Here is a 55948-nt window from a genome sequence, read left to right on the forward strand (position 1 = left end):
GAGGTCGGCCCATCTTCTGTTCCGGGGCAACCAGATCCTTGATCAACTCCCAGCCCGCATCTGGGAGTTCGTAGCGCCTTGCCATGTGAGCCTCCAGCCAATCATGGTGGCGATTCTACCTGCACCGACTTTTCGTACAGAACCTAGTTGAGATATAACGCGGCACAAAGAGATCGCTCAGAAAACCGGTGTAGAGATTACTTATTCGATCCGCGAACCCTTGGCTGCGCGCTGCAAGCGGATGAACGCACCTGAAAATATCAGCTCCCTGCAACCACCTATAGCTACTATCTAATATGACTAAAGAATTCTTGGTTATTTATCTTGGTTCGCAAGATATTTTTTGATTTCTCCTGCTGTCTTTAGTTTGAAGGAGGTCTGCTCTCCTTCTTGATAGCCATCTAGGCCGCTCATGTTTGGGTTTAACTCTATTTCTTTGTTTGCGATAAGTCCGGATTTGGTCTTTTTATAGGCAAAAATCTGGTAGAGCTTTCCATATGTCCCAATCCCGCGACTATTAATTTCCCACGAAATAATTGTAATGGCATTTTTTCATTGTGTATGTTGTGGAAGAATAGTGTCTCAACTGATGGTGGGGAGCCAGCTATATAGTATCTGTCGATAACTGTTTCTTTTTCACATTTTCCAAATTTCATTTTTGAGGTAATTAGATAAATAGGTTCGTTTGGGGCTTTGGAATCGGAGAAATATATATCTGAATCGTTATTAAGTTGGTTTTTGAATGGTCCATGCACTATGTTGTTCCTGTACTTACATAAGACGGTATCTGAAAGTGCTTCTGTTGAAAAAATAAATGATATAGGGAGGAGTAAGAGTCGGAGCATTCTAGGTCTCATGTAGGATGTTGAGGTAATGCATTAATCTGAACTTTAAAAAGTTGTAGCTTATTTGGTTTTGCAGTCAGCTCTTCTTTTTGCGCGTAGGGGGATTTTTTCTGATCTTCCAGTGTTCTCCATGTCTTCTATGTATTCGTGATAGAAGTGACATGCGGTGTCTTTCATGTCTAACTCCCAATAGCCATCAGCAAGATTTATTTTGGTGACTATTCGATCAGGGAATTTTTGGTGGATTTTTTCCAAAAGCATTGTCGAGAGTACAGTGTTGCCGGCTTCTTGCATGTAAAAGGCGTAATTGTTCAGGAGCTCTACGTTTTGAGTTTTCAGGGCGGTACTTAGTTCGTAGACAAAATCCGGTGGGATGGGTTTTCTGTTGTCTTCGTCTGTTTTTGATGCTGTCTTGTAGAATAAGGAGTCTTTTTTTTCTAAGGTTAGTGCTTTTTTTAAGAGTGCTATGTCTTCATCTATCGCTGCCGCCTGTTGTTGTTTGCCCTGTGCTTGATAGGTGGGGGCTTTTTCTTTGAAGTCCGACAGCAAAACACAACACTGAATGCGCTGAACGTGAAAATTGGTAGGGAATTTCTTTTCTTTAGGGATTGGTACTTGCTTCAGTGCATAAGTTTCATCTCGATAAGGCTCATCCCAAGATGACTCTTTGATAAGAATCCAGTTATCTAACTGATTGTGCCAGCGAAATGTATAGGTTCTTTGCTCTATGGCCTTTGGTGAATAGAAATCTAATGGAATTACTATCTCTCCTGGAAAGTAGCCGGGAGCTATTCCGGCGGATATCATGTCAAATACACCAGAGATTTCTTTGCCATTTCCTAGTGATATTTTTAGTAAGTTTTTTCCGTCATGCTCCTCTAAGGGAGTTATGGTGTAAGAGTCGCATATGGTGTCTTGGTTGAAGTCGTAAGTGCAGGTTTTTGCTATTGCGTGAGTTGCTAAAATGGAAAATATAGATGTGGTTATAAATTTGTACATTATTGATTTCTCAAGATTTCTATGCGTTGTTCAGCGTGCTCTTTTGCCTGCAGTGCTCTTCGTGTGGGACTGTAATATTTAGTGGTTGTGTCATCTCTTACACTTTGCGTAGTGTCGTATATTTCTATATATCTTGAGTAGCCAAGAATTGCCTGGATTTTATCTTTGGTCTTTCCAGCAGTGCTTGATCCAGGGTCGCTCCAAAGCCCCCATGCGAAAGAAGGCTTTGCTTTATTGTATGCTTCGCTATCTTCTAGTTTGTAGGAGCCGCTTATGTTTAATTTTGTGCAGTTGTGTATTTTAAGCTCATCAATTGCTGAGTTAACTAGCGAAAGTCTATGGTTGTAGCCATTAAATCCACCATTAATTAGGTAGGTTAGATAAATAAAATCATCTTTGTCTGAGAATCTATGAAGCTTCCTGAATTCACTCCAGAACCATCCAGTTGAAAGTACGCAATGCGGTGCTTGGGCCATTTTCAAATAGTGAGGGTGGCCGATAAAGTTTTCGCCTATATAATTTCCGTATTCGCGATAATTTGTCTCTCCTGTTATTTGCAGTAATCCCCTTCCGATGTACGGGTGATAGGCCGGTAACGGTGAGCCTGGGTTAAGCCCTTCGGTCAAAAAATTCATATTTCCACTTTCGTGTAATATTTGTGCAAGTGTATGGGCTCGGCTTATGCAATGGTCAAATTTAAATACCTCAAACATCTCATTGATCGGATCAATATAGAGGTTGATGTTAGTTGTAGATGCTTGAGGAGAGATTGCGCGAAGTTGTGCTTTTGTTAATTTATTTTTACATTTGCAACTACTGTTGGAGTGGCTGGTTAGTAAAGCCAAAGCATGAAAATGCCACGCCTTCCCATCCTCACTAATCCCATGCTTGCCCGCTAACGTGGCCCACCAACAGAGTGCCTCGATGCGTTCCTTCTCACCTGCCCAATTGAGATTCGGATCAATACCCGGGAGATGCCCCATCAGGGGATCCAGTTCGTCCCATTTATCGGGTTTCCAGTACCACTCGCTTTCATAGTGAGTCACCAATTGTGCGATGGATTGGGCGTGCCAGGGTTTTGCCAGGGCGGGGCCTATTTCCTGGGCGGTCAGCAGGCCCTTGGCACCGCCGGGGCGAATGATGTCGTACAGGCGCGCCTTGATCGGGCCCTGGTCTTCCTGGCTGACCAGGGCGCGGTAGTTGGCGCTTTCCTCGTTGGTCAGCCGGCGCCAGGCTTCGTAGAAGTAGGTGGCTTTGCCAACGGGACTGCCGGTTTCCTGGATGAAGTCGTAGCCCTCCCACTCCCAGGGGCTGTGGCGGGTGGTGATGAGGTCCTGCTCGGCCAGCCAGCCGCTGATGGGGTTGCCGTCGTTGTCGGCGAGCAGGTTGTCCAGCCGCCACCAACGGGTCGTTGTGGGCGTGGCACTGCTGGGTAAGGTGGTGTTCTCTTGCAGCTTGCTGTCGGCTGGGAGTCCGTCCAGCAGGCTTTGCGGGATGATCAGGTCGACGCCCACGGTCGTTCCTGCATCGCTGATCTTCGGGGGATTGCTGGCGTTGATGTCGTCGCGGTGGGGGATAAGTTTGCTCGCATTCTTGTGGACCTTGAGCAAGGTCCTCTGCTCATCGGGAAGGCCGGCAGCCCAGGCTTGGCTTTTGGCGATGAAGGCGGGTACGTCTTCGCAGCTGAACACTTCCAGGTGCAGCAGCCGTTGTGGACTGCGGTCGTTTTCGTTCTGGTAGTGGCCCAGATGCCCGATCAGTTCGCCAGCCTTGATCGGGTGGGGCGTTGGCAGGACGTACACCTTGTTCGGCTCGGGCGCCGAGCGCGTGCTTTCAAGCGAGCCGAGATGCACGAAGCCCTGGATGTTCCCTGCGCTGTCGGGCGAGAGGGGGGCTATGTCCTTGCCATCCACGATCTCTTTCAGCTTGCAGTAGGTTCCCGTGGAGGACTCCAGGCGGAATGTCGCACCCAGGGGCAGTACGCCGACGATGGGGTCATCACGGCGACCGTTGCCGTTCTTGCGTACGTTGAGCCCTTTTTCCGGCGCCAAGGTGGGCTCCAGGTCGTTGGCCCGTTCGCCGACCAGGAAGATGCCGGCCTCGGCTGTCTGCTCCATCTCCCCGGGGAAGACCCACATGTTCTCCGTGATCGCCACGGCGGGCAGGGTGCGGCCCTCCACGACCGCCAGGAGCCTGTACCACCCACTGTGGATGGGGTGGGCGTCGCCGACCCTGACCTTGCTGCCTTTGGGGATCAGCGCGACGACCCGGCCGGTGCGTGGCTCGGCCCTGATGCGCAGCCCCTTTACGGGGTCCGTGGCCTTGTCCGCCTTCACCTTGTAGAGGGTTTCCCCCAGGAAGGCTGGAGGGTTTGGGGCGTTTGTGCCGGTGTAGCCCTCCCAGTTCAGCAGGTGCATGTAGAGGCTGAAGAAGGTCAGGGACGGCGGCGGTTCGGGGGCCGTGCCGGCTGCTGTCGGTTTTGCCGGTGCTTCCAGGTGATGCTTGACCAGCACGAAGCTTCGGGAAAAGACCGCATTGAAGGATGCGCCAGCGGAGGTGAAGTACTGGCTTTCGGGGTGGCGCGTGTCGATCCGGTAGGCGATCACTTCGCCGTCGGCGATGCAGCACGCCTGGGATTGATCGAATACCGCTTCGGTCTCGCCATCGAAGTGAACCCCACCGTGCCATTGGCCGTTCGCGCCGACCGGGTAGTAGCCGCCACTTGCCTGGGCCATTGCCGTCAGGTGCTGGATGGGATCGAGTTTCCCGGCCTTGGGCTTGAAGGGGAAACTCCAGTTCTTGACCTTCGTTGTGTCGCTCATTTCTACCGATCCTTGAGTCATTGCGTCCTGAGCGCTCAGCTCGAGAAGTTGAACATCCGTTTTGGCTGCTGGGGCTCTGTGGGTGTGTTCTGCAGGGCTTTCTCCAGCTCACTGCCTGCCTTGGCTCGATCTGCCTTGCCCGGCAGCACCGGCGGCTTGATGCCGATACCCGAGCCCTTGCCCGGCGCCCCGCCGGCGTTGAGCTTGGCCAGCGGGCCGCTGACGGTGATGCCACCGGGGTCGAGCTTGATGAAGCTGCCGCCGGCCTGGAGGGTCAGTTCCATGCCGGCTTCGATCACCAGCTTCTGCCCGGCCTTGAGGTGGATTTCCTGCCCGGCTTCCACGAGCCGGTTGCTGCCGATGCGGATGTGCTGCTCGTTCCCGATGGTGAGGTGGTCATCCAGCTTCAGTTCGGTCTTACGGTCCTTGTGCAGGGTGTGGTGCTGCTCGCCGAGGAATTCGCTGTAGACGCTGCCTTCGACGCGGTCGTGGCGCTGGTTCCCGACGCGGATCTTCTGGTCGTGTTCGATGTTCTCGTCCCAGTCGCGCTGGGCGTGGATGTAGATCTGTTCCTGGCCCTTGCGGTCTTCGATGCGCAGTTCGTTGTAGCCCCCGCCGCCGGGGCTGCTGTCGGTCTTGAGCAGGGTGCGGGTCTTGTTGGCGGGCAGTTCGTAGGGCGGCTGGTGGACGCCGTGGTAGAGGCAGCCGGTGACGAGGGGTTGGTCGGGGTCGCCTTCGAGGAAGGTGACGAGGACCTCCATGCCGATGCGGGGGATGGCGATGGCGCCGTAGGCGTTGCCGGCCCAGCTGCTGGCGACGCGGAGCCAGCAGCTGGTGTGTTCGTCGGCCTGGCCTTCGCGGTCCCAGTGGAACTGGACCTTGATGCGGCCGTGGCGGTCGCAGTGGATTTCTTCGCCTTTTGGGCCGGTGACGATGGCGGTCTGGCTGCCGAGGATGCGCGGTTTGGGGTGGTTGAGGTCGGGCCGGGCGGGGACGTCCCAGGGGATGGCCTGGAAGCGGTTGCGGTAGCCCTGTTTGAAGTCGCTGTCGGGTGAGGCGGGTTCGCTGGCGGTGGGCAGTGAGACGCCGAGGGCTTTTTGCGCGGCGCCGAGCAGGGCGCCCTTGGCGCTTTTCACCATGCCGTCGATGGAGGCGAACTCTTCCAGCACCTGGGGTTGCTTGCCTTCGTGGTGGAGGGCGGTGATCAGCCAGAGGTCGTTCCATTCCGGTTTGGGGTGGTCGGAGAGGCTGAGGAGGTGACCGCTGACCAGGCGCGGTTCGTCGCTGTCGCCGTCGGCGAGGCGGTAGTCGCGGCGGTGGCGTTCCTGGGCCTGGCGGGCGAGGCGGCGGCCACGATCGCGCTCGGTGAAGCGGCCGGGGTAGTCGTAGTCTTCGAGGTCGGGTTGAGAGAGGTCGTCCTGGGGGGTGTGGGCGGCTTCCATCAGCAGCCTGGGCTTTTCGAAGAAGTAGTCGCGGCGGGTGACCCGCAGGGTGCGGGCTTCCATCCGCAGGCCGAAGCGTTTGATGACGGGTTCGTCGGCGACCTGGCCGGTGTTGGCGAGGTAGGCGACGGGGCGGCCGAGCTTGGGGAAGGCGCTGGCGTCTTCGCCGAAGACCAGCAGGTGGCTGTCGCTCTGGTGTTCGAAGTGGAAGTGCAGGCCCTCTTCTTCGCAGAGGCGGCTGATGAAGTGCAGGTCGCTTTCGTCGTACTGGGTGCAGTAGTCCCGGGGCGGCGGTGCCTTGGGGCCGAGGCGGAAGCTGTAGGCGTCGGCGAGGATGCCGTGGTCTTCGAGGACCTGGCCGATGATCTGCGGGACGTTGAGGTGCTGGAAGATGCGCTGGTTGTGGCGCAGGGCGAGGTAGGCGAGGCGCGGGACGAGGGCCAGGTGGTAGTGGGTGAGGCGGTTGCCGATCTCGCCGACGGCGATGCCGAAGACCTGCCCGTGGACGCCACGGCCGTCGGGGGTGAAGGCGAGGAAGGCGGGTTTGTGCAGGAGGCTTTCGAGGTCGAGGCGGCTGCGCTCGCTGACCAGTTCGATGTCGAAACGGAAGGGCTGGTTGAGGGCTTCGTGCCCGGTGAAGGCGAGGACCTTGAAGTCAGGGGTGGCGCCTTCGATGTCGAGGCTGAAGTGCGCCTGGTTGGCCGGGTTGAACATGCGGGGCTCCGTCCATTGGAACTGGGAGGACGGAGCCTGCCGGGTTGGGCAAGGGCGATTCCATCAGGCGCTTCCGATAGTCACGCGGGAAAACGAGCCAACGCGTTGTTGGCGCTCACACAGGCGCCAATCCCCACGCTGTGGGTGGCGCCTGGTGGTTTAGCGCTGCTGCAACTGAGGTTCGGTCTGGGGTTGGGCGTGTTGCTGTTCGAGGCGTGCGGCCTGGGCGGCCTTGGCCCGCTGGACGTACTGCTGGTAGGCCGGGATGGCGATGGCGGCGAGGATGCCGACCAGGAAGATCATCACGAAGCCGCCGGCCAGGCCGACCAGCCAGGCACTGCCTTTGGTGTGCCCGTATTTGGCGTTCCAGGTCCGGTCACTGGTGCAGAAGAACACGAAGGCTTCGATCAACGAGATCAGGCTCGGGATGCCGGTGCCCCAGAACAGCATGTAGAACAGGCCCCACCACTGGCCGAGGTAGAAGCGATGGAAGCCCAGGCCGCCGAGGAGCAGGGCGAGGACGCCAGCGCTGATCTTGCTCTTGCCGTTCAGGTTCTGGTCGGCGTTGCAGTGTGGGCAGGTGGGTGCAGTCGAGGCGATGGCGGTACCACAGTTGCGGCAGAACACGCTTTCCACTTCGAGGTTGGCGCTGGGCGCCTGGTAGGGCTGGGCTTCCATGAGGACGTCCTTGTGTTGGGGTGGGCGACTCTAGCACTGGCCCAGAACGGCTGCTAGCACATGGCCATGGCCACCCGGACGGGTGCCCAGGACCCTATGCGAGGCCCTCGCTCCGCCACACCCGCGCGGCGCTGTGGTGCAGGATGCCGTGGCGGCGGGCGAGGGCGGCGCGGTCCTTGTCGTAGCCGCCGCCGATCACCCCCACCACCGGGATGTCGCGGCCCAGGCAGTGGCGCATCACCGCTTCGTCGCGCCGGGCCAGGCCCGCGTCGGTGAGCTGGAGGTAGCCCAGGGCGTCGTCCTTGTGCACGTCGACGCCGGCGTCGTAGATCACCAGGTCCGGCTGGTAGAGCGGCAGCAGGTAGTTCAGCGCGTCGTCCACCACCTGCAGGTAGCCGTCGTCGGCCAGGCCCATGGGCAGGGGGATGTCCCAGTCGCTCTCGGCCTTGCGTGCGGGGAAGTTCTTTTCGCAGTGCAGCGAGACGGTGATGGCCTCCGGGGTGTCGGCCAGGATGCGGGCGGTGCCGTCGCCCTGGTGCACGTCGCAGTCGAAGATCAGCACCCGGCCGACACGCCCGGCCTCCAGCAGGTAGCGGCTGATCACCGCCAGGTCGTTGAAGATGCAGAAGCCCGAGGGGAAGTCGTAGTGGGCGTGGTGGGTGCCGCCGGCCAGGTGGCAGGCCAGGCCATGTTCCAGGGCCAGTTCCGCCGCCAGCAGCGAGCCGCCCACCGCGCGCACGGTGCGCCGGGCCAGGGCTTCGCTCCAGGGCAGGCCGAGGCGGCGCTGGTCCTCCCGGGCCAGCTCGCCCTGCAGGTAGCGGGCGATGTAGTCCGGGCAATGGGCCAGGGCCAGCACCTCCGGCGGGCACAGGGCCGGGCGGTGCAGGGTGGCGTCGGTGGCGATGCCGCTGGCCACCAGGTGCTGGTACAGCAGGCGGAACTTCTCCATGGGGAAGCGGTGTTCCGGCGGGAAGGGCGGGCTGTAGTCGTCGTGGTAGACCAGCGGCAGGTCCATCGGCGGGTTCTCGTGGCGGGGCGCGGCCGTATGATAGGCGCCTTTGCCCCGGCCCGAGAAAGCCCATGCCCGCCCCCGAGTTGCTGACACCCCGGCTGCGCCTGCGCCCCTGGCGCGACGATGACGCACCGGCCTTTGCCGCACTGAACGCCGACCCGGCAGTGATGCGCCATTTCCCCGCCTGCCTGGACCGCACGGAAAGCGACGCCCTGGCCGCGCGCCTGGGCGAGCACGTCGAGGCCCACGGCTTCGGCCACTGGGTGGTGGAGCAGCGCAGCGATGGCGCCTTCGTCGGCATGCTGGCGTTGCTGCACGTGGGCTTCGAGGCGCCCTTCACCCCGGCGGTGGAGATCGGCTGGCGCCTGCTGCCGCGCTTCTGGGGCCAGGGGCTGGCCGGCGAGGCGGCAGACGCGGTGCTGGACTTCGCCTTCGCCACCCTGGGGCTGGAGGAGGTGGTGGCCTTCACCGTGCCGGCCAACCAGCCGTCCTGGACGCTCATGCAGCGGCTGGGCATGCGCCGCGACGAGGCGGGGGAATTCGAGCACCCGCGCCTGCCGGAGGGTCACCCCCTGAGGCGCCACGTGCTGTACCGCATCGGCCAGGCGGACTGGGCGGCGCGACGCTGAGGGCGGGCGTGCCGCCGGTCGCTTCTTTGGGCCTTGCACGGGGCACCCGCTGAAATGGCGTGAACATCCCCGATGTTTTCGCTCAACCCGGAGCGGCCGAACCTTTATCATTTGCCCCCGGCCGCGCTGCTCGGCCCACCCCGAACGATGAAGACCGCCGCACGGCCGATGCGGCGGCGTGCCTTGCTGAGGAGAACCCCATGACCCAGGTGCTCGACGAACTGGTCGCCCTGCTGAGCCTCGAATCCATCGAGGAGAACCTGTTCCGTGGCGTCAGCCAGGACCTCGGCTTCCGCCAGCTGTTCGGCGGCCAGGTGCTGGGCCAGTCGCTGTCGGCGGCGAGCCAGACGGTGGAGCCGGAGCGCCATGTGCACTCGCTGCATGGCTACTTCCTGCGCCCCGGCGACGCCAGCCTGCCGGTGGTCTACTCGGTGGAGCGGGTGCGCGACGGCGGCAGCTTCAGCACCCGCCGGGTCACGGCGATCCAGAAGGGCCAGCAGATCTTCACCTGCAGTGCGTCCTTCCAGCAGGACGAGGGCGGCTTCGAACACCAGATCACCATGCCCGACGTACCGGGCCCGGAGAACCTGCCGAGCGAGCTGGAGCTGACCAAGCGCAATGCCCACCTGCTGTCCGAGCGGGTACGTGACAAGTTCCTCTGCGCCAAGCCCATCGAGATCCGCCCGGTCAGCGCCAACAACCCCTACGACCCCAAGCCCGGCGAGCCGGTCAAGCACGTCTGGTTCCGCGCCGATGGCTCGCTGCCGGACATCGCCGCGTTGCACAAGTACATCCTCGCCTACGCCTCGGACTTCGGCCTGCTGACCACCGCCATGCTGCCCCACGGGGTTTCGGTGTGGCAGAAGTTCATGCAGGTGGCCAGCCTCGACCACGCGCTGTGGTTCCACCGCGACCTGCGCGCCGACGACTGGCTGCTCTACGCCATGGACAGCCCCTGGTCCGGCAATTCCCGCGGGTTCTCCCGTGGCAGCATCTTCAACCGCGCCGGGCAGCTGGTGGCCTCGGTGGCCCAGGAAGGCCTGACCCGCCTGCGCGAGGACTGGAAGTGAACGCCCGCCAGGCGCGGCCGCTGGCCAGCTACCGGCACTGGGTGTTCGACATGGACGGCACCCTGACGGTGGCCGTGCATGACTTCGCCGCCATCCGCCGGGCGCTGGACATCCCCCCGGAGGACGACATCCTCCATCACCTGGCCGCCCTGCCAGAGGCCGAGTCCCGCGCCAAGCACGCCTGGCTGCTGGAGCACGAGCGCGAACTGGCCCTGGCCTCGCGCCCGGCCACCGGCGCGGTTCCGCTGGTGCGGGCCCTGCATGAGCAGGGCGTGCGCCTCGGCATCCTCACCCGCAATGCCCGTGAGCTGGCGCTGCTGACCCTGCAGGCCATCGGCCTGGATGACTGCTTCGCCCACGCCGACATCCTCGGCCGCGACGAGGCACCGCCCAAGCCCCACCCGGGCGGGCTGCTGCACCTGGCCGAGCAGTGGACGGTGGCACCGGAGGAACTGGTGATGGTGGGGGACTACCGCTTCGACCTGGACTGCGGCCGCGCGGCCGGTGCCGCCACGGTGCTGGTCAACCTGCCGGAGAACCCCTGGCCGGAACTGGCCGACTGGCACCTGCCCGATTGCGTGGCGATGCTCGACCTGTTGCGGGCCGAGGCGCTTCCCGCGCGCTGATCAGGCCCTAGAGGCGCTGTGCCGCGAAGGTGTCGCAGCGCTTCACCTGGCCGCTCTCGAAACCGACCGTGAACCAGCGCACCCGCTGCGCCGAGGTGCCGTGGGTGAAGGCATCGGGGCGGACCTGGCCCCGCGCTTGGCGTTGCAGGCGGTCGTCACCGATGGCGCTGGCGGCGTTGAGGGCTTCCTCGACATCACCTGGCTCCAGCCATTGCAGGCGCTTCTGCGCGTGGTGCGCCCAGACCCCGGCCAGGCAGTCGGCTTGCAGTTCCTGGCGTACCAGCAAGCCATTCGCGCCTTCCAGCCGTGCGCCCCGGCGGCGCGCCTCGTCGAGGCGGGCGGTCAGGCCCAGCACGGTCTGCACGTGGTGGCCCACCTCGTGGGCGATGACGTAGGCCTGGGCGAAGTCGCCGGCGGCGGAGAAGCGCTGGCTCATCTCGCGGAAGAAATCCAGGTCCAGGTACACCTGGCGATCACCGGGGCAATAGAACGGGCCCACCGCCGAACTGGCGTGGCCGCAGGCGGACTCCACCGCGCCGCTGAACAGCACCAGACGCGGCTCCGGGTAGCTGCGTCCGGCCTGCTGGAACAATGCTTGCCAGGTGTCCTCGGTGTCGCCGAGCACGGCGCGGACGAACTCCACCTCCTGCTCGTCGCCCACCGGTGCACCGCTGTGGGGCGGCGCGGTAGCCACCGAGGCCTGGCGCGCCACCTGGTCGAGGATGGTCAGCGGGTCTTCCCCCAGCAGCAGGCCGACCACCACCACCAGGGCCAGCCCGCCGAGGCCCAGGCCCTTGCCGGGCAGGCCACTGCGGCGGGCGTCCACCAGGTTGTCGCTGCGTCTTGCGCGTTCCCAACGCATCGTTGCCTCCGCTGCCGTCAAACGGCCAAGTCTTGTCGCCCGGCGCCGTGAACGCCAGGTCGGTCGTCAGGCCAGCGTTTCGGGAGTCGGCAGCAGGGTGGCGCGGGCCAGCAGATGCACGCCGCCGCCGACATGCACGTGGCCGTCGGCCTCGACGCGAACTTCCAGGCGGCTGGGGCGCTGCAGGAAGCGCCCCTGGGCGAGGGCGAAGGGCTCGCCCCGAGGCGCCAGGCCGCGCTCCACCAGCCAGGCGGCGACCGGGCCGGCGGCGCTGCCGGTGGCGATGTCTTCCACCAGGCCGGCCGGGTCCCAGGTTCGGCCTTCGCGGGCGTCCACGTCGATGAGGAACACGAAGGCCGCGCCGATGGCCTCCAGGTCGTCGTCCAGCAGGCGCTGCTGGCGGGCGTTGGCGAGGCCGGCGGCGGTCACTGGCAGCAGCAGGTAGGGCAGGCCGGTGCTGACCACCCGGGGCGGATGGCGGCGGTCCCACTGGCTGCTGAAGGCAGCGGCGAAGGCGTCGGCGGCCGTCGCGTCCAGTTCCTGGCCGAACCGGGCCGGGCCCTGGTCCATCTCAGCGTGGTAGCCGCCGCCGGCCTGGCGGCGGGTCGTCAGTGGCACGTCGCGTTCGCCCAGGCGCAGGCGCCAGGTGGCGCTGTCGGTGCGGGCATGCAGGTGGTGGAGCAGGGCGGCGGCGCCGAGGAGCGGGTGGCCGGCGAAGGGCAGTTCTTCTTCGAGGGTGAAGATGCGCGCGGAGAACAGGTCGGCCTCGGCGCTGGGCGCGAGGAAGATCGACTCGAACTGCCGCAGCTCCCGGGTCAGTGCCTGCATCGCCTCGCCGGAAAGCCCCCTCGCGTCGGCGAACACCGCCAGCCCGTTGCCGGCCAGCACCCGTTCGGCGAATACATCGACCTGCCAGTACTCCATTTTTCCTGCTCCTGAAGTGCAGACGGCCGCTCCAAGTACATCTCTAGGAGGGGCCGCCATTGTGGATAAGTGGCGATCAGTGTGCCGGATATTCCGCCAGCACGCTCTCGCGGCCCTGGCTGTCGAGGCCGACCACCTGGTAGGCGTCCTGGCGGTCGCCCATCTCCATGCCCGGGGAGCCGATGGGCATGCCGGGCACGGCAGCGCCGATCAGGTCGGCGCGCTCGCGCAGGCGCAGCACGTCGCGGGCGGGCACGTGGCCCTCGACGAACTTGCCGTCGATCACGGCGGTGTGGCACGAGCCCAGGCGGTGGGGCACGCCGAGGCGCTCCTTGACCGCGGCCATGTCGTTTTCCACGTGGTCGTTGACCTGCAGGCCGTTGTCCCGCAGGTGGCTGATCCAGGCCTTGCAGCAGCCGCAGTTGGGATCGCGGTAGACGTCCAGGGTGACCGGATCGGCGGCCTGGGCGAACAGCGGGGCAACGAGCAGGGGGAGCAGGTAGAGGCGCATGGGAGTTCTCCTGGCGGAAATCGGCGGAGCTTAGCGCCATGCGGGCCGTGGCGCGCGCCAAGGCTGTTACCGGATGTGCCGTTCAGCCCACGCGCCGGAGGGGGAAGTCCTGCAGCAGCAGGGCGATGGCCCGGTCCAGGTCGGTCTGCGCCAGGTTGTCCAGGGGCTGGCCGGCGCGGGCCTCGTAGAGCAGCCGCTCGTCGAAGCCGTCGAACACCCGCAGGCTGAAGCCGTCACCCTCCTGCGGCCCCGGCAGGCCGTAGCACAGCGCCAGGTCGCCTTCCTGCTCGCGGTAGCGGTAGCCCTTGGCATCCATGGCCTTGTGCACGGCGTTGTCCAGGCGCCGGCCGAAGGCGGCCTGTTCCGGGGCCAGGCTGCCGCGCACGCTGAAGGTTGCCGGGGCTGCCGCCGGGGGCGTGTCGCCACCGCCTTCTGCCGTGGGGGCGAGGCTGGCCCCGAGCAGCATGGCGAGCAACGGCAGGCTCTGGCGCGGGGGCAGCATGGGTGTCTCCTCGGGTGGCTGGACTGTCCGCAGCCTAGTCCCGGCCCGTCTGTCCCGGCACCGTCCGATGGGTTGGCCGAACGATTCGGCGGGGGCCGGGTCTGTTGCTCATTCCGTTACCGCAAGAGGACAAGGCGATGCGGCTGGCCCGCGTGATCCTGGTGATCCAGGTGCTGGTATTCGCCGGCTTCGGGCTGGCGTACTGGTTCCGTCCCTACGAGATGGCCAACCTCAACGGCATGCTGCTGATGGAGATGGCCTCGGTGAGCAACGTGCGCGTCTACTACGGCGGCCTGCAGATCGGCCTGGCGCTGTTCCTGCTGTGGGCATTGCGCGAGCGTGAGCGGGTGCGCGCCGCATTGGTGCTGCTGGTGCTGATACAGGGCTGCCTGGCCCTGGCGCGCCTGGGGGCGTTGTGGCTGGACGATGCGGCGCTGCCTGCGTTCGATTTCAACGGCCTGGCCTACAAGCTCGCCAGCGCCCTGCTGGCGGCGTTCGCCCTGTCGCGCCTCGCCCGGCCCCCGCTGGCGGACTTGCCGACGAACGGCGATCTGGACGACGACCCGGTGCCGCCGCCGCGCCGGGGTGAAGGCCGCGACACACCGGCGCAGGGGCTCCCGGAAATGGCGCCCGGCACGCCTGGAGAGCGCTGAACAGAGCCTACCGGGCGACTTTTCCGGTTCACCGGGCAGGCCTCGGAAAACTGCCTATCCTTTGGCTTACACGCCGATGAGTGAGGTGCTCCCATGGATATAGAAACGCTGTTCGCCCAGCTCCACACCCTGCCCAGCATCCCCAAGGTGGCGCAGGACCTGATCCAGCAATTCGACAACCCCACGTCCAGCCTCGACGCCGTGGCGCGCAACATCCAGCTGGACCCGGTGATCGCCGCCAAGGTGCTGCGCCTGGCCAACTCCGCCCGGTTTCGCGGCGCCCGCGAGTCGACCAGCGTCGAGGACGCGGCCATGCGCCTGGGCTTCAACACCCTGCGCACCCTGGTCATGGCCTCGGCCGTCACCGGCGCGTTCAAGGCACCCACCAGCTTCGACCTCAAGGGCTTCTGGCTGCACAGCTTCCAGGTGGCCAGCATCAGCCGCCTGCTGGCCAAGCAGCGCGGGCTCGACCCGGACACCGCCTTCACCTGCGGGATGATGCATGACATCGGCGAACTGCTGATCCAGACCGGTGCGCCGGAATTCGCCGAGCGCTTCAACAGCGGCAAGGGCGGCGCTACCGGGCGGGCCGCCAACGAGACGCTGCAACTGGGCTTCGGCTACCCCGAGGTCGGTGCCGAGCTGGCGCGCCGCTGGCAACTGCCGGTGGTGATCCAGCAGGCCATCGCCTACCAGGCCCGCCCCATGCAGGCCCCGGCGGAGGCCCAGCTGTCCCGCGTGCTGGCCCAGGCGGTGCTGGTCAGCGAAGCCCTGCAGGCCCATGGCGGTGCCACCGACGAGGCGCGCGCATCGCTGGACGGACCGTTGATGGAGGGGGTGGACCTGGTGGCGCTGTTCAACGCGTTGCCAGCCGTGCTGGAGGCGGACAAGGCGTTCGCCGAACTGCTGGGGTGAACACACGCATGCCGGTGCTTGACGCCGTGGGGGCGGCTGGAATAGTTTCCAAACCCATGAACCCGAACACCTCGATGCCGCGCCAGCAGATTATCACCGCCATTCCGATCATGGCGGGTTAGCGATCATCGACCGGAAACCCGCCCTAGAGGCGGGTTTCTTCTTTCTGTCTCCAGGGTCCCAGCCAAGCCAGGAGACAGCATGAACCCTTCCCCCCTCGTCGAGGCCGTGCAACGGGCCGACCACCTGATCAACAGCGGGCGCTTCGATGCGCTGATGGACTTCTACACCGACGACGCCGTGCTGGTGGTGCGGCCGGGGCTGGAGGTCCAGGGGCGCGAGCGCATCCGCCATGCCTTCGACGGCATCGCCGCGCACTTCCAGCACAGCCTCTGGGTGACCCAGCGTGACCTGCAGGTGATGGAGACCACGGACACGGCGCTGGTGCTGGGCCGCGCGCGCATCCAGTGGCGGGCCACCGATGGCTTCCTCTCCTTCGTCGAGCGCAAGGCCACCTACGTGTTCCGCAAGGAGCCGGACGGCGCCTGGCGCTGCGCGGTGGACAACTCCTACGGCACCGCCCTGCTGGACGGCACCGCGCCGGAGGTGACCCCATGAGCGAGGCCCTGCTCAAGCACTACGTGCAGAAGATCCTCCGCGCGCCGGTCTACGACGTCGCCATCGAGACGCCCCTGCAGCCGGCCCCGCGTCTTGCCGAGCGGCTCGGCAACCGGGTGCTGCTCAAGCGCGAGGACCTGCAGCCGGTCTACTCCTTCAAGATCCGTGGCGCCTACAACCGCCTCGTCCAGCTGGAGCCGGAGGCGCGGGCGCGCGGGGTGATCGCCGCCTCCGCCGGCAACCACGCCCAGGGCCTGGCCCTGGCGGCCCGCGAGCTGGGCATCGAGGCCACCATCGTGATGCCGCGCACCACGCCGGAACTGAAGGTCCAGGGCGTGCTGGCCCGGGGCGGCAAGGTGGTGCTGCACGGCGATGCCTTCCCGGAGGCCCTGGCCCATGCCTGGACGCGCGTGCAGGCCGAGGGGCTGACCTTCATCCCGCCCTACGACGACCCCGAGGTGATCGCCGGGCAGGGCACCGTGGCCATGGAGATCCTGCGCCAGCAGCCCGGCCAGCTCGACGCCATCTTCGTGCCGGTGGGCGGTGGTGGGCTGATCGCCGGCATCGCCGCCTACGTGAAGTACCTGCGGCCCGAGGTGAAGGTGATCGGCGTCGAACCGGACGATTCCAACTGCCTGCAGGCCGCCCTGGCGGCGGGCGAGCGGGTGGTGCTGGAGCAGGTGGGGCTGTTCGCCGACGGCGTGGCGGTGGCGCAGATCGGCGCGCACAACTTCGAGGTGTGCCGCGAGTACGTGGACGAAGTGATCACCGTCAGCACCGACGAGATCTGCGCGGCGATCAAGGACATCTACGACGACACCCGCTCCATCACCGAGCCCTCCGGCGCCCTGGCCGTGGCCGGGATCAAGCGCTACGTCGAGCGCGAGGGCGTGACGGGGCAGGTGCTGGTGGCCATCGACTCCGGCGCCAACGTCAACTTCGACCGCCTGCGCCACGTAGCCGAGCGTGCGGAGCTGGGCGAGCAGCGCGAGGCGATCATCGCCGTCACCATCCCCGAGCGGCCGGGCAGCTTCCGCGCCTTCTGCGAAGCGCTGGGCAAGCGGCAGATCACCGAATTCAGCTACCGCTACGACGACGGCGACCAGGCCCGGTTGTTCGTCGGCGTGCAGACCCACCCGCTCAACGACCCGCGCCAGGCATTGGTGGAAGGGCTGCGGCAGCAGGGCTTCCCGGTGCTGGACCTGACCGACAACGAACTGGCCAAGCTGCACATCCGCCATATGGTCGGTGGCCGTGCCGTGGGCGCGCAGGACGAGCGCCTGCTGCGCTTCGAATTCCCCGAGCGCCCCGGTGCGCTGTTCAACTTCCTCGACAAGCTGGGCGGGCGCTGGAACATCAGCCTGTTCCACTACCGCAACCACGGCGCCGCCGACGGCCGCGTGCTGGCGGGGCTGCAGGTGCCGGAGGAACAGATGCACCAACTGCCCGCCGCCCTGGATGCCATCGGCTACCCCTGGTGGGACGAAAGCGACAACCCCGCCTACCGCCTGTTCGCCCGTTGACTCTCGGCCCGCACCGCAGGGTGGGCCGGGCGGCGTTCCGCTTCAGCCCGGCCGGAGCGGCAGCGGGCTCGATCCCGGACGGGGGGCGTCGCTTTTTACGTTGCACGGCAAGGGCCAAGGTGCTGGCCGTGGAGCTTTTCGCGAATGAATTCGCTCCCACCAGGTCTGGCCGGCGTACTACGCGGCGTGTGGGAGCGGTTTCAACCGCGATGGCGCTTGCAGCCGTAGCCCGGACTTCAGTCCGGGTTTGCCGGGGGTTCGGCCCCGGGCTGAAGCCCGGGCTACGGTGCTGCGCGCATAGGGTGGGCCGGGCGGCGTTCCGCTTCAGCCCACCGCTTGGCGCTTCGGTCTCAGCGGCGCACCAGCAGCACGCCGGATTCCATGTGGTGGGTGTAGGGGAACTGGTCGAACAGGGCGCAGCGCTCGATGCGGTGGGTGTCGTGCAGCTGGGCGATGTTGGCGGCCAGGGTCTCCGGGTTGCAGGAGATGTAGAGGATGCGCTCGAAGCGGCGGGTCAGTTCGCAGGTGTCCGGGTCCATGCCGGCGCGGGGCGGGTCGACGAACACGGTGCCGAACGCGTAGCCCTTGAGGTCGATGCCGGCCAGGCGGCGGAAGGGCCGCACTTCATTGAGGGCCTCGGTCAGCTCCTCGGCGGAGAGGCGCACCAGGGTCACGTTGTCCACGCCGTTGTCGGCGAGGTTGGCCAGGGCGGCGTTGACCGACGTCTTGCTGATCTCGGTGGCCAGCACCTGGCGGGCGCGGGTGGCCAGGGGCAGGGTGAAGTTGCCGTTGCCGCAGTACAGCTCCAGCAGGTCGTCCTGGCGCTCGCCCATGGCCTCGAAGGCCCAGGCCAGCATCTTCTGGCACACCTCGCCGTTGGGCTGGGTGAAGGCGCCTTCAGGCTGGCGGTAGCGGAAGGCGCGGCCGGCGACGGTCAGCTCCTCTTCCACGTAGTCGCGGCCGATGACGATGCGCTTGCCCTTGGAACGGCCCACCAGGCTCACGCCCAGGTCGGCGGCGAGCGTCTCGGCCTCGGCCTTCCAGGCATCGTCCAGGGGACGGTGGTAGCAGAGGGTGATCAGCGCGTCGCCCGACAGGGTGGTGAGGAACTCCACCTGGAACAGCTTGAACGACAGCACCTGGCTCGCCTGCCAGCCGGCCTTCAGGCGCGGCATCAGCTCGTTGATGCGGCGGCTGGCGATGGGGAAGTCCTCGATCAGCACCGGGGTGAACTTGTCGCCGGCCTCGAACATCGCGTAGTGGCGGTTCTCGTTGCCGGTCTCGCGCCACAGGCGGAACTCGGCGCGCAGGCGGTAGTGCTCCCGGGGCGAGTCGAACACCGCCGGTTCCGGCGCATCGAAGGGCGCCAGCAGGGCCTTGAGGCGCTCGGTCTTCTCGGCAAGCTGGGCGGCATAGGTGGACGGGTCGAACTGCGGGCGGCTCATGGGGCATTCACTCTGGGGATCGGGGCGGGCCATCTGAGGATGGCCCGCCTGGCTCAAAGGCGTGTTCGCCTAGCGGAAGTAGTCGTTACGGTTGGCGCCATCGAAAGCAGCCCTGTTTCAGGCAACAGCGCTTGAAACAACCTCCGTGAACCGCAGGGACACAAGTCGTTGCGCCCAAGCTTTTCGGCAAGCACCTTGTCGCCGATGGTCCGGTAGCCTTTTCTCACGCGGGTTTCCGAGGGGAAGCCCTTCCTACGCTTGCTGGTGACCTCGAATCGTCACCTGTTGGTCGTGGTGTTGCATGGTGCACCTCCCGTGCGTCGTGCGGCCCGATCATGCCCGGCGGGCCGCCTCCGGGTGCTTCCTCAGTGGAAGAAGCCCATCTTGATCACGAACAGCACCGCCAGGATCACCAGCGCCGGGCTCAGCTCGTTGAAGCGGCCGGCCAGGGCCTTGATGGCAGCCCAGGCGATGAAGCCGAAGGCGATGCCGTCGGCGATGGAGTAGGTGAAGGGCATCGCCAGGGCGGTGATCAGCACCGGGGCGGCGGTGGTCAGGTCGTTCCAGTCGATCTCGGCCAGGCCCGAGGCCATCAGCACGGCGACGAAGAACAGCGCCGGGGCGGTGGCGAAGGCGGGCACGCTGCCGGCCAGCGGGGAGAGGAACAGTGCCAGCAGGAACAGGATGGCGACCACGATGGCGGTGAGGCCGGTGCGACCACCGGCGCTGACGCCGGCTGCGGACTCGATGTAGCTGGTGGTGGTGGAGGTGCCCAGCAGCGAGCCGCCCATGGCGGCGGTGGAGTCGGCGATCAGCGCGCGGCCCATCTTCGGCATGTGCCCATCCTTGCCCATCAGGCCGGCCTTCTTGGCCACGGCGATGAGGGTGCCGGAGTTGTCGAACAGGTCGACGAAGAGGAAGGCGAAGATCACGCTGACCAGGCCGATTTCCAGCGCGCCCTTGATGTCCAGTTGCAGGAAGGTGGGCGCCAGGGAGGGCGGTATGGACACCACACCGCCGAACTTCGACACGCCCATGACGATGCCGGCCACGGTCACCGCGAGGATGCCGATCAGCACCGCGCCGGTCACCTTGCGTGCCTCCAGGGCGACGATCAGGAAGAAGCCGAGCACCGCCAGCACCGGCTCGGGCTTGGCCAGGTCGCCCAGGGTCAGCATGGTCACCGGGTGGGAGGCGACGATGCCGGCCTTCTGCAGGGCGATCAGCGCCAGGAACAGGCCGATGCCGGCGGCGATGGCCGAGCGCAGCTCCAGGGGGATGCTGTTGATGATCCATTCACGGATTCGGAAGATCGACAGCACGAAGAACATGCATGCCGAGATGAACACCGCGCCCAGGGCCACCTGCCAGGTGTGGCCCATGTGCAGCACCACGGTGTAGGTGAAGAAGGCGTTCAGGCCCATGCCCGGGGCGAGGGCGATGGGGTAGTTGGCGATCAGGCCCATGATGGTGGAGCCGATGGCCGCCGCCAGGCAGGTGGCGACGAACACCGCGCCCTTGTCCATGCCGGTCTCGCCGAGGATGTCGGGGTTGACGAAGAGGATGTAGGCCATCGTCAGGAAGGTGGTCAGGCCCGCGAGGACCTCGGTGCGCACGTTGGTGCCGTGCGCCTTGAGTTGGAACAGTCTCTCCAGCATGTGTGCTCCCCGTGACGTCTGCGCGTCGTGTTGGTCCGGACTGCATGCAGTCAAGCACAGCCCCTGCGGATCGGCGGACACGGCGACCGGCCTGGCCGTTCGTCGCAACCGAACCGGGCCGCCAGCCCGGAAAAAAAGGCGCGCATCATATCAGCTCGCCCGGCGCCGGAGCAGGCCTCTGCGGACGGACCGCCGGTCATCTCCGGACCCGCCGGGCGCTGGCCCTCAGTGCAGGCGGTCGCGCTTGGCCAGGGTGGGGAACAGTCTGATCCACAGGCCGGTGACCAGCAGGGTGCCGACCCCGCCCATGACCACCGCCGGCACGGTGCCGAACCAGGCGGCGGTGACGCCGGACTCGAACTCGCCGAGCTGGTTGGAGGCGCCGATGAACAGGCCGTTCACCGCGCTGACCCGGCCGCGCATCTCGTCCGGGGTGTGCAGCTGCACGAAGGCCCCGCGGATCACCATGCTGATCATGTCCGCCGCGCCGAGTACCGCCAGCACCGCCAGGGAGAACCAGAAGGAGGTGGAGAGCCCGAAGGCGATGGTGGCGACACCGAACACCCCCACCGAGGTGAACATGATCCGCCCCACGTTGCGCTCGATGGGGAAGCGCGCCAGCCAGAAGGACATCGCCAGCGCCCCCACGGCCGGCGCCGAACGCAGCAGGCCCAGGCCCCAGGGACCGGTGAGCAGGATGTCCTTGGCGAACACCGGCAACAGCGCCGTGGCGCCGCCCAGCAGCACGGCGAAGAGGTCCAGGGAGATGGCGCCGAGGATGTCCGGCCGGCTGCGGATGAAGCGCATGCCCGCCAGCAGCGACTCCAGGGAGGCGCGCTCCTTGTTCAGCACCTGCTGGCTGCTGGCCAGTCCCAGCACCAGCACGCAGGCGATGGCGTAGAGCACCGCCACCGGGCCGTACACCCAGAGGCTGCCCAGGGCGTAGAGCAGGCCGCCGAGGGCGGGGGCGACGATGGTCGCCGCCTGCATGGCCGATGCCGCGGCGGCCACCGCCCGGGGGAAGAGGTCGGCGGGCACCACGTTGGGCAGCAGGGCCTGGGTCGCCGGCATCTCGAAGGCCCGCGCGGCGCCGAGGGCGAAGGCGAGGACGAAGATCATCTCGCGGCTGACGTTGTCGGTGGCACTGCCGAACACCAGCGCCACCGCTACCAGCCCCTGCAGCACCTGGCACAGCGCGGCCACCCGGCGGCGGTCGTAGCGGTCCGCCACGTGGCCGGTGTGGAGCATGAACAGCACCCGCGGGAGGAACTCCACCAATCCCACCAGGCCCAGGTCCAGCACGCTGCCGGTCAGGGCGTAGAGGTGCCAGCCGATGGCCACGGTGAGCATCTGGAAGCCGCTGGCGGTGCACACGCGGGCCAGCCAGAACGCCAGGAAGGGGCGGTGATGGCGCAGGAGCAGGGGTTGGGACATGGCGGGAAAATGCTTAGGAAGCTACCGGACGCGCAGACTAGCACCGGCAGGCCCGCCGGTGAATGGCCCGCAGCGAACGCCAGGGGCCTGCCACGAATGCGCTGATGGACGGAGCGGCCCGGGTGCGACGCGATGACTCTTGCGAGGGCGAAATCTTTCTGACCGCGTGGACAATTTTTCCTTGTGTCGGCGGGACAGATGGATAGAATCTGACCCCCGAGTCAATACCCTCGACCTTTCCCTGGTTCGGCCCCGCGTGACGGGGCCGACGGATTTTCACGCACAAAGAAAAGGGGCCGGCCTGACCGAGACCCCGAGGAATGGGCATGTCCAACCGTGATTTTTCCCGCCGCGCCTTCCTGCAGGGCAGCGTCATCGCCGGTATCGGCGTCACGCTCGCCCCGCTGGGCAGCCCGGCCTTCGCTGCCTTGTTCGAAGACCGTGTCACCGCTTCGCCGCAACCCTGGTTCACCCCCAACGGCCAGGCCCGCGCCCGCATCGACGGCGTGTCCAAGGCCTGCGGGGCGAAAGTGTTCGCCCGCGACATCCGCGCCCAGGACATGCCCGGCTGGCCGCGCCAGCAGGGCCACGCGATGCTGATCAAGGCCACCCGCGCCGACCACCTCTACGCCGGGCTCGACCTGTCCATGCTCGACGCCGGCCTGCAGCCGGATCGCGTGGTGACCGCCGCCGACCTCGCCCGTGACGGCATCGCCTTCCCCGAAGGCCACAGCCCGGACCCGCTGCTGCCGGAAGGCCAGGTGCCGATGTTCATCGGCCACCCGGTGGCGCTGCTGATCTGGAATGACTTCGAGCGCTTCCGCCGGGCCAAGAACCTGCTGCGCTACAACGACAAGGTGGTGCGCTACGGCGCCCAGGCCCCGCTGTTCGAGCGCGACCCCTACGGCAGCTTCCGCTTCGTCCGCGTCGGCGGCGACACGCCCTACGAGGCGGACCGCTTCTCCAGCCTGAAGGACAGCATGCTGTTCCCCATCATTCGCCAGCGCAAACCGACCTGGAGCCAGCAGGCGGACATCAACGGCGACCTGACCCAGCAGGGCCTGTTCCACGCCCAGCAGATGGAACAGACCCTGGGCGCGCCGCCGGAAGGCTGGCTGGTCTTCGACGAGCGCTACACCACCCAGTCCATCGAGCCGGCGGCCCTGGAAGCCGACAACGGCAACGGCTGGTACGACGCGGCCACCGGCACCCTGCACTTCGTGGTTGCCACCCAGTGCCCGTTCGAGGCCGCCGAGCAGACTGCCCACATGCTGGCGCCGTCGCGCTTCAAGGTGCGCAAGCTGAACATGCACCCCGGCTACACCGTCGGCTACGGCACCAAGGACAACAACATCTTCGTGTTCTACGCCGCCCTGGCCGCGATCTACGGTGAAGGCGTACCGGTACGCCTGGCCAACGACCGCTACGAGCAGTTCCAGAGCGGGATCAAGCGCCACCCCTTCGACATGCACTACCAGCTGGCGGTGAAGAAGGACGACCTGTCGTTCCAGATCTTCCGCGCCCACATGGACGTCGATGGCGGCGGTCGCATCAACTACAGCCCCTCGGTGGCGGCGGTCGGCGCCACGGCGGCGCAGTCCATCTACTACATGCCGCAGAGCGACCTGGCCGCCACCGCCTACCACTCCCGTGGCGTGGAGGCCGGCTCGGTGCGGGGCTACGGCACCCTGCAGACCATGGCCGCCACCGAGATGATGGTGGACGAGGTGGCCGAGCGCCTGGGCGTGGACGCCATCGAGCTGCGCCGCCGTAACGTCTTTAAGTCGGGCATGAAGAACACCCAGGGCGCCATTCCCGCCGGGGCCCTGCGCCTCGACGAGATCCTCGACAAGGCCGCCCAGCACGAACTGTGGAAGCAGCGTGACGCGCACAAGCGCGAGGAAGAGGCCAAGGACCCGGACAACCTCTACGGCATCGGCTTCGCCATCTGCCAGAAGGACTTCGGCACCGGGGCGGAAGCGCCCATGGCCAGCCTGGAGTTCAATGCCGAAGGGCGTGTGTTCCTGCGCCAGATCGCCATCGACATGGGCACCGGTACCGCCACCTCCCAGGCCCTGCTGGTGGCCGATTACCTCGGTCACCCGGCCGACGAGATCCGCACCGGCGTCACCGAATGGCCGGAGCTGGGCCTCACCACCAGCGGCAACCCCTACCTGATCAGCCAGGCCGAACAGGACGCCGCCCTGAAGAACCCGCGCTGGGTCGGCAAGCTGGCTTCGCCGTCCTCGGCCACCAACTCCTCCTACTACTCCGGCCACGCCACCCGCGAAGCCGCGCGCGTGCTGTTCAACCACGGCCTGTGGCCGGCGGCCCTGGCCATCTGGGGCCGTGGCGAATACGGCGGCCTGGCCAACCCCTACGTGGTGCGCCGCGAGGACGCCCACTGGGTGGACGGCAAGCTGACCGCCAACGGCCTTCCGCCGATCCCCTTCGAGCTGCTGGCGCACAAGGCCCATGAACTGGGCCTGGTCACCGGCGTCAGCGTCCACGGTTTCAACCGCTGGGCCTGGGCCGAGGCGGAGTTCGAGATCAACGGCAACCGCGACACCCTGCCCCTGGACGCCCTGGCGGTGAAGTACGGCGACGGCGCCCCGGCGGCCACCCGTGCGCGCATGAACCGCGACGGCTACCACCTGCTGGACCGCACCCGCGTGGAGTACCCGCCGACCCAGCTGAACAACGCCATGGTCACCTACTACAGCCCCGTGGCCACCCTGGTGGAGGTCAAGGTGAACAAGGGCAGCGGCGAGGTCCGCGTGCTCAGCCACCACTCCTGGCTGGAATGCGGCCGGGTGATCGTGCCCGAGCTGGTCCGTGGCCAGCTCGAAGGCGGCATCGCCATGGGCATCGGCCACGCCCTGCTGGAGGAGATGCCCCGCTACGAGGGCGGCCCCGGCGAGGGCACCTGGAACTTCAACCGCTACGTGCTGCCGCGCGCCAAGGATTGCGCCGTGTGGAACCAGAGCGCCGAGATCCTCCCGCCGCTGTCGCCGAGCGACCCGGCCAAGGGCATCGCCGAGGTGGTGATGATCCCGGTGGTCGGCGCCATCGTGAACGCCGTCGCCCATGCCACCGGCAAGCGCCTGCGTGACCTTCCCCTGAACCCCGCCCGCATCAAGGAGGCCCTCCATGGCTGATCGCGCGCTGAGCATGACCGTCAACGGCCAGGCCGTCGGTCCCCATGACGTGGCGGACGACCTGCCGATGATCGACTACCTCCACGAACACCTGAACCTCACCGGCTCGCGCCTGGGTTGCGGCCAGGGCATCTGCCACGCCTGCGTGGTGATCCTCGACAACCCGGACGGCACCAGCGAGGAAGTGCGCACCTGCATCACCGGCGCCCACTACTTCGCCGGCAAGCGCGTGCGCACCATCGAGGGCCACGCCCGCCGCGACGCCCAGGGCGCCGTGAGCGAGCTGAACCCGGTGCAGCAGAAGTTCGTCGACCGCTTCGCCTTCCAGTGCAGCTACTGCACCCCCGGCTACGTCAACGCCGCCACCGTGCTGGTGGAGAAGGCCCAGCGCCAGCCCATCCCCCGCAGCCAGGTGGAAGACGCCATCGAGCAGGCCCTGGGCAGCCACATCTGCCGCTGCACCGGCTACGTGCGCTACTACGAAGCCGCAGCGGAAGTGCTGGAAGACCTCGGACTGGTGAAGGAAGGCTGAGCATGAAAGCACTGATGATCGCGGCGGGCCTGACCCTGCCGCTGCTGGCCAGCGCCGCCGACGCCCCCCGGGACGCGGCGCAGATCGAGCACGGGCGCTACGTCGCCCGGGCCGCCGACTGCGTGGCCTGCCACAGCATCGAGGGTGGCGCGCCCTACGCCGGCGGGCTGCCGCTGGCCTCGCCGTTCGGCACCATCTACGGCACCAACATCACCCCGGACAAGGAACACGGCATCGGTCGCTACAGCGCCGACGACTTCTTCCGCGCCCTGACCGAGGGCGAGAAGCCCGACGGCACCAAGCTCTACCCGGCGATGCCCTACACCTCCTACCACCTCATCAGCCGCGAGGACTCCGACGCCCTCTACGCCTACCTGATGAGCCTGGAGCCGATCGCCCGGCCGAGCCCGAAGACCGAGCTGGCCTTCCCCTTCAACCTGCGCTTCGGCCTGTCCTTCTGGAACATGCTCTACAAGAACCGCGTGCAGCTGGAGCCGGCGGACGGCAAGAGCGAGCAGTGGACGCGCGGCCAGTACCTGGTGGACGTGCTCGGCCACTGCGGCGAGTGCCACACCCCGCGCAACGCCCTGGGTGCCCTGCAGCAGGAACAGCGCCTGGAGGGCGGGGTGATCCTCGGCTACCTGGCGCCGAGCCTGAAGGCCGATGACATGGCCGCGCGGGGCTGGAGCACCGAGGACCTGGCCACCTTCCTGCGCCATGGCGTCAGTGCCCAGGGCACGGTGTTCAACGAGATGTACCCGGTGCTGCACCACAGCCTGCAGTACCTGCCGGAGGTGGATCACAAGGCCATGGCGGTGTTCCTCATGGGCGACCAGCCACCGGCCCCGGCGATCATCGCCACCCGCCCGCTGGGCGAGTTGAGCCCCAGCGCCCAGGCCGGCCGGCAGGACTACCTGAACGTCTGCGCCGGTTGCCACGGCGCCGAAGGGCAGGGCATCCCCCACGTGGCGGTGGCCATGGCCGGCAACACCACCCTGCGCCAGGCCGACTCGCGCAACCTGCTGCGGGTGATCGACGACGGCATCCGCGAGCAGCAGTTCACCGGCTTTGAGCGGATGCAGCCGATGCCCGGTTTCAGCGATAAACTCGACGACCCGCGCCTGCGCGACCTGCTCAACTACCTGCGCCAGACCTGGGGCGGGCTCGATGACGAGCTGACCCTGGAGCAGGTGAAAGCCCTGCGCGCGGACGTGCCCACCCACTGATAGGTCCCCGTCGATGCAACACCTCGATCTGCTGGTCGTGCGCAAGGCCCTGGAATGGTCGGTTTCCGGGCGCACGGTGTGGCTGTGCACCGTGCTCGCCACCTACGGCTCGGCGCCCCGCGCGCCGGGTTCGCTGCTGGCGGCCACCGCCGACGGCCACTGGATCGGCTCGCTGTCCGGCGGCTGCGTGGAGGATGACTTCCTCGAACGCCTGGCCGCCGGTGTCTTCGAACGGCCGGTGCAGGTGGTGCGCTACGGCGACGGCAGCGACACCCACGCGTCCATCCGCCTGCCCTGCGGCGGCATCCTCGACGTGCTGGTGGAGCGCCTGCCGGCGGACTGCGAGGCCCAGGCGCACCTGCGCGAGCTGGAAGGCGCCCTGGCCGGCCAACGCCGGCTGATCCGCGAGGTGGCCCTGGGCGACGGCACGCGCCGCCTGCTGCCGGACCGCGATCAGGGCCCCCGGGTGCTGCGCGAGGCCGAGCGGGTTCAGCTGCGGGTTGGCGCGGCCCAGCGCCTGCTGCTGGCGGGCTACTCCAGCGTGGCCCAGGTGTGCGCCGAGTTTGGCCTGAGCCTGGGCTTCGAGGTGGTGCTCTGCGACCCCCGCGAGGAGGCGCTGCAGGGCGTCGAACTGCCGGGTGTGGAGATCCGCCGCGAGCTGCCCTCGGAATACATCCGCCTGGGCGGCTGCCACGCCGACACGGCGGTGGTGGCGCTGACCCACGACCCGAAGATCGACGACCTGGCGATGATCGAGGCGGTGCGCACCGAGGCCTTCTACATCGGCGTGATGGGCTCCATGGCCACCAGCGCCAAGCGCCTGGAGCGCCTGCGCCGGGTAGGCGGGCTGTCGGAGGCGGAGATCGCCCGGATCATCGCCCCCATCGGCCTCAACCTCGGCAGCAAGACCCCGGCGGAAATCGCCCTGGCGGTAATGGCGGACATCGTCCGCGTGCGCAGCGGGGTTGCCCGCGAGCGGGTGTGAGGGCCTGGCTCCCGTAGCCCGGGCTTCAGCCCGGGGCTGTCCCACTCGGCAGCGGCCTGGGCAGACTGGCGGCTGCCCTCGCGAATGAATTCGCTCCCACGCTTGTACGCTTCCGTCCTTGCCTTGTTCCCGGGCTGAAGCCCGGGCTACGTTTCGCGCCTGCACATTCAAATTCGCTCCCTTCGTCCGAACCCCTGGAGTGCTTATGCCCAAGGTCGTCGCCCTGATTCTCGCTGCCGGTTTCGGCACCCGCTTCGGCAGCGACAAGCGCCAGGCTGCGCTGGGGGACGGTCGCACCCTGCTGGCTGCCAGCCTGGCGCGGGCAGAGGCGGTGTTCGACGAGGTGCACCTGGTGCTGCGGCCCGAGGACGATCCGGCCCGCCTGGGCGTGCCCGACGGGGCGCGGATCATCCGTTGCCAGGACGCGAGCCAGGGCATGGGCCACAGCCTGGCGGCCGGCGCACGCGCCCTGGCCGGTCACTCCGCCGAGGCGCTGGCGGTGCTGCTGGGGGACATGCCCTGGATCACCGAGGCCAGCCTGCGGGCACTGCAGGCCCAGGCGGCACCCGGGCGCATCGTGTTTCCCCGCTACCAGGGCGAACGGGGCCACCCGGTGCTGTTCGGGCGGGACTTCTGGAGGGAGCTGCAGGGCCTGGGCGGCGACCAGGGCGCCCGCCCGGTGCTGCAGGCCCACCCGGATGCCTGCGTGGCGCTGGCGCTGGACGACCCCGGCGTGCTGCGCGACGTGGACCACCCCGACGCCCTCCGCTCCGACTAGCCATGCAGCCGCTCAAGGACGGCGCCGCGCCGTGTGTGCTGCGGCGTTCGGTCGCGCGGCAGCCTGTCGCGCGGCAACGAACCACAGCAACCCCTGCGCTACGCTTGGTTAATCTTCAAGCGCATTGATCCGCATCAATAAGTCGTGGGCGGAAATGGTATTGGGCTGTCAGGCCCGCCCCCCGCCCGCCTGCGATTCCATAAGAACAATTACGACCTGGCGCGGTTCCAAGTGCGATGGAACCCGCTGGCCCGTGCCTGTTTCAACCTGATTAGAGGAATCGTCATGTTCGGTTTGGAGGCTCTCGATCTTGCCCGAATGCAGTTCGCCTTCACCGTGTCCTTCCACATCATCTTCCCGGCCATCACCATTGGCCTGGCGAGCTACCTCGCCGTGCTGGAGGGTCTGTGGCTGAAGACACGGCAGGAGGTCTACCGCGACCTGTACCACTTCTGGTCGAAGATATTCGCCGTCAACTTCGGCATGGGCGTGGTGTCCGGCCTGGTAATGGCCTATCAGTTCGGCACCAACTGGAGTGCGTTCTCCGACTTCGCCGGCTCGGTGACCGGGCCGCTGCTGGCCTATGAGGTGCTCACCGCGTTCTTCCTCGAAGCGGGCTTCCTCGGCGTGATGCTGTTCGGCTGGAACCGTGTCGGCCCGGGCCTGCACTTCTTCTCCACGGTGATGGTGGCCATCGGCACGCTGATCTCCACCTTCTGGATCCTCGCCTCCAACAGCTGGATGCAGACGCCCCAGGGCTTCGAGATCGTCGACGGCCGGGTGATCCCCACCGACTGGTTCGCCGTGGTGTTCAACCCGTCCTTCCCCTACCGCCTGATGCACATGGCCACCGCCGCCTTCCTCGCCACGGCGTTCTTCGTCGGCGCCTCGGCGGCCTGGCACCTGCTGCGCGGCCGGGACAACCCGGCGATCCGCAAGATGCTCTCGATGGCCATGTGGATGGCGCTGATCGTGGCGCCTGTGCAGGCCTTCATCGGCGACCTGCACGGCCTCAACACCCTCAAGCACCAGCCGGCGAAGATCGCCGCGATGGAAGGCCACTGGGATAACAGCCACGGTGAGGCGACCCCGCTGATCCTCTTCGGCTGGCCGGACATGGAGCGCGAGGAAACCCGCTTCAAGGTGGAAATCCCTTACCTCGGCAGCCTGATCCTGACCCACAGCCTGGACCAGCAGGTGCCGGCGCTGAAGGAGTTCCCCAAGGAAGACCGGCCGAACTCCACCGTGGTGTTCTGGTCCTTCCGCATCATGGTGGCCCTGGGCCTGGCGATGATCCTCGCCGGTGTCTGGAGCCTGTGGCTGCGCTGGCGCGGCGGGCTGTTCAGCTCCCGGCCGTTCCTCTACTTCTGCCTGTGGATGGGCCCCTCCGGGCTGATCGCCATCCTCGCCGGCTGGTTCACCACCGAGATGGGCCGCCAGCCCTGGGTGGTCTACGGGCTGATGCGCACCAGCGAGGCGGTGTCCCAGCACAGCGTGGCCCAGCTGAGCCTGACCCTGGTGATGTTCGTGGTGGTCTACTTCGCCGTCTTCGGCGCCGGCTTCGCCTACCTGATGCGCCTGGTGCGCAAGGGCCCGGTCACCGACGAGGGCAAGGAGCAGGGCACTGGCGGCCCCGGCCAGCAACGCACCCCGGCGCGGCCCCTCTCGGCGGCCGACGAGTCGGCGGACGATGACACCAGCGGCGATGCGCTGGGTACGAGGAATTGAACATGGGTATCGACCTTTCTCTGATCTGGGCCGTGATCATCATCTTCGGCGTGATGATGTATGTGGTGATGGACGGCTTCGACCTCGGCATCGGCATCCTCTTCCCCTTCGTCAAGGACGACACCGAGCGCGACGTGATGATGAACACCGTGGCGCCGGTGTGGGACGGCAACGAGACCTGGCTGGTGCTGGGCGGGGCGGGGCTGTTCGCGGCCTTCCCGCTGGCCTACTCGGTGGTGCTCTCGGCGCTGTACCTGCCGCTGATGTTCATGCTCATCGGGCTGGTGTTCCGCGGCGTGGCCTTCGAGTTCCGCTTCAAGGCCAAGCCCGCCAAGCGCCACCTGTGGGACAAGGCCTTCATCGGCGGTTCCATTGCTGCCACCTTCTTCCAGGGCGTGGCCCTGGGCGCCTACATCGAGGGCCTGCCGGTGGTGAACCGCGCCTATGCCGGCGGCTCCCTGGACTGGCTGGCGCCCTTCCCGCTGTTCTGCGGCCTGGGGCTGATCGCCGCCTATGCGCTGCTCGGCTGCACCTGGCTGATCATGAAGACCGAAGGGCGCCTGCAGCAGCAGATGCATGACCTGGCGCGGCCGCTGGTGCTGGTGCTGCTGGGCATCACCGGCATCGTCAGCGTGTGGACGCCGCTGGCCCACGAGGCCATCGCCCAGCGCTGGTTCAGCCTGCCCAACCTGTTCTGGTTCCTGCCGGTGCCGATCCTGGTGCTGGTGTGCACCTGGGCGCTGCTGCGGGCGGTGGCGAACAACGCCAACCACCTGCCGTTCGTGCTCACGCTGGTGCTGATCTTCCTCGGCTACAGCGGCCTGGGCATCAGCCTGTGGCCGAACGTGATCCCGCCGGCGGTGAGCGTCTGGGATGCCGCGGCGCCGCCGCAGAGCCAGGGCTTCGCGCTGGTGGGGGCGCTGTTCATCATCCCGTTCATCCTCGTGTACACGGCGTGGAGCTACTACGTGTTCCGCGGCAAGGTCACCCCGGACCAGGGCTACCACTGATGGACAGGAGAGCGACCATGAACCTCGACGACACCCCGAAGAAGCCCCTGTGGCAACGCCTGGGCTGGCTGGTGGGCATCTGGGCCCTCAGCGTCCTGGCCCTCGGCGTGGTGGCCTACCTGCTGCGCATGGTGATGACGGCAGCGGGGCTCAGCACCCACTGAGCAGCCCGGGCGCGGCGCCGAGCATTCCCGGACTGAAGTCCGGGCTACGTCGTGTGAGCTTCATGTCGTTCGCCAAGCTGTGGAGTTTCGTCTGGCGCAGGGTGGATGCCGCTCTTTGCATCCACCACGCGGAGCTCGGCGCGGCTGGGTGGTGGATCGATGAAGCGCGATCCACCCTGCGGCTAGCCCGGGCTCGGCGCCGAGCATTCCCGTACTGAAGTCCGGGCTACGTCGTGTGCTGCGTCGTGTGCGCTCATGTCGTTCGCCAGGCTATGCCCCGTAGGATGGCGCTTAGCGCAGCGATGCCCATCAATCCGCGCGTATCTTGTCCCGCCCTTCTTACTTGGTGGCTTTGAGGATCACGAACTTCGGCGTGGCGGCGACCTGTTCGACGCCCCGGAACAGCCGCTTGAGCTTGGCGTGGTAGCCCAGGTGGCGGTTGCCGACGATCCACAGCTCGCCCCCCGTCACCAGCGCGTTGCGCGCCTGCACGAACATCCGCCAGGCGAGGAAGTCGCCCACCACCTGCTGCTGGTGGAACGGCGGGTTGCACAGCACCAGGTCCAGTGAGTCCGCCGGCTGCTCGGCCAGCCCGTCGCCGGCGCGGATGTCCGCCGGGCGCTCGCCGAGGGCCGCCTGCCAGTTTTCCCGGGCCGATTGCACGGCCATGTAGGACTCGTCCACCAGCGTCAGCTCGGCCTCGGGGTTGGCCAGGGCGTAGGCGATGCCGAGGATGCCGTTGCCGCAGCCGAGGTCGGCGGCTCGCACGCGGGCCAGGCCGCGCGGCAGGTGCGGGAGGAAGGCGCGGGTGCCGATGTCCAGCCCGTCGCGGCAGAACACGTTGGCGTGGTTCAGCAGTTCCACGCGCGGTTCGTCCAGCCGGTAGCGGGTCGGGTAGGGCGAGGCGACGAACGGCTTCGCTTCCGGCGTGGCGATCAGCAGGCGCGCCTTCTTAACTGCCAGAGAGGGCTGCATCGGGCCGATGTACTTCGCCAGCAGGTCGCCGGCGGCGTGGGGCAGGTGCTTGACCATGCCGGCGGCCACCACCTGGGCGCCGGGGGCCAGTTGGCCGTGCAGGCGGATGAGCTGTTCCTCCAGCAGGGCGAGGGTCTTGGGCACGCGGATCAGCACTCGGTCGAACGGCCCGGTGAGCGGTTCGCTGGCCGGCACGAAGCGCACCGGGGCGCCCTCCAGGCCGTTGCGCGCGAGGTTGCGCGAGAGGCCGAGGAAACCCAGGTGCGAGTCACCGCTGCTGGTGACCTGCAGGTGCGGAGCGAGGCTGGCGGCGAGGGCGCCGAAACTGTCGTTGAGGACCAGGACACGGGTGTCGGATGACGGCCCCTGGGCATGGAGGTGGTTGAGCAGGTACTCGTCAGCGGCGTCGAAGGCCTGCAACGGCTCGCCCTGCTGGTCGGGTACGCGGACAAGGTCGAGCTGGGCGAAAGGGGTTACCAGGAGGGCCATGAAAGAATCTGCTGAAACTGAGAGGTGGTTGGGGAAACCGGCGCTTGTCTATTGCCCCGATATCACTAGAATTCCGCGCTTCCGCTGCGGCGGGCCCGGACGGGCCCCGTGCGCCGAAGCGGCACCAATAATAACCAGGCCTCGGGCTTTTCTCTGCCCTGAACGACCTGGTACGCCGTTTGACGGTGCGAATCCGCTGGTTGGGGGCGGGTCGACCACCGAACCACACATCGAATCCGGACGGGGCTCGCGCCTTCCTGCGCGGGCTTCGCCGTTTCCATTTGCATAGGTGCTTGCATGTACAGGTCTCTGCTGGGGGCGGTCTTCGCCTCGCTGTTCGTCTTTTCCAATGCGGTGCTGGCCGACGAGCCGGTGCTGATCAAGTTCTCCCACGTGGTGGCCGAGGACACCCCCAAGGGCAAGGGCGCCCTGCTGTTCAAGAAGCTGGTGGAGGAGCGCCTGGCCGGCAAGGTCAAGGTCGAGGTCTACCCGAACTCCACCCTCTTCGGCGATGCCAACGAGATCGAGGCGCTGAAGAAGGGCGAGGTGCAGATGCTGGCGCCGTCGCTGTCCAAGTTCGAGGCCTACACCAAGCAGCTGCAGGTGTTCGACCTGCCTTACCTGTTCGACGACCTGGAGGCGGTGAAGCGCTTCCAGAAGCGTGAGAAGAGCCGCGAGCTGCTGCGCTCCATGTCCAAGGACGGCATCTACGGCCTGGGCTACTGGAACAACGGCATGAAGGTGATGACCGCCAGCCGCGAGCTGCACAAGCCCGAGGACGCCAAGGGCCTGGCCTTCCGTATCCAGCCCTCCTCGGTGCTGGAGGCGCAGTTCGCCCAACTCGGTGCCACCACCGTGAAGATGCCCTTTGCCGAGGCCTTCAAGGCCCTGCAGGCCGGCACCATCCAGGGCACCGAAGGCCCCTGGTCGAACGTGGCGACCCAGAAGATCGACACCGTGCAGCCTTACGTGATCGAGACCGGCCATGGTTCGATCAGCTACATGCTGATCACCAACCACAAGTTCTGGATCGGCATCCCCTACGAGACCCGCACCGAGCTGGAAGCGATCATCGACGAGGTCACCGCCCAGGTGAACAAGGAAGCCGAGGCGATGAACGAGAAGGACCGCGAGAAGGTAATCGCCGCCGGCAAGGCCAAGGTCATCACCCTCACTCCCGAGGAGCGCGAGGCCTGGCGCCAGGCGATGATGCCGGTGTGGAAGAAGTACGAGGCCGAGATCGGTGCCGATGTGCTGCGCGCCGCGCAGACCGTCAACCGCAAGCGCTGATGCCCCCCGGCTGTCCGCCTTCCGGCGGATAGCCACATGGCCCGCGGGTGTTTGCCGGGCCTGCTTTGCGCGAGACTGGCGCGGTATCCGACCCGGAGCCGTGCCATGTCCGCCAGCGACGAGAAGTTCACCCGCCAGACCCTCCGTGAGGTCCGGCCCCTCACCCAGAACCTGTTCACCCTGCGCACCACCCGTGACCCGGGCTTTCGCTTCCGCGCCGGCCAGTTCGCCCGCCTGGGCGTGACCAAGGCCGATGGCAGCGCGGTGTGGCGGGCCTATTCGATGGTCTCGGCGCCCCATGACGAGTTCCTCGACTTCTTCTCCATCGTCGTGCCCGGCGGCGAGTTCACCTCCGAGCTGAGCCGGCTGGCGGCGGGCGACACCCTGCTGGTCGACAAGCAGGCCTTCGGCTTCCTCACCCTCGACCGCTTCGTCGATGGCCGCGACCTCTGGCTGCTGGCCACCGGCACCGGCGTGGCGCCGTTCCTGTCGATCCTGCAGGACCTGGAGGTGTGGCAGCGCTTCGAGCGCATCGTGCTGGTGTACAGCGTGCGCCACGCGGCGGAGCTGGCCTACCAGCCGCTGATCCACGGCCTGGCGGGGCTGGAGCACCTGGAAGGCGTGGCCGAGAAGTTCCTCTACCTGTCCGTGGTCACCCGCGAGGCCCACCCTGGGGCCTTGGGTGGGCGCATCACCACCCTGATCGAGAACGGCGAACTGGAGCGCGCAGCCGGGCTGGCGCTGGAGCCGGAGCATTCGCGGGTGATGCTCTGCGGCAACCCGCAGATGATCGAGGACACCCGGGCGGTGTTGAAGGCGAGGGGGATGAACCTGTCGCTCAGCCGGCGGCCGGGGCAGGTGGCGGTGGAGAATTACTGGTAGAGGGTGTCGCTGATCACCCCGGAGCCCAGCGGATTACCGGGGGTTGTGGGGGCTTCCTGTCTCGTCCAAACGAAAACCGGCGCCCTGGGGCGCCGGTGGGTGGAGCGGTGAAGCCGGTCAGAGCTGGATCAGGTTGGGGATCTGCACGTCCGGGTTCACGTCCTGCTCGTAGTCCACGCCGTCGATTTCGAAGCCGAACAGGCGCAGGAACTCGGTCTTGTAGCCGGTGAAGTCGGTCAGTTGGTACAGGTTCTCGTTGGTCACCTTGTTCCACAGGTCCTTCACGGTGTCCTGCACGTCCGGTTGCAGTTCCTTGTAGTCGGCTCGCAGGCGGCCGTCGGCGTCCAGGTGCGGCTCGGTGCCGTAGAGGCTCTCGCGGAACAGGCCGTCGACCTGTTCGATGCAGCCTTCGTGGGTGCCCTTTTCCTTCATCACCTTGAACAGCAGCGACAGGTACAGCGGCATCATCGGGATGGCCGAGCTGGCCTGGGTGACCACGGCCTTCAGCACGGAGACGCGGGCGTCGCCACCGGTGGCGGCGAGTTTCTCGCGGATGCCGAGGACCTTCTGGTCCAGGTCCTTCTTGGCGGCGCCGATGGAGCCGTTCCAGTACAGGTCGTGGGTGATCTCTTCGCCCAGGTAGGTGAAGGCGGTGGTCTTGGCGCCGTCGGCCAGCACGCCGGCTTCCTGCAGCGCGTCGATCCACATCTGCCAGTCTTCACCGCCCATGACCGCCACGGTGTGGGCGATCTCGGCCTCGGTGGCCGGCTCCATCACGCTTTCCTTGATCACTTCCTTGTCGGTGTCCAGGCCACGGAAGTTGACGGTCTTGCCGACCGGCTTGAGCACGGAGTTGAAGACTTCGCCGGTCTTGGGATGGGTGCGGCGCGGGGCGGCCAGGCTGTAGACCACCAGGTCGACCTGGCCCAGGTCCTGCTTGATGGTCTCGATGGTGACGCGCTTCACCTCATCGGAGAACGCGTCGCCGTTGATGCTGCGCGCGTACAGGCCCTTGGCCTGGGCGGCTTTCTCGAAGGCGGCGGAGTTGTACCAGCCAGCGGTGCCGGCCTTGGTCTCGCTGCCCGGACGCTCGAAGAACACGCCCAGGGTGTCGGCGCCCGCGCCGAAGGCGGCGGTGATGCGTGCGGCCAGGCCGTAACCGGTGGACGAACCGATGACCAGCACCTTCTTCGGGCCGTTGGCCACGGGGCCCTTGGACTCGACGTAGCGGATCTGTTCCTTGACGTTGGCCTCGCAGCCGGCCGGATGGGTAGTGACGCAGATGAAGCCACGCACGCGCGGTTTGATGATCATGGAAACCTCGGTTGCTAGATGCGGTAACAGCACATTCAGAAGCGGGAGACGTCGCGCATCGTAGATAAGACACCTCGGTTGTGGCCAGGCAGTAGCCGGGTGGACCGATAAGGGACACCCCTGAAAACTGTCTGCGTTGTCATCGCAGCGTTAAAAACCGGCTCAAAATGCTCATTTACCGCAAGTAAACTGCGCTTTTTCGCCGGTTTTTGCCTTGCGCTGACTGCCTCGCCTACGTTTTCAGAGGCGCCCTTAGGGGGCGGCCCACCCGGCATGACCGGGACGGGAGAGAGGGCCGCCCCGGCGCGCTCGTTGAGGCCCTCAGGCCTCCAGGTCGGTGCGGGTGGCGCAGCTGCCGTCGCAGCGGCCCGGGCAGCTGCAGCCGGTGCTGCTGCGCCCGGTGGCGCGCTCCATGCGCCGGGCCACGGGCTCGTCGTCGGCGAACGGCAGCATGGTGGCTTCGTCCAGCTGGCGCTGGCTGCGCCCGAGGCTGAGTTGCACGGCGACGAAGAAGAAGGCCACCGTGCCCAGGCCGAACAGCACGTTCAGGGTTTCGGCATCCATGCTCCGCTCCTCAGGCCGTGGCGCCGGCCGGGGCCGTCGCACGGTCGGTGGTGCGCACGGTGTGCCAGGTGTTCCAGGCCATCAGCAGCATGCCGCTGAGGAAGAACAGGCCACCGACGAAGCGCACGATGAAGCCGGGGTGGCTGGCCTCCAGCGCCTCGACGAAGGAGTAGGTGAGGGTGCCGTCGTCGTTCACCGCCCGCCACATCAGGCCCTGGGTGATGCCGTTGACCCACATGGAGGCGATGTAGAGCACGGTGCCGATGGTGGCCAGCCAGAAGTGCGCGTTGATCAGCCCGGTGCTGTACATCCGCTCGCGGCCGTAGAGGCGCGGGATCAGGTGGTAGAGCGAGCCGATGGAGATCATCGCCACCCAGCCGAGGGCACCGGCGTGCACGTGGCCGATGGTCCAGTCGGTGTAGTGGGAGAGGGCGTTGACGGTCTTGATGGCCATCATCGGGCCTTCGAAGGTGCTCATGCCGTAGAAGGCCAGGGACACCACGAGGAAGCGCAGGATGGGGTCGTCGCGCAGCTTATGCCAGGCACCCGACAGGGTCATCATGCCGTTGATCATGCCGCCCCAGCTGGGGGCCAGCAGCACCAGGGACATCACCATGCCCAGGGATTGAGCCCAGTCCGGCAGCGCGGTGTAGTGCAGGTGGTGCGGGCCGGCCCAGATGTACAGGGTGATCAGCGCCCAGAAGTGCACGATGGACAGGCGGTAGGAGTAGACCGGGCGCCCGGCCTGCTTGGGGATGAAGTAGTACATCATCCCGAGGAAGCCGGTGGTCAGGAAGAAGCCCACGGCGTTGTGCCCGTACCACCACTGCACCATGGCGTCGGTGGCCCCGGAGTAGACCGGGTAGGACTTGAACCAGCTCACCGGGATGGCGACGTGGTTGACGATGTGCAGCATCGCCGTGACCAGAATGAAGGCCCCGAAGAACCAGTTGCCGACGTAGATGTGCTTGGTCTGGCGCTTCATCACGGTGCCGAAGAACACCACCGCGTAGGCGACCCAGACGATGCCCATCCACACCGCCCCGGCGAATTCCACCTCGGCGTATTCCTTGGTGGTGGTCAGGCCCTGGGGCAGGGTCACCAGCAGGCAGATCACCAGGGCCTGCCAGCCCCAGAAGGTGAAGGCGGCGAGGCTGCCGCCGAACAGCCGCGCCTGGCAGGTGCGCTGCACGGTGTAGTAGCTGGTGGCGAACAGCGCGCTGCCGCCGAAGGCGAAGATCACCAGGTTGGTGTGCAGCGGCCGCAGGCGGCCGAAACTGGTCCAGGGCAGGTCGAGGTTCAGGGACGGCCAGACCAGCTGGGCGGCGATGAACACCCCCAGGCCCATGCCGACGATGCCCCAGACCACCGTCATCAGCGCGAACTGGCGCACCACCCGGTAGTCGTAGGCGGGTTCGATTTCTGCAGTCTTCATGCGGAAAACCTTCAGGAGTGGGAATGGCTGGCCGGCACTGCCGACCGGGGCGCCACTCTAGGAAGGCGGGGCGGGACGAAACAGCCTCAGTTTTGGCTGCTTTTAGGAGATCAGATTGGCGCCATCTGCTCCCAGGCGACACCAGGGGCGGCCTGGGTCATCTGATATCGGATTTCTGCTTCGATCTGATTCTGTTTCTGCGCCGGGGGGCTCGCCATAGTGGCTACCCGGACGATTGCCGCCTCCGGCGGCCCGATGAGGATCCCCATGTACCGATACGACGACTACGATCGCGCCCTGGTCCGCGAACGCGTCGCGCAGTTCCGTGACCAGGTGGCGCGGCGGCTGAGCGGCGAGCTGAGCGAGGAAGAGTTCCTGCCCCTGCGCCTGCAGAACGGCCTGTACCTGCAGAAGCACGCCTACATGCTGCGGGTGGCCATCCCCTACGGCACGCTGTCGTCGGACCAGTTGCGCACCCTGGCCCTCATCGCCCGGGAGTACGACCGGGGCTACGGCCACTTCACCACCCGGCAGAACATCCAGTTCAACTGGATCGATCTGGAGCGGGTGCCGGACATCCTCGAACGCCTTGCCGATGTCGACATGCACGCCATCCAGACCTCCGGCAACTGCGTGCGCAACATCACCACCGAGGCCTTCGCCGGGGTGGCCGCCGACGAGCTGCTGGACCCGCGCCCGCTGGCCGAGATCCTCCGCCAGTGGTCCACGGTGAACCCGGAATTCCTCTTCCTGCCACGCAAGTTCAAGATCGCCCTCTGCGCCGCCGAGGAGGACCGCGCGGCCGTGCAGATGCACGACATCGGCCTCTACCTGTACCGCGACGGGGACGGCGAGATGCGCCTCAAGGTGCTGGTGGGCGGCGGGCTCGGGCGCACGCCGATCCTCGCCCAGGTGATCCGCGAGGGGCTGCACTGGCGCCACCTGCTGTCCTATGTCGAGGCGGTGCTGCGGGTCTACAACCGCCACGGCCGCCGCGACAACAAGTACAAGGCGCGCATCAAGATCCTGGTCAAGGCCCTGGGCATCGAGGCCTTCGCCCGTGAGGTGGAGGCCGAATGGGAGCACCTGCGCGACGGCCCGGCCCAGCTGACCGAGGCGGAGTACGCCCGCGTGGCGGCCTCCTTCACCACACCGGCCTACGCCACCCTCGATGCCGCCGACCTGGAACATGGCCGGCGCCTTGCCGAGGACCCGGCCTTCGCCCGCTGGTGCGCGCGCAACCTGCAACCGCACAAGGTGCCCGGCTATGCGTCGGTGGTGATCTCCACCAAGCCCGGTCCCGAGGCCCCGCCGGGTGACGTGACCGCCGCGCAGATGGAGGCGGTGGCGGAGTGGGCCGAGCGCTTCGGCTTCGGCGAGATCCGCATTGCCCACGAACAGAACCTGGTGCTGCCGGACGTGCCCAAGCGCGACCTGCACGCCCTCTGGCTGGCCGCCTGCGAGGCGGGCCTGGCGACCCCCAACGTCGGCCTGCTGACCGACATCATCGCCTGCCCCGGCGGCGACTACTGCGCCCTGGCCAATGCCAAGTCGATCCCCATCGCCCAGGCGATCCAGGCGCGCTTCCGCGACCCGGCGCGGCTGGAGGCCCTCGGCGAACTGAGCCTGAACATCTCCGGCTGCATGAATGCCTGCGGCCACCACCACATCGGCAACATCGGCATCCTCGGCGTCGACAAGGGCGGCAGCGAGTGGTACCAGGTGACCCTCGGCGGCTCCCAGGGCATGTCGGCGGCCCTGGGGCGGGTGATCGGCCCGTCCTTCAGCGCGGCCGAAGTGCCCCAGGTGATCGAGCACATCGCCGACACCTACCTGGCGCACCGCGAGGGCGACGAGCGCTTCGTCGACACCCTCGGCCGCATCGGCCTGGAGCCGTTCAAGGCACGGGTCTACACCCGTGAGGAGGAACCGGCATGAACAACCTGATCCGCCTGCGCCAGGGCGTGCCCGGCCTGGTCGAGGACGACCCCTGGACCCTGGTGCGCCCGGACGAGGCGCTGCCGGACGGCGGGCCGCTGATCCTGCCGCTGGCGCTTTGGCAAGCCCGGCAGGACGCCACCGTGCTGGCGGGCGAACGCGTCAGCGAGGATGCGCTGCTGCTGCAGCCGGACGACGACGTGGAGGCCCTGCGGGACTGCCTCTACAGCCTGCCGCTGATCGCCGTGGACTTCCCCAGCTTTCGCGATGGCCGGGGCTACAGCCAGGCCTACCTGCTGCGCAGCCGGCTCGGCTGGGCCGGCGAGTTGCGCGCCGTGGGGGACGTGCTGCGGGACCAGCTGGCGCACATGCGCCAGTGCGGCTTCGACGCCTTTGCGGTGCGTGCTGACAAGTCCGCCGAGGACGCCCTCAAGGGGCTGGCCGGGCTCAGCGTGCTCTACGGCCGCTCGGTGATCGAGCCGCGCCCGCTGTTCCGGCGCCGCGAAGCCGATGTCACGATTGGTAAAAATTGACGGCTCGGGGGAAGGCCGCGTTCTGTCCTACGATGCACGTCCGTTTTTTCTGATCGGACCCCAATGGACAGCGACAGTACCCGGCCTCCCCCGGCCCCCTCCCTCTCCGGCGCCTCGCGCCTTCCCGTTCCCTGGCTCCCTGCCGTGAATCCCTTCGGCCTCCCGTTCCGCGCCCCTTCGGCGTGCCGGATGGCGGCTGCCCGTCGTTGCGGCGAGGAGGGCTGACATGGAGTGGATCGCCGACCCCACGGCCTGGCTGGGCCTCCTCACCCTGGTGGTGCTGGAGATCGTGCTGGGCATCGACAACCTGGTGTTCATCGCCATCCTCGCGGACAAGCTGCCGCCCCACCAGCGTGACCGCGCGCGCCTGATCGGCCTGTCGCTGGCACTGCTGATGCGCCTGGGCCTGCTGGCCAGCATCTCCTGGCTGGTGACGCTGACCGAGCCGCTGTTCGAGGTCTTCGGCCACGCCTTCTCGGGCCGTGACCTGATCATGCTGTTCGGCGGTGTGTTCCTGCTGTTCAAGGCCACCATGGAGCTGCACGAGCGCATCGAGGGCCATGCCCAGCCGAGCACCGGCAGCCGCACCTATGCCCTGTTCTGGCCGGTGGTGGCGCAGATCGTGGTGCTGGACGCGGTGTTCTCCCTGGACGCGGTGATCACCGCTGTCGGCATGGTCGAGCACCTGGAAGTGATGATGATCGCGGTGGTGATCTCCATCGGCCTGATGATCGTCGCCAGCAAGCCGCTGACCGCCTTCGTCAACGCCCACCCCACGGTGATCATGCTGTGCCTGGGCTTCCTGATGATGATCGGCTTCAGCCTCACCGCCGAAGGCCTGGGCTTCCACATTCCCAAGGGCTACCTGTACGCGGCCATCGGCTTCTCGATCCTCATCGAGCTGGCCAACCAGACGGTGCGCTGGCGCCGTCGCCGCCGCCAGGAGGAAGCCGGCGGCCTGCGCGAGCGGACCGCCCACGCGGTGCTGCGCCTGCTGGGTGGCCGTGGCGTGGAGGCCGACGAGGTGGGCGAGGAGATCGCCGACCTGGTGAAGGACAACGGCCGCGGCCAGGTGCCCTTCGACCGCCGCGAGCGGGTGATGATCAGCGGCGTGCTCGGCCTGGCCGAGCGCCCCATCCGCACCCTGATGACCAACCGCGTGGAAGTGGAGCGCATCGACCTGGCCGACAGCCGCGAGACGGTGTACGACGCGCTGCTGCGCTCGCCCTATTCGCGCCTGGTGGTGGTCCGTGACGCCGACGTGGACGAGCCCCTGGGCTACGTGCACAAGAAGGAACTGCTGCGCGCGCTGCTGCAGGGCCAGGTGCCGGAGATCGAGCCCTTGCTGCGCATCCCGCCCAACCTGCCGGAGAGCGCCTCGGTGCTCAGTGCCCTGGAGGAGATGCGCAAGGCCTCGACCCACGTGGCCTTCGTGGTCAACGAATTCGGTGGCTTCGAGGGCCTGCTGACCATGACCGACATCCTCGAATCCATCGCCGGCGAACTGCCGGACGCCAGCGAGGTGGACGGCCTGGATATCGAGCCCGTGGACACGGGCTGGAAGGTCAGCGGCGCGGTGAACCTGAGCCTGCTGAACGAGCGTCTGGGCTTCCCGCCCCGTGCCCAGGAGGGCTACCAGACGGTTGCCGGCCTGGCCATGAGCCTGCTGGACCGCCTGCCGGTGGTGGGCGACGCGCTGGAGGTGGAAGGCTGGCGCCTGCAGGTGATCGAGGTGAAGGAGCGTCGGGTCAACCGGCTGCTGCTGGAGCCGCCGCCCGGTCACCCGCGGCGTTCAGGCTGAGCCTGCCCCGTGAAGAACGGCGCCCTCGGGCGCCGTTCTTTCATTCACCTGCCGCTCAGGGCTGCTGTTTCTGCTGGGCCTTGAGCAGGTCGCGGATCTCGCTGAGCAGCTCCTGGTCCTTGGTGGGGGCCGGCGGTACTTCGGGGGCGGCGGCTTCCTCGCGCTTGAGCTTGTTGATCACCTTGACCCCCATGAAGATGGCGAAGGCCACGATCACGAAGTCGAGCACCGTCTGGATGAACTTGCCATAGGCCAGGACCACGGCCGGGGCGTTGCCCTCGGCGGCCTTGAGGGTGATGGCCAGGTCGGAGAAGTCCACGCCCCCGACCAGCATCCCCACCGGCGGCATGACCACGTCGCCGACGAAGGACGAGACGATCTTGCCGAATGCGGCACCGATGATGATGCCCACGGCCATGTCGACCACGTTGCCCTTGACCGCGAAGGCCTTGAATTCCGACAGCAAGCTCATGCGATTTCCCCCGGGGATTGGACTGATGGGCTGAAAGTGTAACCGAGTGTTCTGACAGCGCCATCCTACCGGTGTTGCGGTTCGGTGTAGCGGTAGAGCCGGCAGAAGTCCTCGTGTACCTGGGGATCGGGGCGCTTCTGCACCCGCACGCCGGCTGCCGGGTAGCGCCCCAGCAGCACCTTCGGGCGCACCGGGCGCGGGTAGAAGCCGCCGCCGCAGTTGGGGCAGACGTTGTGCAGCCGCTCGACGCAGTCGGCGCAGAAGGTGCATTCGAAGGAGCAGATGCGGGCTTCGGTGCTGGCGGGCGGCAGGGCGCGGGCGCAGGCTTCGCAGGTGGGGCGCAGCTCGAGCATCGGGGGTTCTCCTGGGGGGGCGACCGCTCATCCTAGTGCGCCCGCCAGGCGGCGCCCAGTCACGAGCGTTCACTGTAAAGCGGATGAAACAGGTGGCTGTCCGGTTGCCCAGGCTGGTCTAGCCTCTAGCTGCTGCTTCGGTCTTGCAAGGAGCCTTGCCATGCCTCTCGAACACCATGCCCTGGAACGCGAATTCCCTGATGATCACGCCACGATGCACGAGCTTCTCCAGCACAACGTGCACTTTGCCCGCCTGGCCGCCGAGTACCACCACCTCGACACGCGCATCTATGAAGTGGAGGACGGCCGGCATGCCCTGGATGACCTGCAACTGCACAGCCTGAAGATGAAGCGGGTCGCCCTGAAGGACGAGATCGCCCAGTTGCTCAGGGCCCATCAGGGCGGTTGACCGGCGTCAACGCGGTGCCTGGGGCGGCTGGCTAGGCTGGCCGCCTTTCCCCTTCGGAGCACTCGCCATGACGGCCTACGACACCCTTCCGAGCGCCACCCCCGAATCCGACCGCAAGGCCCAGTACGAGGCGCGCCGAGCCGAGGAACGACGTGATCGCCTGCGCCAGCAGCTGGACCTGCTGGACAAGCGCATCGCCCGCGTCCAGGCCGGCACCGAGCCGCTGGACGGCTCCAGCCTGCAGGCCCTGCAGATGCGACGCGAAGGCCTGGCCCAGGACCTGGCCCGCCTGCCACGCAAGGAAGGCTGCTGCGGCTGCGGGCGCGCCTGCAAGGGGTGATCCGCTATCATGCGGGCTTCGTTTTTCTGACGGAGTCCGCTGATGGCCAAGGCCAAGCGCATGTACGGCTGCACCGAGTGCGGCTCGACCTTCCCCAAATGGGCTGGCCAGTGTGCCGATTGCGGGGCCTGGAACACCCTGGTGGAAACCGTGGTGGAAGGGGCTGCCGCCTCGTCCTCCAGCGGGCGCGCCGGCTGGGCCGGCGGCCAGGCGCAGATCAAGACCCTGGCCGAGGTCAGCGTCGAGGAGATGCCGCGCTTCTCCACCGCTTCGGCCGAACTGGACCGGGTGCTCGGTGGCGGTCTGGTCGACGGTTCGGTGGTGCTGATCGGCGGTGACCCCGGCATCGGCAAGTCCACCATCCTCCTGCAGACCCTCTGCAACATCGCCACCCGCTTCCCCGCGCTCTACGTCACCGGTGAGGAATCCCAGCAGCAGGTTGCCATGCGCGCCCGTCGCCTCGGGCTGCCGGAAGACAAGCTCAAGGTGATGACCGAGACCTGCATCGAAAGCATCATCGCCACTGCGCGGGTGGAGAAGCCCAAGGTGATGGTGATCGACTCCATCCAGACCATCTTCACCGAGCAGCTGCAGTCCGCTCCCGGCGGCGTGGCCCAGGTGCGCGAGAGCGCCGCGCTGCTGGTGCGCTACGCCAAGCAGAGCGGCACGGCGATCTTCCTGGTCGGCCACGTGACCAAGGAGGGCGCCCTGGCAGGCCCCCGCGTGCTGGAGCACATGGTCGACACGGTGCTGTATTTCGAGGGCGAGTCCGACGGCCGCCTGCGCCTGCTGCGGGCGGTGAAGAACCGCTTCGGCGCGGTGAACGAGCTGGGCGTGTTCGGCATGACCGATCGCGGCCTGAAGGAGGTTTCCAACCCGTCGGCGATTTTCCTCACCCGCGCCCAGGAAGCGGTGCCCGGCAGCGTGGTGATGGCCACCTGGGAAGGCTCGCGGCCGATGCTGGTGGAAGTGCAGGCGCTGGTGGACACCAGCCACCTGGCCAACCCGCGCCGGGTCACCCTGGGCCTGGACCCGAACCGCCTGGCGATGCTGCTGGCGGTGCTGCACCGCCACGGCGGTATCCCCACCCACGACCAGGATGTGTTCCTCAACGTGGTGGGCGGGGTGAAGGTGCTGGAGACGGCCTCCGACCTGGCGCTGATCGCCGCCATCATGTCGAGCCTGCGCAACCGGCCGCTGGAGCATGATCTGCTGGTGTTCGGCGAGGTGGGCCTGTCTGGCGAGGTGCGCCCGGTGCCCAGCGGGCAGGAGCGCCTGAAGGAGGCGGGCAAGCATGGCTTCAAGCGGGCCATCGTGCCCAAGGGGAACGCCCCGAAAGAGGCGCCCCCCGGCTTGCGGGTCATCGCGGTGACGCGCCTGGAGCAGGCGCTCGACGCGCTGTTCGAGTAGCGCTCAAGCCTCCACAAGGGCGGCCAGGTCGCGCTCCAGCAGCGTCTCGTCGCCCAGGTTCAGCTCCATCAGCCGGCGCAGGTGGGCGATGGAGTCCAGGTCGATGTGCTGGCAGACGAAGCCCAGCTGGTCGTCATGGATCCGGGTGAGGACCACGTCCATGCGCACCAGGGCGTCCCGCGACAGGTGGATGACCGCCTGGAAGGGCTGGTCCCCGTCCCCGTTCCAATTATTCGGGCGGCTCAGCAGCAGGCCTTTCAGGGAGATGTCCTGCAGTTCGGCCTGCCATTGGCGCTCGCCCTGGATCAGTTCGGTCACGGCGTCGAACGCGACCCGGTGGAAGCGCCGTCGTTCGTGTTCTTTCTGGCTCATCGCTCAAGACTCCTGGGCAGTTTGGATCACTATAGACAAGGGCTAGAGTACCCGCTCATCCCCGACGACGACGCCAGGCCAGCAGCAGGCCGCCGGCCACCAGCAGTGCGCCGAGGCCATAGGCGGCATGGCGTCGGGACGGCGCCAGGGCGGTGATGGAGGCCCAGCGTTCTTTCCATTGGCGGGGCTTGGCCCGCTCGAAATCCGGATCTTCACACGTCTTGCCGAAGTTGCCGGCCCACTCCACGAACGGACCGTTCTCCACGTAACGGCGGTAAATGCGCCGGGCGCTGTCCAGATCGCGGTACTCCAGCCAACCGCTGGCCTGACACAGTGCAGCGGCGAAGGCCTGGCTGGTGTGCGGCAGTCGGTCGGCGGCGCGTTCGGCCAAGTCCGCCGCCACCCAGCGGTAGTGGAAGCGGCGGTTGGGCTCGGCCAGTGCGCTGTTCTGGCGCCTGGCTTCGTCTTCGCTCAGCCAGCCGGCCGGGTCCTGTCGTTCCACCTGGAGCTGGTAGTAGTTGCCTTCGTAGACCTTGAAGTCCGGCGACATCTCGTAGCCCAGCAGCTCCATGCCGCGCCAGCGTGCCAGGACGGCGGCGGTGTAGTAGGCCTCGGCCTGGCCGATGTCGGTCCAGCGGCTCTCCGCCTCCCGGCGTGCCCGGGCGTACTCGCGGGCGATGGTGCGCAGCTCCTCGGTGGCGAAGTAGGCCGGTGCCTCGTCGTAGCGCCCTTCGCGCATCAGGCGACGGCCCAGCAGCTCCCGCAGCAGGGTGGCAATCGGGCGAGGCAGGTAGGCGTCGCCTTGGGCTTGGTCCTGCGGATTGGGCGCTGGCACCTTGGCGTCGACGAAGCCCTTCAGCTCGTCTGCGGTGAGCACCCGTTCGGCGAGGGTGGCGGTGTCTTCCCAGTAGATCTCGCCGCTGCGGTAGAGCATGTCCAGGGCGTCCAGGTAGTCGCCTCGCTTAAGCGCGAGGACGGCGCGTTCGCCATCGACCCGGCAGTGGGGCTTCACCGTCTCCAGGTAGCCGTCGTCGTCGCGCCGGTAGGCCCAGCTCTCGTCCTCGGGGAAGGCCTGGGAGGCCTTGGCATAGGCCTGGGTGGCCGTAGTGATGTCGCCGTCGTGCAGCGCCACCTTGGCGCGGATCCACCAGGCGAGGCCCGAGTCGCCGGCCTTTTCCAGCAGGCGCCGGGCCGTGTCGTACTGGCCGCTCTGGTAGGCCAGGGTGGCGAGGCGGTCGGCATTGGGCAGGGCCGGTTCGTCCAGCGACAGCAACAGTTGGACGAGGGGCTTCTCGGCCTCGGTCTGGCCCTCGTAGTCCCAGCCGATTCGGGTCAGCAGGCGGGTGGTCAGCAACTGCTGGACCTCCGGAACCTCCAGCAGCGGGCGCAACTGATCCACCGGCATCTGCGCCAGTTCGCTGGAGAGGAACTTGAGGGAACTGATGCCGACGCTGGAGTTCAGCGCCGCCTGGTTGGAATAGAAGCGGATGGCCTGGCCCCAGTCGCCGGCGTCCTTGGCCACGCGGGCCTCTTCCCCGAGGCTGGCGGCGGCCAGCTCGAGGGGGTCGGGGAAACCGTCCAGAACCAGTTGGCGGGTCAGCTGGAAGGCCTCGCGGGCGGCCTGGGCGTGGGCCTGCCGGCGCTGCTCGGCCTCGGCATCGGTGGTCACGTCGTCGGAAGCGGGCAGGTTGCGGCTCATTTCCGCCTGTGCGCGCCCCAGGGAATAGGCCGCCCAGGTGCTGCGGGCCCGACGTTGGTCGGCGGGCAGGGCGAGCAGGCGGCGGAAGTAGCCGCTGGCCTCTTCCCCGTCCCGGCGGAAGGCCACGGCGCCGGCGATGTAGAGACGCTGCTCTTTTGGCAGGTCGCCGGCCTGGGCTTCCACCTGGGCGGGGTCATCCAGGGCACGCAACTGCTCGACGCGCTGGGCCACGTCGCGTCCCAGTTCGTCCCGCTCCACCCACTCCCGCTGGCGCACGTAGTTCTCGTTGTCCGCCTCCCAATAGATCACCAGGGTGGCCTGGCTCACCGGTTTGAGCCCAGCGATGGGCGGGGCCAGGTGGGTGGCTTCGAAGACGAAGTTGTTCTCCGGCATCTCGGCCAGGGTGCGGGCGCGGTTGTCCAGCAGGGTCAGGTTGAAGTCGGGCCCGCAGGCCAGGGCCTGGTTGGCTAGCGGCAGGGCCAGGGCGATGGCCAGGGCCAGGCGGGCGAGGGGCCGATCAGGGCTGTGCATGGAGTCCTCCTTGAGCAGGTGCATGGCAGCGGGCCCAGCCCAGCGCTCGGCGCTGGCCCGCTTGCAGGTAGAGGGTGGGGCCGGCCTCGCGTTCCAGGCGCAGGCCGGCGTCGTCCGTGACGAGGCGATAGCCCGGCAGGGCGTCATGGGCGAAGCAGTCATGGGCGGCCAGTTGCAGGCGAGCGGGCAGCGCTGCCGGGGCATTGCCGAGGTTGGCCAGGGTCAGTTCGTTGAGCTGGGGGTCGTTGTCCGGGCGTCGCACGTCCAGGCGCAGGTCGGCTGCCAGTGCTTCGCCCCGGGCCACCGCCATCAGCGTCGCCAGCGGCCAGGCGCGGCGATCCCCGGGCAGGGGCAGGCGGAACCAGATCAGGCCCGCCAGGTGTGCGGGCGGGTCGCGGCGCAACCGGGCGACCAGCCCGGCGACCTGCTGGGGATCGGCCATCCATTCCTGGCGCGCCCCGGCGATGGGCAGCGGTGCTTCGCTCTCGACCTGAACGCCGTCGTCGGAGCGGATCAGGCCGGCGCCGTAGGCGGGCAGGGCGAGGAGGAAGGGCGTGGGGCTGATGGCATCCCAGCGGCGCGCCCATTCCAGGGCCTGGCGCTCGTCGAACAGGCCCTTCTCCGGCGCGCTGACACCGTGCACCTGGAGGACGCTGCCGTCGACCTGGGCGAGCACGTCCGGCAGGCGGGGGCTCGATAGCCAGGCGGGTAGGGCGGTGATGCCGAGCTGCATGCCGGTGGGCAAGCTGGCGCGCAACTCGCCGAGGAAGCGGGCGTAGTCCGCCAGGCGCGCGCTGGCGCAGTCGTGGTCGATCTCCACCGCGACCGGGGTGAGCCCGGTGCGTTGCCAGTCCGCCAGCAGGCTGCCGATCTCGTCCCGTGCGCGCTGGCTGTCCAGTTGCGGCAACTGGCCGTCCAGGCGCACCACGGCAACCCAGGGGCGGCCGTCCTGGCGCAGCAGGTCGGTGTCGATGCGGGCCCGCGACCAGCCGGCGCCCGGGTGGGCCTGGAGGGCCAGTACGCGCAGGGTGGAGAAGGTGGCGTGGCTGGCGCGCAGGGCCTCGGCGTGGGCCGGGGTCCATTGGCGTTGCCAGACGTAGAGCTGCTGGTCGAGCGGCGGCGAGTGCCCGTCCCGGCAGGCGGCCAGCATCAGCAAGGCTGCGAAGAGTGCCGCGATCCTGCGGCGGAGGGGGCCGGTCATGGACGGTCATCGATGGGGCAGGCGGGCCTGCTGGCCCGGTCGCGGCGGATTAGACTCCCAATCCCCGGCGCCGGCAAGGGGCGCCCGCCAACCCGTTCACATCCCCGGCGACCGCTCGCCGGATGGTTGGCCGTTCGGTTTGACAGCCGCTTTCCTGTCACCAAAGCTGCATGAGCTATTCACCTTCTGATTACCTGTGGAGTGCAGCTAATGGACAACCGACTGCTGGTCAAAGGTCTGATTGCGGGATTGCTCTGTGTTGGCAGCGTGGCGGCTCATGCCGATGCTGCCGGCGGCAACGGATGCGGCTGGGGCAACATGCTCTTCGAAGGGCAGCGCGGCATGGCCCCCCACTTCCTCGCCACCACCACCAACGGCACCTCGGGCAACGCCACCTTCGGCATGACCTCCGGGACCAACGGGTGCGACACCAGCGTCAAGCTGGGCTATGGCGGCCGCTCGATGCTGGCCATGAACGGCATGCTCGACAACATCGCCGAGGACATGGCCCAGGGCCAGGGCGAGGCGCTGGATGCCTACGCCACCCTGCTGGGCGTGGAGAAGGCCGACCGTGCCCACTTCGCCAAGATCACCCAGGAGAACTTCGCGCAGATCTTCTCCGCCCCCGACGTGACCGGCGAGCAGGTGCTGGCCAACACCCTTGACGTGATGAGCCGCGACCAGCAGCTGGCGCGCTACGCCAAGCAACCGGCCTGATCGGCAGGAGCAACGAAGAAGCCGGGCGATGCCCGGCTTTTTCATGCCTGCGGGATATGTGAGGGGGCATGCGCAGCGCGCGCCGGCGTGACGGGCAGCGTTGCGGGTGTCCTCAGCCCCTTCCTGCGATTTTCTGCGTGAGGAAGGAAATCCATCGAAGGTGTCTTCCGGCTCGGTTGTCGGAAGGCTCTAGACCAATGTCTAGACCTCAATCGGGGCAGATGGGACTAAGCTTGCGCGGCAGCTTGTCTGTCCATCCATTGGGAGTCTCCTATGAACAATAACAACAGCGTCGCGCGCCACCTGCCCTGGGCAGTGCTGGCCGTCATCGGCGCCAGTGCCTTGGGCGTGGTCGCGTTGCGCCGCGGCGAGGCCATCAACGCCTTGTGGATCGTGGTGGCAGCCGTGGCGCTCTACCTGATCGCCTACCGCTACTACAGCCTGTTCATCGCCAGCAAGGTGATGCAGCTCGATCCGACCCGCGCCACTCCGGCGCTGATCAACAACGACGGCCTGGACTACGTCCCGACCAACAAGCACATCCTCTTCGGCCACCACTTCGCCGCCATTGCCGGCGCCGGCCCGCTGGTGGGCCCGGTGCTCGCCGCACAGATGGGCTACCTGCCCGGCACGCTCTGGCTGATCGCCGGGGTGGTGCTGGCCGGTGCGGTGCAGGACTTCATGGTCCTGTTCATCTCCACCCGCCGCAACGGCCGCTCCCTGGGTGAGCTGGTGCGCGAGGAAATGGGCCAGGTGCCTGGCACCATCGCGCTGTTCGGCGCCTTCCTGATCATGATCATCATCCTCGCGGTGCTCTCGCTGATCGTGGTGAAGGCCCTGGCCGAGAGCCCCTGGGGCATGTTCACGGTGATGGCGACCATCCCCATCGCGGTGTTCATGGGTGTGTACATGCGCTACATCCGGCCGGGCCGAATCGGTGAGATCTCGCTGATCGGTGTGGTCCTGCTGCTGGCCTCCATCTGGCTGGGCGGCCAGGTCGCCGCAGACCCGGTCTGGGGGCCGGCGTTCACCTTCACCGGGATCCAGATCACTTGGATGCTGATCGGCTATGGCTTCGTCGCCGCCGTGCTGCCGGTGTGGCTGATCCTCGCCCCGCGCGACTACCTGTCCACCTTCCTCAAGATCGGCACCATCATCGCCCTGGCCATCGGCATCCTGGTGACCATGCCGATGCTGAAGATGCCGGCCCTGACCCAGTTCATCGACGGCACCGGCCCGGTGTGGAAGGGCAACCTGTTTCCCTTCCTGTTCATCACCATCGCCTGTGGTGCGGTGTCCGGCTTCCACGCGCTGATCAGCTCCGGCACCACGCCCAAGCTGCTGGCCAGCGAGACCCACGCCCGCTACATCGGCTACGGCGGCATGCTGATGGAGTCCTTCGTCGCCATCATGGCTATGGTCGCCGCCTCGGTGATCGAGCCGGGCGTGTACTTCGCCATGAACAGCCCGCCGGCCGTGGTCGGCTCCGACGTCGCCGCCGTGGCGGCCACCGTCAGCAGCTGGGGCTTCACCATCACCCCCGAGCAGCTGGAAGCCACCGCCCGTGACATCGGCGAGCACACCATCCTGGCCCGTGCCGGTGGTGCGCCGACCCTGGCCGTGGGCATCGCGCAGATCCTCCACCAGGTGCTGCCGGGCGAAAACACCATGGCGTTCTGGTACCACTTCGCGATCCTCTTCGAGGCGCTGTTCATCCTCACCGCCGTGGACGCCGGCACCCGTGCCGGGCGCTTCATGCTGCAGGACCTGCTGGGCAACTTCGTCCCGGCGCTGAAGAAGACCGACTCCTGGTTCGCCAACGTGCTCGCCACCGCCGGTTGCGTGGCCCTCTGGGGCTGGCTGCTGTACCAGGGCGTGATCGACCCGCTGGGCGGCATCAACACCCTGTGGCCGCTGTTCGGCATCTCCAACCAGATGCTCGCCGGCATCGCCCTGATGCTGGGCTGCGTGGTGCTGATCAAGATGAAGCGCCAGCGCTACGTGTGGGTGACGCTGATCCCGGCCACCTGGCTGCTGATCTGCACCACCACCGCCGGCCTGATCAAGCTGCTGGACCCGAACCCTGCCGTCGGCTTCCTGGCCCTGGCCAAGAAGTACAGCGACGCCGCCGCCGCCGGCCAGGTGCTGGCACCGGCCAAGGACATGGCGCAGATGCAGCACGTCATCTTCAACGCCTACACCAACGCCACCCTGACCGTGCTGTTCCTGTTCGTGGTGCTCAGCGTGCTGTTCTATGCCGTCAAGGTCGGCCGTGCCGCCTGGAGCAAGCCCGAGCGCAGCGACAAGGAAACGCCGTTCCAGCCGATCCCGGACGCCTGAGGAGTGAACGCGCATGTTCAATGACCTGAGCCGCATGGGTAAGTACCTCGGGCAGGCCGCCCGGATGCTGGTGGGCATGCCCGACTACGACACCTACGTCGAGCACATGCGCAACAAGCACCCGGACCAGCCGGTGATGAGCTACGAGGCGTTCTTCCGGGAGCGCCAGGAAGCCCGTTACGGGGGCGGGAAAGGGCGGCCCATCCGCTGTTGCTGAAACCTGCCCCGCCAGGCTGCTGCGCTTGGCATCTTGGAGGCGGGCAGTGCTCGGAATCCTCATGTACTGGAGTACATTGCGGTTCCTGCGCGCTGGTCGCCACCAACCTGCCTGCGCTCGCGACGCCTGGCGAGACAGGTTGATAGTTACCCACGCGCCACGACTCGTCGTGGCGCTGTTCTTTCTGCTCCGCGCACCGCCGAAACACCCATGACCTGCCTTCCGCGCAGGTCACCGCCACATTGAGGAATGCCCTGATGTCCGCACACCTCCCCATCCCCGTCACCGTGCTCACCGGCTTTCTCGGTGCCGGCAAGACCACGCTCCTGAAGCACATCCTCAAGGCCGAGCACGGCCTGAAGATCGCGGTGATCGAGAACGAATTCAGCGAGACGCCCATCGATGGCCAGCTGCTGGGCGACGAGCCCGTGCAGGTCATGACCCTGGCTAACGGCTGCGTCTGCTGCTCCATCCACGTCGAGCTGGAGAAGGCCCTGTTCCTCCTGCTGGAGCGCCTGGACGCCGGCGAACTGGCCTTCGACCGCCTGGTGATCGAGTGCACCGGCCTGGCCGACCCGGCGCCCGTGGCGCAGACCTTCTTCGCCGATGAAGCCCTCTGCGAGCGCTACGTGCTGGACGGCATCATCACCCTGGTGGACGCCGTGAATGCCGAGCGCCACCTGGCCGAACCCATCGCCCAGGCCCAGGTGGGGTTCGCCGACCGCATTCTGGTGAGCAAGCGCGACCTGGTGGACGAGGCGCACTTCGACGCCCTCAGCCAGCGCCTCGCGCGGATCAACCGCCGGGCGCCGGTGCGCGTCGTCGACCACGGCCGCATCGAGCTGGCCGAGCTGCTCGACGTGCGCGGCTTCAACCTCAACGCCGATATCGGCCCTGTGCTGACCTTGCGCCCCGTGCGCCCGGCTGCCACCCCGGACCGCATCGGCACCCTGGTGCTCAAGAGCGACACGCCGCTGGACATGGAGCGCCTCAGCGCCTTCATGGAAGGCCTGCTGGAGCGCCACGGCAACGCCCTGCTGCGCTACAAGGGCGTGCTCGCGGTGGCCGGCGAAGCCCGTCGCCTGGTGTTCCAGGGCGTACTGCGCCTTTACGGCTTCGACTGGGACCGCGAGTGGGAGGCGGACGAGCCGCGCGAGAGTGTGATGGTCTTCATCGGCGACAACCTCCCGGAAGACGAGATCCGCGCCGGATTCGAAGCCGCCGCCCACTGAGCGTCATCGGTGATTGGAATGCCGCTTGAAAGTAAATAGAATCACTCGCATTTGATTCTTTTCCTCTTTCGGCGTGCCCCGTATGACCGATGCCGTAGCGGCACCCGGCGACACCCCCGGTTCGCTCTACCGTGAGCACCGCAGCTGGCTCGAAGGCTGGCTGCGGCGCCGCCTGGGCAACGCCTGGGATGCCGCCGACCTGACCCAGGACACCTTCGTCCGCGTGCTGGCGGCCCACCAGCAGCGCACCTTGCCGACCCTGGCCGAGCCACGCGCCTACCTGCTCACCATCGGCCGCCGCCTGCTGATCAATCACCACAAGCGCCGCAGCCTCGAACAGGCCTACCTGGACGCCCTGGCCTGCCTGCCCGAGGCCGAGGTGCCGTCGCCGGAGCAGCGCTGGCTGGTGCTGGAAGCCCTGCACGCCCTCGACGAACTGCTGGACGGCCTGCCCCTGGCGGTGCGCCGGGCCTTCCTCTGGTCGCAGCTCGAAGGGCTGGACTACGCCCGTATCGCCGAGCGCCTGGCGGTGTCCGAGCGCACGGTGAAGCGCTACATGGCGCGTGCCTACGAGCACTGCCTGTTGGTGGAACTGTGAGCGCCCACGCTGCGGAACCGGCGCGGCGCATCGCCCGCGAGGCCGCGCAATGGCTGGTGCTCCGGGACGCCGGCGGGCTGGGCCCGGAGCAAGCGGCTGCGCTGCAGCACTGGCGCGCCCTCAGCGAGGCCCACGAGGCCGCCTGGCAACGGGCCGAGACATTACGCCAACGCTTCGCCGGGTTGCCCGCGCCCCTGGCCCTGGCCAGCCTGGACCGCCCCGACCTTGGCCGGCGCCGCGCGCTCAAGCAGGTGCTGGGCCTCGCCACCCTCGCCCCGGCAGCCTGGCTGGCCTACCGCCAGGCGCCCGTGGCCAGCTGGCGCGCGGACCTGCGCACCGCCACTGGTGAACGCCGCGACGTCGACCTGCCCGGTGGGGGCCGCCTGCACCTGAACACCGCCAGCGCGGTCAACCTCAGCCCCGGCGTCATCGAGCTGGTGGCCGGCGAGATCGCCGTGGAAACCCCCGACCCGCTGCGGGTCGAGCGGGCCGAAGGCCGGCTGCTGACCGACGCAGCGCGCTTCTGCGTGCGGCAACTGGAGGCGGGCTGCCTGGTGTCGGTGGAAGCGGGCACGGTTCGCCTGCACCCTGCGACCGGGCAGGTGGTGGCGCTGTCTGCGGGCCAGCGTGCCGGCCTGCTCCCGACAGGCACCACGCCGGTGACGCGCTTCGACCCCGAGCAGCCCGACTGGCGGCAGGGGGTGCTGATTGTCGAGAACCGCCCCCTCGGCACCGTGCTGCGCGAGCTGGATCGCTACCGCCCCGGCCTGCTGCGCTGGGACGCGGCACTGGAGGCGCTGCCGGTGACCGGCACCTTCCGCCTCGACGACACCGACCGCGTGCTCGCACTGCTCGCCGCCACCCTGCCGCTGGAGGTGCACTACCGCACGCGCTACTGGGTCTCCCTGGTGCCGCGTGCCCATGTCGGGTGAAGGCTGTCCCTTTTTTTCGCGTCGCTTGTCATCCCAGGAGACAACACGAAAAAGAGAGCCTTCCATGACCTCCCGTTCCCCATCCTTCCCCCTGGCCCGGCACCTGCTGCGGGCCAGCCTTCTCCTGGCCCTCGGCCTGCCCAGCGCCTGGGCCGATGACGGCGCTCGGCGCAGCTACCAGGTTCCTGCCGGCAGCCTGGCCAGTGCCCTGACCCGTTTCGCCGGCCAGGCCGGCGTGAGCCTGTCCGTGGACCCGGCCCTGGTGGACGGGCTCGACAGCCCCGGGCTGCAGGGTGAATACGGCATCGACGAGGGCTTCGATGCCCTGCTGCGGGGCTCGGGGCTGATGCTGCTGCCGGCCGGGGAGGGGGGCTACACCCTGCAACGCCTGCCGCCGCGTGCCGAGGGGGCCGAGGAGCTGCCGACCATCGCCGTCACCGG

General features: G+C 67.1%; 52 protein-coding genes (1 of these 52 cut by a window edge). 30 read left to right on the forward strand and 22 right to left on the reverse strand.

Annotated features, from left to right (window positions below; genetic code table 11):
- Positions 1–905: 905 nt before the first annotated feature.
- From RTK35_RS11610 to RTK35_RS11630, 5 genes are all read right to left on the reverse strand, one after another.
- Positions 906–1844, reverse strand: coding sequence for a hypothetical protein (locus tag RTK35_RS11610; protein ID WP_316908054.1), 939 nt, complete (start codon positions 1842–1844; stop codon positions 906–908).
- Positions 1844–4666, reverse strand: coding sequence for a hypothetical protein (locus tag RTK35_RS11615; RefSeq protein ID WP_316908055.1), 2823 nt, complete (start codon positions 4664–4666; stop codon positions 1844–1846). Before RTK35_RS11615 ends, RTK35_RS11610 begins: the two co-directional genes overlap by 1 nt.
- A 35-nt stretch (positions 4667–4701) precedes the next feature.
- The gene (gene tssI, locus RTK35_RS11620) at positions 4702–6822 is read right to left on the reverse strand and encodes a type VI secretion system tip protein TssI/VgrG (protein WP_316908056.1); all 2121 of its coding nucleotides are present in this window, start codon (positions 6820–6822) and stop codon (positions 4702–4704) included.
- A gap of 159 nt (positions 6823–6981) precedes the next feature.
- Positions 6982–7500: a zinc-ribbon domain and TM2 domain-containing protein gene (locus RTK35_RS11625; RefSeq protein ID WP_316908057.1), complete on the reverse strand. Its 519-nt coding sequence runs from the start codon at positions 7498–7500 to the stop codon at positions 6982–6984.
- Between the two features lie 94 nt (positions 7501–7594).
- Positions 7595–8515, reverse strand: coding sequence for a histone deacetylase (locus RTK35_RS11630; RefSeq protein ID WP_044410613.1), 921 nt, complete (start codon positions 8513–8515; stop codon positions 7595–7597).
- A gap of 65 nt (positions 8516–8580) precedes the next feature.
- Here RTK35_RS11630 and RTK35_RS11635 point away from each other — a divergent pair, with 65 nt between their 5' ends.
- From RTK35_RS11635 to RTK35_RS11645, 3 genes are all read left to right on the forward strand, one after another.
- On the forward strand, positions 8581–9141 hold the full coding sequence (locus RTK35_RS11635) for a GNAT family N-acetyltransferase (protein WP_316908058.1): 561 nt from the start codon (positions 8581–8583) through the stop codon (positions 9139–9141).
- Positions 9142–9341: 200 nt separating this feature from the next.
- Positions 9342–10211, forward strand: a complete 870-nt coding sequence (tesB, locus tag RTK35_RS11640) for an acyl-CoA thioesterase II (RefSeq protein WP_074973104.1) — start codon at positions 9342–9344, stop codon at positions 10209–10211.
- Positions 10208–10837, forward strand: coding sequence for an HAD family hydrolase (locus tag RTK35_RS11645; protein WP_269082612.1), 630 nt, complete (start codon positions 10208–10210; stop codon positions 10835–10837). Before tesB ends, RTK35_RS11645 begins: the two co-directional genes overlap by 4 nt.
- Positions 10838–10844: 7 nt before the next feature.
- On the opposite strand, the gene RTK35_RS11650 is transcribed toward RTK35_RS11645, so the two are convergent.
- The 4 genes from RTK35_RS11650 to RTK35_RS11665 form a co-directional block, all read right to left on the reverse strand.
- Positions 10845–11699: a neutral zinc metallopeptidase gene (locus RTK35_RS11650; RefSeq protein WP_316908059.1), complete on the reverse strand. Its 855-nt coding sequence runs from the start codon at positions 11697–11699 to the stop codon at positions 10845–10847.
- A 66-nt stretch (positions 11700–11765) separates the two neighbouring features.
- The gene (locus RTK35_RS11655; RefSeq protein WP_316908060.1) at positions 11766–12623 is read right to left on the reverse strand and encodes a PhzF family phenazine biosynthesis protein; all 858 of its coding nucleotides are present in this window, start codon (positions 12621–12623) and stop codon (positions 11766–11768) included.
- A 76-nt stretch (positions 12624–12699) separates the two neighbouring features.
- Positions 12700–13134 carry a DUF411 domain-containing protein gene (locus tag RTK35_RS11660; protein ID WP_236214786.1) on the reverse strand — a complete coding sequence of 145 codons (435 nt, stop codon included), beginning with the start codon at positions 13132–13134 and terminating at the stop codon, positions 12700–12702.
- Positions 13135–13216: 82 nt separating this feature from the next.
- The gene (locus RTK35_RS11665) at positions 13217–13636 is read right to left on the reverse strand and encodes a DUF4136 domain-containing protein (protein WP_316908061.1); all 420 of its coding nucleotides are present in this window, start codon (positions 13634–13636) and stop codon (positions 13217–13219) included.
- 137 nt (positions 13637–13773) lie between these two features.
- Between RTK35_RS11665 and RTK35_RS11670 the strand changes: the two genes are divergently transcribed.
- From RTK35_RS11670 to ilvA, 4 genes are all read left to right on the forward strand, one after another.
- Entirely contained in the window at positions 13774–14289 is a 516-nt protein-coding gene (locus RTK35_RS11670; RefSeq protein WP_316908062.1) for a DUF4345 domain-containing protein, read from the forward strand.
- A 93-nt stretch (positions 14290–14382) separates the two neighbouring features.
- A complete protein-coding gene (locus RTK35_RS11675; RefSeq protein WP_044410589.1) occupies positions 14383–15204 on the forward strand; it encodes an HDOD domain-containing protein in 822 nt (273 codons plus the stop codon).
- Between the two features lie 201 nt (positions 15205–15405).
- The gene (locus RTK35_RS11680) at positions 15406–15822 is read left to right on the forward strand and encodes a YybH family protein (RefSeq protein ID WP_316908063.1); all 417 of its coding nucleotides are present in this window, start codon (positions 15406–15408) and stop codon (positions 15820–15822) included.
- Positions 15823–15830: 8 nt separating this feature from the next.
- A complete protein-coding gene (gene ilvA, locus RTK35_RS11685; protein WP_316908253.1) occupies positions 15831–17345 on the forward strand; it encodes a threonine ammonia-lyase, biosynthetic in 1515 nt (504 codons plus the stop codon).
- 350 nt (positions 17346–17695) lie between these two features.
- Here ilvA and trmA read toward each other — a convergent pair whose 3' ends face one another.
- The 4 genes from trmA to RTK35_RS11700 all read right to left on the reverse strand — a co-directional run bounded on the left by trmA (position 17696) and on the right by RTK35_RS11700 (position 21882).
- Entirely contained in the window at positions 17696–18790 is a 1095-nt protein-coding gene (gene trmA / locus RTK35_RS11690; RefSeq protein WP_182851772.1) for a tRNA (uridine(54)-C5)-methyltransferase TrmA, read from the reverse strand.
- Positions 18791–18843: 53 nt separating this feature from the next.
- A complete protein-coding gene (locus tag RTK35_RS30560; RefSeq protein ID WP_139233700.1) occupies positions 18844–19017 on the reverse strand; it encodes an SEC-C metal-binding domain-containing protein in 174 nt (57 codons plus the stop codon).
- A gap of 138 nt (positions 19018–19155) precedes the next feature.
- The gene (locus tag RTK35_RS11695) at positions 19156–20448 is read right to left on the reverse strand and encodes an NCS2 family permease (RefSeq protein WP_316908064.1); all 1293 of its coding nucleotides are present in this window, start codon (positions 20446–20448) and stop codon (positions 19156–19158) included.
- A gap of 225 nt (positions 20449–20673) precedes the next feature.
- On the reverse strand, positions 20674–21882 hold the full coding sequence (locus RTK35_RS11700) for an MFS transporter (RefSeq protein WP_316908065.1): 1209 nt from the start codon (positions 21880–21882) through the stop codon (positions 20674–20676).
- A gap of 326 nt (positions 21883–22208) precedes the next feature.
- Here RTK35_RS11700 and RTK35_RS11705 point away from each other — a divergent pair, with 326 nt between their 5' ends.
- The 8 genes from RTK35_RS11705 to RTK35_RS11740 all read left to right on the forward strand — a co-directional run bounded on the left by RTK35_RS11705 (position 22209) and on the right by RTK35_RS11740 (position 31463).
- Positions 22209–25040 carry a xanthine dehydrogenase family protein molybdopterin-binding subunit gene (locus RTK35_RS11705; protein ID WP_316908066.1) on the forward strand — a complete coding sequence of 944 codons (2832 nt, stop codon included), beginning with the start codon at positions 22209–22211 and terminating at the stop codon, positions 25038–25040.
- Positions 25033–25572: a (2Fe-2S)-binding protein gene (locus tag RTK35_RS11710; RefSeq protein ID WP_044410561.1), complete on the forward strand. Its 540-nt coding sequence runs from the start codon at positions 25033–25035 to the stop codon at positions 25570–25572. Before RTK35_RS11705 ends, RTK35_RS11710 begins: the two co-directional genes overlap by 8 nt.
- A 2-nt stretch (positions 25573–25574) precedes the next feature.
- A complete protein-coding gene (locus tag RTK35_RS11715; protein WP_172432684.1) occupies positions 25575–26798 on the forward strand; it encodes a cytochrome c in 1224 nt (407 codons plus the stop codon).
- A 13-nt stretch (positions 26799–26811) separates the two neighbouring features.
- Complete coding sequence (locus RTK35_RS11720; RefSeq protein ID WP_268194173.1) at positions 26812–27783, forward strand: XdhC family protein; 972 nt, start codon at positions 26812–26814, stop codon at positions 27781–27783.
- 205 nt (positions 27784–27988) lie between these two features.
- Complete coding sequence (locus tag RTK35_RS11725; protein ID WP_316908067.1) at positions 27989–28561, forward strand: nucleotidyltransferase family protein; 573 nt, start codon at positions 27989–27991, stop codon at positions 28559–28561.
- 285 nt (positions 28562–28846) lie between these two features.
- Positions 28847–30289, forward strand: coding sequence for a cytochrome ubiquinol oxidase subunit I (locus RTK35_RS11730; RefSeq protein ID WP_316908068.1), 1443 nt, complete (start codon positions 28847–28849; stop codon positions 30287–30289).
- A 2-nt stretch (positions 30290–30291) separates the two neighbouring features.
- The gene (cydB, locus tag RTK35_RS11735) at positions 30292–31299 is read left to right on the forward strand and encodes a cytochrome d ubiquinol oxidase subunit II (RefSeq protein WP_069559908.1); all 1008 of its coding nucleotides are present in this window, start codon (positions 30292–30294) and stop codon (positions 31297–31299) included.
- 17 nt (positions 31300–31316) lie between these two features.
- The gene (locus tag RTK35_RS11740) at positions 31317–31463 is read left to right on the forward strand and encodes a DUF2474 domain-containing protein (RefSeq protein ID WP_069559907.1); all 147 of its coding nucleotides are present in this window, start codon (positions 31317–31319) and stop codon (positions 31461–31463) included.
- Between the two features lie 339 nt (positions 31464–31802).
- Here the strand turns inward: RTK35_RS11740 and RTK35_RS11745 are convergent, their stop codons facing one another.
- Positions 31803–32927: a class I SAM-dependent methyltransferase gene (locus RTK35_RS11745; protein ID WP_316908069.1), complete on the reverse strand. Its 1125-nt coding sequence runs from the start codon at positions 32925–32927 to the stop codon at positions 31803–31805.
- 297 nt (positions 32928–33224) lie between these two features.
- Here RTK35_RS11745 and RTK35_RS11750 point away from each other — a divergent pair, with 297 nt between their 5' ends.
- Both RTK35_RS11750 and RTK35_RS11755 read left to right on the forward strand, forming a co-directional pair.
- Positions 33225–34217, forward strand: a complete 993-nt coding sequence (locus RTK35_RS11750; RefSeq protein WP_316908070.1) for a TRAP transporter substrate-binding protein — start codon at positions 33225–33227, stop codon at positions 34215–34217.
- 105 nt (positions 34218–34322) lie between these two features.
- Positions 34323–35099, forward strand: a complete 777-nt coding sequence (locus RTK35_RS11755) for a ferredoxin--NADP reductase (protein ID WP_316908071.1) — start codon at positions 34323–34325, stop codon at positions 35097–35099.
- Positions 35100–35216: 117 nt separating this feature from the next.
- Here RTK35_RS11755 and fabV read toward each other — a convergent pair whose 3' ends face one another.
- From fabV to ccoN, 3 genes are all read right to left on the reverse strand, one after another.
- A complete protein-coding gene (gene fabV / locus RTK35_RS11760) occupies positions 35217–36413 on the reverse strand; it encodes an enoyl-ACP reductase FabV (protein WP_044410532.1) in 1197 nt (398 codons plus the stop codon).
- A 321-nt stretch (positions 36414–36734) separates the two neighbouring features.
- On the reverse strand, positions 36735–36977 hold the full coding sequence (locus RTK35_RS11765) for a cytochrome Cbb oxidase CcoQ (RefSeq protein WP_107328859.1): 243 nt from the start codon (positions 36975–36977) through the stop codon (positions 36735–36737).
- A gap of 10 nt (positions 36978–36987) precedes the next feature.
- Positions 36988–38412: a cytochrome-c oxidase, cbb3-type subunit I gene (gene ccoN, locus RTK35_RS11770; protein WP_074972937.1), complete on the reverse strand. Its 1425-nt coding sequence runs from the start codon at positions 38410–38412 to the stop codon at positions 36988–36990.
- 267 nt (positions 38413–38679) lie between these two features.
- Between ccoN and RTK35_RS11775 the strand changes: the two genes are divergently transcribed.
- From RTK35_RS11775 to RTK35_RS11785, 3 genes are all read left to right on the forward strand, one after another.
- On the forward strand, positions 38680–40350 hold the full coding sequence (locus RTK35_RS11775; protein ID WP_316908072.1) for a nitrite/sulfite reductase: 1671 nt from the start codon (positions 38680–38682) through the stop codon (positions 40348–40350).
- The gene (locus RTK35_RS11780) at positions 40347–40883 is read left to right on the forward strand and encodes a DUF934 domain-containing protein (RefSeq protein WP_208275989.1); all 537 of its coding nucleotides are present in this window, start codon (positions 40347–40349) and stop codon (positions 40881–40883) included. The genes RTK35_RS11775 and RTK35_RS11780 overlap by 4 nt, the downstream gene beginning before the upstream one ends.
- A gap of 226 nt (positions 40884–41109) precedes the next feature.
- Positions 41110–42684 (forward strand): TerC family protein, encoded by a 1575-nt coding sequence (locus tag RTK35_RS11785; protein WP_160481696.1) that lies wholly within the window; start codon positions 41110–41112, stop codon positions 42682–42684.
- Between the two features lie 55 nt (positions 42685–42739).
- Here the strand turns inward: RTK35_RS11785 and mscL are convergent, their stop codons facing one another.
- Together mscL and RTK35_RS11795 are read right to left on the reverse strand one after the other, a co-directional pair.
- A complete protein-coding gene (gene mscL, locus RTK35_RS11790) occupies positions 42740–43156 on the reverse strand; it encodes a large-conductance mechanosensitive channel protein MscL (RefSeq protein WP_074972941.1) in 417 nt (138 codons plus the stop codon).
- Between the two features lie 65 nt (positions 43157–43221).
- Positions 43222–43509, reverse strand: coding sequence for a DUF1272 domain-containing protein (locus RTK35_RS11795; RefSeq protein WP_074972942.1), 288 nt, complete (start codon positions 43507–43509; stop codon positions 43222–43224).
- Between the two features lie 160 nt (positions 43510–43669).
- Between RTK35_RS11795 and RTK35_RS11800 the strand changes: the two genes are divergently transcribed.
- From RTK35_RS11800 to radA, 3 genes are all read left to right on the forward strand, one after another.
- Positions 43670–43918 carry a YdcH family protein gene (locus tag RTK35_RS11800; protein ID WP_044410511.1) on the forward strand — a complete coding sequence of 83 codons (249 nt, stop codon included), beginning with the start codon at positions 43670–43672 and terminating at the stop codon, positions 43916–43918.
- Positions 43919–43985: 67 nt separating this feature from the next.
- Positions 43986–44258: a hypothetical protein gene (locus tag RTK35_RS11805; protein ID WP_044410508.1), complete on the forward strand. Its 273-nt coding sequence runs from the start codon at positions 43986–43988 to the stop codon at positions 44256–44258.
- Positions 44259–44300: 42 nt separating this feature from the next.
- The gene (gene radA, locus RTK35_RS11810; RefSeq protein WP_044410504.1) at positions 44301–45668 is read left to right on the forward strand and encodes a DNA repair protein RadA; all 1368 of its coding nucleotides are present in this window, start codon (positions 44301–44303) and stop codon (positions 45666–45668) included.
- Between the two features lie 3 nt (positions 45669–45671).
- Here the strand turns inward: radA and RTK35_RS11815 are convergent, their stop codons facing one another.
- Genes RTK35_RS11815 through RTK35_RS11825 form a run of 3 tightly spaced genes read right to left on the reverse strand, consistent with a single transcriptional unit; the run spans position 45672 to position 49471 of the window.
- Positions 45672–46040, reverse strand: a complete 369-nt coding sequence (locus RTK35_RS11815) for a PilZ domain-containing protein (protein ID WP_142012104.1) — start codon at positions 46038–46040, stop codon at positions 45672–45674.
- A gap of 55 nt (positions 46041–46095) precedes the next feature.
- Entirely contained in the window at positions 46096–48270 is a 2175-nt protein-coding gene (locus tag RTK35_RS11820; protein ID WP_316908073.1) for a hypothetical protein, read from the reverse strand.
- The gene (locus RTK35_RS11825) at positions 48257–49471 is read right to left on the reverse strand and encodes a DUF3142 domain-containing protein (protein WP_316908074.1); all 1215 of its coding nucleotides are present in this window, start codon (positions 49469–49471) and stop codon (positions 48257–48259) included. Before RTK35_RS11825 ends, RTK35_RS11820 begins: the two co-directional genes overlap by 14 nt.
- Before the next feature lie 210 nt (positions 49472–49681).
- Between RTK35_RS11825 and RTK35_RS11830 the strand changes: the two genes are divergently transcribed.
- The 7 genes from RTK35_RS11830 to RTK35_RS11860 form a co-directional block, all read left to right on the forward strand.
- Positions 49682–50188 (forward strand): DUF3015 domain-containing protein, encoded by a 507-nt coding sequence (locus RTK35_RS11830; protein ID WP_044410492.1) that lies wholly within the window; start codon positions 49682–49684, stop codon positions 50186–50188.
- Positions 50189–50461: 273 nt separating this feature from the next.
- Positions 50462–52528: a carbon starvation CstA family protein gene (locus tag RTK35_RS11835; RefSeq protein WP_316908075.1), complete on the forward strand. Its 2067-nt coding sequence runs from the start codon at positions 50462–50464 to the stop codon at positions 52526–52528.
- 13 nt (positions 52529–52541) lie between these two features.
- Positions 52542–52745, forward strand: coding sequence for a YbdD/YjiX family protein (locus tag RTK35_RS11840; protein ID WP_044410488.1), 204 nt, complete (start codon positions 52542–52544; stop codon positions 52743–52745).
- A gap of 257 nt (positions 52746–53002) precedes the next feature.
- Entirely contained in the window at positions 53003–53977 is a 975-nt protein-coding gene (gene yjiA / locus RTK35_RS11845; RefSeq protein ID WP_316908076.1) for a GTPase, read from the forward strand.
- Between the two features lie 82 nt (positions 53978–54059).
- Positions 54060–54575 (forward strand): sigma-70 family RNA polymerase sigma factor, encoded by a 516-nt coding sequence (locus tag RTK35_RS11850; protein ID WP_316908077.1) that lies wholly within the window; start codon positions 54060–54062, stop codon positions 54573–54575.
- Positions 54572–55507, forward strand: coding sequence for a DUF4880 domain-containing protein (locus RTK35_RS11855; protein ID WP_316908078.1), 936 nt, complete (start codon positions 54572–54574; stop codon positions 55505–55507). The genes RTK35_RS11850 and RTK35_RS11855 overlap by 4 nt, the downstream gene beginning before the upstream one ends.
- Positions 55508–55571: 64 nt before the next feature.
- A protein-coding gene (locus RTK35_RS11860) for a TonB-dependent receptor (protein WP_316908079.1) crosses the window boundary here: on the forward strand, positions 55572–55948 show its 5' end (the start). Its footprint extends 2014 nt past the window's final position; the window shows 377 of its 2391 coding nt (coding positions 1–377); it begins with the start codon at positions 55572–55574; its stop codon lies beyond the right edge, outside the window.

Origin of the sequence: Pseudomonas sp. zfem003, assembly GCF_032621675.1 — a bacterium.
Taxonomy (GTDB): Bacteria; Pseudomonadota; Gammaproteobacteria; order Pseudomonadales; family Pseudomonadaceae; genus Metapseudomonas; species Metapseudomonas otitidis.

Coding starts and splice junctions, on each gene's coding strand:
- RTK35_RS11660 (WP_236214786.1), bottom strand. CDS start 13,134: ATGCGCCTCTACCTGCTCCCCCTGCTCGTTGCCCCGCTGTTCGCCCAG.
- RTK35_RS11680 (WP_316908063.1), top strand. CDS start 15,406: ATGAACCCTTCCCCCCTCGTCGAGGCCGTGCAACGGGCCGACCACCTG.
- RTK35_RS11745 (WP_316908069.1), bottom strand. CDS start 32,927: ATGGCCCTCCTGGTAACCCCTTTCGCCCAGCTCGACCTTGTCCGCGTA.
- RTK35_RS11630 (WP_044410613.1), bottom strand. CDS start 8,515: ATGGACCTGCCGCTGGTCTACCACGACGACTACAGCCCGCCCTTCCCG.
- tssI (WP_316908056.1), bottom strand. CDS start 6,822: ATGTTCAACCCGGCCAACCAGGCGCACTTCAGCCTCGACATCGAAGGC.
- cydB (WP_069559908.1), top strand. CDS start 30,292: ATGGGTATCGACCTTTCTCTGATCTGGGCCGTGATCATCATCTTCGGC.
- RTK35_RS11615 (WP_316908055.1), bottom strand. CDS start 4,666: ATGAGCGACACAACGAAGGTCAAGAACTGGAGTTTCCCCTTCAAGCCC.
- RTK35_RS11815 (WP_142012104.1), bottom strand. CDS start 46,040: ATGAGCCAGAAAGAACACGAACGACGGCGCTTCCACCGGGTCGCGTTC.
- RTK35_RS11710 (WP_044410561.1), top strand. CDS start 25,033: ATGGCTGATCGCGCGCTGAGCATGACCGTCAACGGCCAGGCCGTCGGT.
- RTK35_RS11850 (WP_316908077.1), top strand. CDS start 54,060: ATGACCGATGCCGTAGCGGCACCCGGCGACACCCCCGGTTCGCTCTAC.
- RTK35_RS11820 (WP_316908073.1), bottom strand. CDS start 48,270: ATGCACAGCCCTGATCGGCCCCTCGCCCGCCTGGCCCTGGCCATCGCC.
- RTK35_RS11800 (WP_044410511.1), top strand. CDS start 43,670: ATGCCTCTCGAACACCATGCCCTGGAACGCGAATTCCCTGATGATCAC.
- RTK35_RS11740 (WP_069559907.1), top strand. CDS start 31,317: ATGAACCTCGACGACACCCCGAAGAAGCCCCTGTGGCAACGCCTGGGC.
- RTK35_RS11720 (WP_268194173.1), top strand. CDS start 26,812: ATGCAACACCTCGATCTGCTGGTCGTGCGCAAGGCCCTGGAATGGTCG.
- RTK35_RS11750 (WP_316908070.1), top strand. CDS start 33,225: ATGTACAGGTCTCTGCTGGGGGCGGTCTTCGCCTCGCTGTTCGTCTTT.
- RTK35_RS11830 (WP_044410492.1), top strand. CDS start 49,682: ATGGACAACCGACTGCTGGTCAAAGGTCTGATTGCGGGATTGCTCTGT.
- RTK35_RS11780 (WP_208275989.1), top strand. CDS start 40,347: ATGAACAACCTGATCCGCCTGCGCCAGGGCGTGCCCGGCCTGGTCGAG.
- RTK35_RS11665 (WP_316908061.1), bottom strand. CDS start 13,636: ATGCTGCCCCCGCGCCAGAGCCTGCCGTTGCTCGCCATGCTGCTCGGG.
- RTK35_RS11700 (WP_316908065.1), bottom strand. CDS start 21,882: ATGTCCCAACCCCTGCTCCTGCGCCATCACCGCCCCTTCCTGGCGTTC.
- RTK35_RS11835 (WP_316908075.1), top strand. CDS start 50,462: ATGAACAATAACAACAGCGTCGCGCGCCACCTGCCCTGGGCAGTGCTG.
- mscL (WP_074972941.1), bottom strand. CDS start 43,156: ATGAGCTTGCTGTCGGAATTCAAGGCCTTCGCGGTCAAGGGCAACGTG.
- RTK35_RS11635 (WP_316908058.1), top strand. CDS start 8,581: ATGCCCGCCCCCGAGTTGCTGACACCCCGGCTGCGCCTGCGCCCCTGG.
- radA (WP_044410504.1), top strand. CDS start 44,301: ATGGCCAAGGCCAAGCGCATGTACGGCTGCACCGAGTGCGGCTCGACC.
- RTK35_RS11730 (WP_316908068.1), top strand. CDS start 28,847: ATGTTCGGTTTGGAGGCTCTCGATCTTGCCCGAATGCAGTTCGCCTTC.
- RTK35_RS11655 (WP_316908060.1), bottom strand. CDS start 12,623: ATGGAGTACTGGCAGGTCGATGTATTCGCCGAACGGGTGCTGGCCGGC.
- ccoN (WP_074972937.1), bottom strand. CDS start 38,412: ATGAAGACTGCAGAAATCGAACCCGCCTACGACTACCGGGTGGTGCGC.
- RTK35_RS11755 (WP_316908071.1), top strand. CDS start 34,323: ATGTCCGCCAGCGACGAGAAGTTCACCCGCCAGACCCTCCGTGAGGTC.
- RTK35_RS11785 (WP_160481696.1), top strand. CDS start 41,110: ATGGAGTGGATCGCCGACCCCACGGCCTGGCTGGGCCTCCTCACCCTG.
- yjiA (WP_316908076.1), top strand. CDS start 53,003: ATGTCCGCACACCTCCCCATCCCCGTCACCGTGCTCACCGGCTTTCTC.
- RTK35_RS11650 (WP_316908059.1), bottom strand. CDS start 11,699: ATGCGTTGGGAACGCGCAAGACGCAGCGACAACCTGGTGGACGCCCGC.
- tesB (WP_074973104.1), top strand. CDS start 9,342: ATGACCCAGGTGCTCGACGAACTGGTCGCCCTGCTGAGCCTCGAATCC.
- RTK35_RS11725 (WP_316908067.1), top strand. CDS start 27,989: ATGCCCAAGGTCGTCGCCCTGATTCTCGCTGCCGGTTTCGGCACCCGC.
- RTK35_RS11675 (WP_044410589.1), top strand. CDS start 14,383: ATGGATATAGAAACGCTGTTCGCCCAGCTCCACACCCTGCCCAGCATC.
- RTK35_RS11825 (WP_316908074.1), bottom strand. CDS start 49,471: ATGACCGGCCCCCTCCGCCGCAGGATCGCGGCACTCTTCGCAGCCTTG.
- trmA (WP_182851772.1), bottom strand. CDS start 18,790: ATGAGCCGCCCGCAGTTCGACCCGTCCACCTATGCCGCCCAGCTTGCC.
- RTK35_RS11775 (WP_316908072.1), top strand. CDS start 38,680: ATGTACCGATACGACGACTACGATCGCGCCCTGGTCCGCGAACGCGTC.
- RTK35_RS11705 (WP_316908066.1), top strand. CDS start 22,209: ATGTCCAACCGTGATTTTTCCCGCCGCGCCTTCCTGCAGGGCAGCGTC.
- RTK35_RS11805 (WP_044410508.1), top strand. CDS start 43,986: ATGACGGCCTACGACACCCTTCCGAGCGCCACCCCCGAATCCGACCGC.
- RTK35_RS11625 (WP_316908057.1), bottom strand. CDS start 7,500: ATGGAAGCCCAGCCCTACCAGGCGCCCAGCGCCAACCTCGAAGTGGAA.
- RTK35_RS11695 (WP_316908064.1), bottom strand. CDS start 20,448: ATGCTGGAGAGACTGTTCCAACTCAAGGCGCACGGCACCAACGTGCGC.
- RTK35_RS11840 (WP_044410488.1), top strand. CDS start 52,542: ATGTTCAATGACCTGAGCCGCATGGGTAAGTACCTCGGGCAGGCCGCC.
- fabV (WP_044410532.1), bottom strand. CDS start 36,413: ATGATCATCAAACCGCGCGTGCGTGGCTTCATCTGCGTCACTACCCAT.
- RTK35_RS11610 (WP_316908054.1), bottom strand. CDS start 1,844: ATGTACAAATTTATAACCACATCTATATTTTCCATTTTAGCAACTCAC.
- RTK35_RS11795 (WP_074972942.1), bottom strand. CDS start 43,509: ATGCTCGAGCTGCGCCCCACCTGCGAAGCCTGCGCCCGCGCCCTGCCG.
- RTK35_RS11715 (WP_172432684.1), top strand. CDS start 25,575: ATGAAAGCACTGATGATCGCGGCGGGCCTGACCCTGCCGCTGCTGGCC.
- RTK35_RS11670 (WP_316908062.1), top strand. CDS start 13,774: ATGCGGCTGGCCCGCGTGATCCTGGTGATCCAGGTGCTGGTATTCGCC.
- RTK35_RS11765 (WP_107328859.1), bottom strand. CDS start 36,977: ATGGATGCCGAAACCCTGAACGTGCTGTTCGGCCTGGGCACGGTGGCC.